Here is a 53,689-nt window from a genome sequence, read left to right as displayed (position 1 = left end):
CGCCGCCGTCGAACGCCTCGACGAGGGCCGCGCCGCCCCCCGCGAGGTCGTGCTGAGCCCGCAGCTCGTCGTACGCGGCACCGTGGCCGAACCCGCCTGACCCGCCCCGCGCAGAACAAGGGACTCCCCACGCGCCCTGCGCACGGGGAGTCCCTCATCGCCACTCGGCAGAGCGCCTCAGATCAGGACTGGGGGCGGCTACCGTGGTTGGCACCGTTCTTACGACGGGCCTTCTTCTTGCGACGTCGCTTCGACGACATGTCGCCCTCCTTCCAACGATGCTCTACCTGTGCCGATCACATCGATATCTCACGCGGTGATCGTGTCGCGCGTACCCAGCTCGCCACACGTCACCCTTCATTTCATTGTGAAGCACCTCACGCCACCTTCACGCGCGCGACGAAGGGAACACCATGACAGGCGAGCAGATCGAGGCGCCGGACAGCACCGCCGTGCGGACCGCGCTCTGGCGGGCCATGCATGTGCGGGTCGACCCGCCTCCCCATGTGGTCGAGGACGAGATCGGGCTGCGGCTGGCGGCGCCCGGCGAGGAGTGGCGGGACCGGCCGGACATGGATCCGGACGCCACCCGCGGGTTCCGGGCGGCCATGGTGGCGCGCGCCCGGTTCATCGAGGATCTGATCACCGAGGAGGCGGGGCGCGGCGTCGCGCAGTACGTCATCCTGGGCGCCGGTCTGGACACCTTCGCCCAGCGCAGGCCCGAGATCGCTTCCCGGCTGGAGATCTTCGAGGTGGACCAGCCCGGTCCCCAGGCGTGGAAGCGCTGCCGCCTCGCCGAACTCGGCTATGGCATCCCGGAATGGCTGCACCTGGTGCCGTTCGACTTCGAAGCGGGCGGATCCTGGCTGGAGCGGCTGGCCGCGGCCGGTTTTGATCCCGGGCAGCCGACGGTCATCGTCTCCACCGGCGTCAGCATGTACCTCACCAAGGACGCCACCGCCGCAACCCTGCGCCGGATCGCCGGGCTCGCTCCCGGCTCGACGCTCGCCATGACCTTTCTGCTGCCGACCGAACTCGTCGACGACGCCGACCGCCCCGGCCTCCGGGCGAGCGAGGAAGGCGCGCGGGCGTCCGGCACGCCGTTCCTCAGCTTCTACACCCCGCGGGAGATGCTGGACCTGGCCCGCGAAGCGGGCTTCCGGGGCGTCCGCCATGTGTCGGGGGCCTCGCACGCCGAGCGCTATTTCGCGGGCCGCACCGATGGCCTCCGCCCGTCGAGCGGAGAGGACCTGCTGCTGGCCACCACCTGATCCCCCAGGAGCTGTTGCACGTGGTCGTGGAAGGCGCGGGCCGCGACGTGCGCGGGGGCCTCGGGCAGAACCAGGTGGACAGTGAGGGGTGGTGCGTCGGATACCGGTAGATATCTGATGCCGGGGTGCGGGTGGCTGTGTTCGGTGCCCTCGGCCGTGACGCCCACGGCGTCGCCGACCGCGATGGCGGTCAGCCACTCGTCGACGTTGGCGACGTCGAAGGTCCGCGGGCGCTGCCCGACCGGCCAGAGGTCGGCGGTGGTGGTGGCGGCGGTGGCGCAGAGCGCGACGGCCCGGGTGGCGAGGTCCGCCAGCCGCACGTCCGGGCGTCGCGCCAGCGGGTCGCTCTCGGACACGGCGGCCACCCGGGGTTCGCCGTAGAGGGGGAAGGACCGCAGGCCGGTGTCCACCGGGGGCGCTGTCCGCAGGAACGCGACGTCGACCTGCCCGTGGCGCAGCGCGGTCTCCGGGTCGTCCCGGCGATGGACCTGCACCGGGGTGTCCGGGTGGTCCCGGCGCCAGCCGCGCAGCAGCGGCACCGTGTGGCGGCCGAGTGCCGCCCAGGCGAAGCCGACCCGCAGCGGGCCCGAACCGGACGTGGCCTCGGCGAGTGCGCTCTCCACCTGGCTCAGGATCCGGTGTGCGTGCTCCGAAAGGCGCCGCCCGGCGTCGGTGAGGGCGAGATGACGGGTGGTGCGTTCGACCAGCTGGGTACCGGTCCGGCGTTCGAGCTGGTCGAGCGTGCGGGAAACGGCGGGCTGGCTGATGCGCAGGACCGCCGCCGCGTCGGTGAAGGTGCCTTCGTCCCCGATCGCGGCCAGGACTCGCAGGTGCCGAAGCTCCACGTTCATAACCCTCGAGCATAGACGCGGCGCGGCAGACATTTCCCTCGCCGACGGGCCGCCCGTAGCGTCCCCGGCATGAAAATCCTTCTGATCGGAGCATCCGGCAGGCTGGGCACGGCCGTTGGCGAGACGCTGACCGGACGCGGCCATGAGGTCGTCACCGTCGGGCGGACCGGCGGCGATCTGCGGTACGACATCGCAGACCCCGCGCAGGTCACCGAGTTGTACGCGCGCGTGGGGTCCGTGGACGCGGTGGCCGGTACGGCGGGCGACGTTCCGTACAAGCCGGTTCTCGACATGAGCCCCGAGGACTATCGGTCCGCCTTCCACGGGAAGGTGCTCAGCCAGATCGAGTTGGTGCGGCAGGGCATCCCCCGTATCGCGGAACGCGGCTCGTTCACCCTGATCACGGGGGTGCTGGGGCGCGACCCCATCCCGACGAGCAGTGCGGCGTCGATGGCCAACGGCGCCGTCGAGGCGTTCGTACGCGCCGCGGCCATCGAGATCGCCCCGCAGCGGATCAACGCCATCAGCCCGACCGTCTTCACCGAGTCCCTGGAGAAGTACGGGGACTTCTTCCCCGGCATCCGGCCGGTCGGCCTCGCCGAGGTGGCCCAGACCTATGTCCGGTCCATCGAAGGCGGTCAGACCGGCCAGATCTACAGCCTGGAGTAGGGACAAACGCGCAGATCAGGGGCCCGTCGCGGACGACGGGCCTCCTGGGAGGAACTGCTGGCGCACTACGGCGCGGTGTCGCGGGCCATCGGCATCCCGGTCATGTACTACTGTTCATCGTCTACGCTGCGGGCTTCTCCGCGCTCATCCAGCTGCTCATCATCAGCTTCGCCGGACTCGCCGTGTACGGCGCCTACACCTCGGTGCGCAGCGGCTGGGTCCGGCGCGGCACGGGAAGGGTGATCTCCGCCGCCTTCCTCGTGGCATGGGTGGTCATCAACGCGTACGGCGGCTGGTTCATGCACGTCAGCGGTGCCCAGCGCCGGGGCGGCTGGGAGTTCCCCTGGTACCTGGGGGCCATGGTGGCGGCCGTCGCGCTGTTCCTCGCCGCGCTGCGAGTGGCCAGCAGCGCGGAGGGACGCCGCCATCTGGACGCCGGGGTGTGGCTGGTCGCCACTCTGCTCGCCGTCCTGGCGGTCTCCTACTACGGCGAATTCGGCCCCCTCGGCACGCCGCCACTGGGCGAGCCGTACGATCTGCTCGTGATCATCGCCCTCGCGCTGGTCAGCTACTGGTGGGCGGTGCGCAGCGGCTTCCGCACCGAGCAACTCGACCGCGCCCTCGCCAAGGACTACTCCTCGTCCCCCGAACCGCCCCGCGCCTGAGTGGTACATCCCCTTTCGGATGGGTATGGGGCTTGGTGTGCGCTGGCTGAGCAACGTCCGGACAGCGATAGCGTTCGCCCTGGTGGGGCCGCTGATCGTGTCGCTGGTGCTGGTGCCGTTCCGTAACGCCTTCCCCCGTACCGACGCGGCTCTCGTGCTGGTGGCGGTGGTGGTGGCCGTGGCCGCCCTGGGCTATCGGAGCGCCGGTGTGATCGCGGCGCTGTCGGCCACCATCTGGTTCGACTTCTTCCTGACCCGTCCGCGGGGGACGCTGTCCGTCACCAGCGCCCAGGAGAGCTGGACGGCCGTTCTGCTGCTCGCCATCGGTCTCGCCGTCTCGGAGCTGGCGGTGCGCGCCCTCAGCCAGCGGGACCGGGCGCAGGCGGCGCATGGCCGTCTCAAGCTGCTGCACGACGCCGGTACGGCCATCGGCGCCACCCTCGACGCGAAGCGGACCGCGCAGGAGCTGGCGCAGGTGGCGGTGGGCCGGTTCGCCGATTTCGTCACCGTCGATCTGGCGGTGTGCGTCCTGGCCGGGGAGGAGGTGCCACCGGACGGCGCCACGCACATGCGCCGGGTGGCCCTGGCCGGGGTCCGCCAGGATCATCCGCTGCTCCCCGTGGACGGGCCGCCCAGGCTCACCCGGTGCGATCCGCGGGCCCGTGGATCGCCCTGGGGGCAGCCGAGGATCGAACCCGATCTGCGGGCCCGCGTCGACTGGCAGGCGCTGGTCCCCGAGCCCGCCGGGGCGGTGCTGGACTACGGCATGTACTCGCTGATCACGGCTCCGCTGCGGGCCCGGGGCAGTGTGCTGGGGATGGTCGGCTTCTGGCGTACGCGGGACGCCCCGCCCTTCGCCGACAGCGATCTGTCCGACGCCGGGGAACTGGCCGCCAAGGCCGCCGCGGCCATCGACAACGCGCGCCGTTACACCCGGGAGCGGGCCACCGCCCTGGCGCTGCAGCGCAATCTGCTGCCCCGGCATCTGCCCGGGCAGACGGCGGTCGACACCGCCTCCCGCTATCTGCCCGCGGACTCCCGGGCGGGAGTGGGCGGCGACTGGTTCGATGTGATCCCCCTCTCCGGCAGCCGCGTCGCGCTGGTCGTGGGGGATGTGGTCGGCCACGGCCTCAACGCCTCCGCCACCATGGGACGGCTGCGCACCGCCGTGCGCACCCTGGCCGATGTCGACCTGCCGCCCGACGAACTCCTCACCCACCTCGACGACCTGGTCGTCCACCTCACCGACGACGAGCGGGACAGCACCGCGGAAGAGGGCGCGGACGCGGACACGGTGGCCACCGGCGGGGTGGGGGCGAGCTGTCTGTACGCGGTCTACGATCCGGTCTCCCGGCACTGCGCGCTGGCCTCGGCCGGTCACCCGCTGCCCGTCCTCGTCAACCCCGACGGCAGGGCCGATCTGGTGTCCGGCTTCACCGGCCCGCCGCTCGGAGTGGGCGGCCTGCCGTTCGAGACCACCGAGCTGGATCTGGCGGCGGGCAGCGTTCTCGGCCTGTACTCCGACGGTCTGGTCCGGTCGAGCGACCGCGACATCGACGCGGGGCTGACCAAGCTGTGCGACGCGCTGTCGGTGCCGGAGGCGGCACTGGACGCGGCCTGCGACACCGTCCTGCGCGCGCTGGCGGTCGACCGCCCGGCGGACGACGTCACCCTGCTGCTCGCCCGGACCCGCGCCCTGACCCCGGACCGGGTCGCCAGCTGGGACATCGCCGCCGACCCGGCCCTGGTCGTGCAGGCCCGGAAGCTCGCCGTCGAACAGCTCGACGCATGGGGGCTGTGGGATCTGACCTTCATCACCGAGCTGCTGGTCAGCGAGCTGGTCACCAATGCCATCCGCTACGGCGCCACGCCGATCCGGCTACGGCTGATCCGCGACCGCAAGCTGATCTGCGAAGTGTCCGACGCCAGCAGCACCACGCCCCATCTGCGCCGCAGCCGCGCCTACGACGAGGGCGGCCGTGGCCTGGTGCTCGTGGCCCAGCTCAGCCACAACTGGGGAACGCGCCAGACCACCGCCGGAAAGACCATCTGGTGCGAGCAGCGGCTGCCCGCCTCCGGCCACGACTAGCCGAGCTTCTTGAGCAGCTCGGTGGCGAGGGGCGCGGAGGAGGCGGGGTTCTGGCCGGTGACGACGTTGCGGTCGACCTGGACGTGCGGCGCCCACGCCTCGACGGACTCGACGGTGAGCCCGGCCTCGGTCAGCCGGTCCTCCAGCAGCCACTTGGCGTTGTCGGCGCTGCCGGCCAGCCGCTCCTCGGCGTTGGTGAACGCGGTGATCCGGTAACCGGCGTAGGCGTTGGTGCCGTCCTCCTTGACCGCCGCCAGCAGCGCGGCCGGGCCGTGGCACACCACGCCCACCGGCAGCCCCCGGTCCACCGCCAGCGTCAGGAGCCGCCCGGAGTCGGCGTCGACCGCGAGGTCCTCCATGGGGCCGTGGCCACCGGGAACGTACACCGCGTCGAAGTCCTCCAGCGGCACCTCGGCCAGCACGGCCGGGCTGCGGAACTCGGCGGCGGTCTCCACCACCTTCGCGAGCCGCTCGGCCTCCTCGGCGCCACCGGCCGCCTCCGGAGCCAGGCTGACGGGGTCGACCGGCGACACCACGCCGCCCGGAGTGGCCACGGTGACCTCATGCCCGGCGGCCTTGAACGCCTCCAGCGGGACGACGGCCTCCTCCGCCCAGAAACCCGTGCGGTGCTTGCTGCCGTCCGCCAGCGTCCATGCGTCGGCGCCGGTCATCACAAAAAGGATCTTCGCCATGGTTCTCTCCTCGTAGCGATGTTCTGTGCCTGCCCCGCACACTAGGCCCGACGGTCGTTGAAGATCCAATCACCGCGAATGGCACCCGCCGCGCCGCTCAACTCGGCCCGACCGGCTGTCCCTGCTGCGCGCGCCGCGCCTCCCGACCGGCGATCGATTAGGCTCCTCAGATGGCGAAGTACTTCGATGTTCACCCAGACAATCCCCAAGCGCGGACCATCAGCAACGTGACCGACAGGATCCGATCCGGCGGGCTTGTCGCCTACCCGACAGACTCCTGCTTCGCGCTGGGCTGCCAGATGGGCAACCGCGACGGCATCAGCCGGATCCGGTCGATCCGCGACCTCGACGACCGTCACCACTTCACCCTGGTGTGCCAGGATTTCTCGCAGCTGGGCCGGTTCGTGCACATCGACAAGGATGTGTTCCGCGCGATCAAGGCGGCGACGCCGGGCAGCTACACCTTCATCCTCCCCGCGACCAAGGAGGTGCCGCGGCAGCTGCCGCACCCGAAGAAGAAGACGGTCGGCGTGCGGATTCCGGACCATGCCGTCACTCAGGCGCTGCTCGCCGACCTCGGCGAGCCGCTGCTGTCCAGCACCCTGCTGCTGCCCGGCGAGGACGAGCCGATGACGCAGGGCTGGGAGATCAAGGAGCGGCTCGACCATGTGGTGGACGCCGTGGTCGACTCGGGCGACTGTGGCACCGAGCCGACCACCGTCATCGACTTCTCCGACGGCGAGGTCCAGATCGTGCGCCGAGGAGCGGGTGACACCGCGCGGTTCGAATAGGACCTAGTCGTCGATGCACTTGGGGTACTTCGCACCCCGGTTGCAGTCGTGGTAGTCGTACTTGCTGACCCGGAACTTCTTCCCCTCGCCCCCCTTGGCGGGATCGACGACCAGGTAGAACTTCTTCCCGTCCTTGACCTTTTCGGTGACCTTCCCCTCGGGGCCTTTCTCGAAGTCCTGCGCGCAGCCGGTGAGTGCGAGGGCGGTCACTGCCACGAGAGCGAGTGCGGGGGCGAGGCGGCGTTGCATGTGGTGCTCCTGATCGACTTGAAGACGTGGGCAGTCTAAGGTCATCCGCCGCCCCGCCGAGCGGGCAGGGTCCAGCGATCACACCCCCTTCACACACGGCACTTCGGCACCGTCCGCAGCGTGGCCTCGCGGGCTCGGCCGCCCTGACCGGGTTCCTGGACGAGGTCGACCAACTGCCGGGTGTGCGGGCGGTCCAACGGGCCATGCGACGTTCACTCGACATTCGCCCCGGCATGCGCGTCCTTGACGCCGGGTGCGGCATCGGGCTGGAGGGTGACACGGCCCTCGAGGCGTCGGGGCTCACGGAGGGGGCGTACGACGCGATCCGCACCGAGCGGGTGCTGATACGCACCGCATCCGCTCTTCGGTGCACTGCTGGACCTGCTGGTTCGCCTCGTGCGCCCCGGGTGCTCACCATCGCCCGACGCCCGCCGTCCGGGTGAGGTGTGACCTCCGATTCCCCAACAGCCCCTTCTGTCAGATCTCTTGACGCCCCGCCACCTCCGCCTTAGCTTCGGCGTTTATAAATGCAGACCGAGTACGCACATGTAGACAGTCTCGGGGGCCAGGATGAGATCCGACCGGGCGCGCACCGTGCTCACCCTTATGGTCTCGGGGACGATGCTGCTGACCAGCGCGTGTGCCGTGGCGAACAGCGACGACGCGGGCGATGCCGGGAGCGCGGGCGGCGGCACGCTGCGGGTGGTTCTCACCCAGGAGCCCCCGACGCTGGAGCCCTGCGAGTCCTCGCTCACCGCGACCGGCGTCGTCGTCCGCTCGAACGTCACCGAACCGCTGGTGGAACGGGATCCCACCTCGGGCAGGCTCGAACCGCTGCTGGCGACCGGCTGGCGGCAGACGAAGCCCAGGACGTGGAACTTCGGCATCCGCTCGGGCGTGACCTTCCAGAACGGGCGGCCCTTCACCGCGAAGGACGCCGCCTTCTCCATCGAACGCGCCGTCAACTCGGATCTCGCCTGCAATGTGGACGGCTATGTCTTCGGCGACGAAAAGCTCGACGTGCGCGCGGTGAGCCCGACCCGGCTGACCGTCACCACCGAAAAGGCCGACCCCATCCTCCCGCTGCGGCTCAGCTTCATCGAGATCGTGCCGCGCACCACCGACACCCGGGCCAAGGTACGCATACCGGTCGGGACCGGCCCCTACGCCGTGAGGAAGTGGGAGACCGGGGTCTCGATCTCCCTGACCCGCAACGACAGATACTGGGGCAAGGCCCCCGCCTATCCCCGGGCCAGATATGTCTGGCGCGGCGATGCCAGCGTCCGGGCCGCGATGATCGACAAGGGCGAGGCCGACATCGCGACGGCGCTGGACCCCGTGGACGCGACCAAGGACAGCACCGTCGCCTACCCCAACAACGAGACGACCGCCCTGCGGCTGGACGGCCGTGAGGCACCGCTGAACGACATCCGGGTACGCAAGGCGATCGGCATGGCCATCGACCGTACGGGCATCGCCGACGCCCTGCTCGGGGGGCTCGCCAAGCCCGCCGCACAACTCGTCCCGCCCGGCGTGGTGGGGCACAACGACAAGCTCGCCACCACCCCGTACCGAGAGGCCGCGGCCCGCGCGCTGGTCGGGCGGGCCGCCGCCGACGGCGTGCCCGTCGACCGGCGGATCACCCTCGTCGCGCGCAACGGCCAGTTCGCCGGGATCGCGGAGGTGGCCGAGGCGTTGCAGTACCAGATGGCGCGCATCGGGCTGAACGTACGGATCCGGATGGCGGATACCGCCACGCACCTGCAGTACCAGCTGCGCCCGCTCCCCCGCGGCGTCGGGCCGATAGCGCTGCTGATCATGCACGGCAACCAGGCCGGGGACGCGGCCTTCACCACCAGTCAGTACCTGCTGAGCGACGGCCCGCAGTCCACCTTCGGCACCCCGCGGCTCGACCGGCGCATCGCGGCGGCGAACGCGCTGTCCGGCAAGGCCCGGCAGCGGGCCTTCGCCGCGGTGCTCGCCTATCAGAACGAGAAGGTGGCGCAGTACGCCTATCTGGCCCATATGCGCGGACTGCTCGGGCTGTCGCCCTCGGTGCGGTACCGCCCGGACTCCGCCACCGGGGACGAGATGCGGCTGTCCGAGGTCCGCCCCGCGAAGGCCGGGAAGGCGGGGAACCACTGATATGGCGTCCTTCCTGCGCAAGCGCATCATCTCCAGCGCGATACCCCTGGTGTTCGTGGTGCTGGGCGTGTTCTGCCTGGCCCGGCTGACCGGCGACCCCGTCGACCTCTACCTTCCGCTGAGCGCCACCCCCGAGCAGCGCGCGGAGTTCTCCGCCGCCCACGGCTTCGACGACTCCCTCCCGGTGCAGCTGTGGGACTACCTCACCAACGCCGCGCGGCTCGACTTCGGCACATCGCTGCGCACCGGGGAGCCCGCCGATTCGATGGTGCTGGAGGCGTTTCCCGTCACCCTCCAGCTCGCGGGCATGACCATGCTGCTGGCGGTCCTCGGCGCCCTGCTGGTCGGAAGCCTCGCCGCCTACCGGCCGCAGTCGGCCGTCGACAGGCTCGCCGGTCTGCTGTCGATGACCGCGGCCAGCATCCCCGACTTCTGGTTCGCGATCATGGGCGTGCTGGTCTTCGGAGTGACCCTGGACTGGCTGCCGACCTCCGGCACCCTGGGCGGTCCCGAGGTGTGGGTGCTGCCGCTGGCCACCCTGCTGATCCGCCCGTTCGGAGTGCTCGTCCAGGTGGTCCGCGGCAGCATGGTCGGCGCGCTGTCGGCTCCTTACGTCAAGGTCGCCCGCAGCAAGGGCGCCGATGCCACGCGCGTGGTGTTCGGGCACGCCCTGCGCAACGCCGTCACGCCCGTCCTCACCGTCGCCGGGGACCTCGCCGTCGGGCTCGTCAACGGCGCGGTGGTGGTGGAAACGATCTTCGGCTGGCCCGGGATCGGCAAGCTCATGATCGACTCGATTCTCCAGCGCGACTTCGCGGTGTTGCAGGCCGCCGTCCTGCTCACCGCCGTGACGATCTTCGCGCTGAACATCCTCGTCGACGTCTGCCACGCGCTCATCGACCCGCGAGTGCGCCAGGCGGTACCGGCGTGAGCGAAGGAGCCACCATGCCCGCCCCCGACGGCCGTTCACCCTCCGGTGCGGCAACCTCCTCGCGCTCCCGTCCGCCGCGCTGGTGGCTGCTGCTCGGCCGGGACCGGACCGCGGCCGCCGCGGCCGCCGTCCTGGCCCTGGTGTTCCTCGTCGCGCTGTTCGGCAAGCTGTTCCTCGGCGACCGGGCGGTACGGCAGGATCTGCGCGCCTCGCTGCGCCCGCCCTCCCTCGACCACGGCTTCTACGGGCTGCTCGGCACGGACGTCCTGGGCCGCAGCGTGCTGGCCCGGCTGGTGGACGCCGCCGGGACGACGCTGTCCATCGCGGTGCCCGCGGTGCTGTGCTCGCTGCTGATCGGCTCCGCCCTGGGGCTGTGGGCCGGGTACCACGGAGGCGCGCGCGAGAACGTCGCGATGCGCGTCGCCGATGTCATCCTCAGCTTTCCGTCCCTGCTGATCGCGGTGGTCGTGCTGTACGTGTTCGCACCCAGCGCGCTGAACATCGTGCTGATCCTCGCCGTCGCGCGCATCCCCGTCTATCTGCGCACCGCCCGCGCGGAGGCAGCCGAGCTGAGAAGCCGTCTGTTCGTCGACGCGGCCCGCACGTTCGGCACGCCCGGCCGGGCCATCATCGTCCGCCACCTGCTGCCGATCGCGCTGCCGACGCTGCTGACCGTGGCCACGCTCGACTTCTGCTTCGTCATGCTGACCGAGTCGTCCTTGAGCTTCCTCGGCATCGGCATCCAGCCGCCCGAGGTGAGCTGGGGGCTGATGGTGGCCCAGGGGCGCCAGTACCTTCGTACCGCCTGGTGGATCGCCGTGCTGCCGGGGCTCGCCATCATGCTCACCACGGTGTCCGCCACGGTGCTCGCCGCCTGGGTGCGCCTGGCCACGGATCCCGGCCAGCGGTGGCGGCTGACGCTGCCCAGGAAGCGGCGCGGCAACCGCGCCGCCGTCCCCCCGGAGATGATCGCGTGAAGCACTCCGCCCTGCCCGCGCCCGCCGCGACCGGCGCTCCGGCGCTCGAGGTCGAGGGGCTCCGCGTCGATCTGCACACCCCCTCCGGCACGGTCCGCGCCGTGGACGGCGTCAGCTTCGGTGTGCGCAAGGGGCGCACCCTGGCGCTCCTCGGCGAGTCCGGCTGCGGGAAGTCGATGACCGCGCTGTCCATCGCCGGACTGCTCGACCCGATAGCCGAGGTGACGGGCGGATCCGTGCGGGTGTCCGGCACCGATGTGGTGCGGCTGAGCCCGGCCGAGCGCCGAAAGCTGGCCGGTCCCGTGCTGTCGATCGTCTTCCAGGACGCGCTGGCCGCGCTCAACCCGGTCCAGCCGGTCGGGCGGCAGCTCGCCGAGCCGTTCCGTATCCATCGCGGGCTGTCGCGGCGCCACGCCGCGGAGAAGGCGGTGGAGCTGATGACGCGCGTCGGCATCCCCGAGCCCCGGCTGCGGGCGCGCTCGTATCCGCATCAGTTCTCCGGCGGCATGCGGCAGCGCCTGCTGATCGCGATGGCCGTCGCCCTGGACCCCGATGTGCTAATCGCCGACGAGCCGACGACCGCGCTCGACGTCACCGTGCAGGCGCAGATCATGCGGCTGCTGCGGGACCTGCAGACCGAGCGGGACATGGCGCTCGTACTGATCACCCACGACCTGGCGGTGGTCGCCCGGCGCGCGGACGACGTCGTGGTGATGTACGCGGGCAACGTGGTGGAGACCGGCCCGGTGCGGGACGTGTTCTCCCGCCCCCGCCACCCCTACACCAAGGCGCTCCTCAACTCCGTTCCCGAGCACGCCGTCCGGGGCCGCCCGCTGCCCGCCGTCCCCGGCAGCCCGCCCGAGCTGAGCGCGGTGCCGTCCGGCTGTGTCTTCCAGGCCCGATGCCCGCTGGCCCGGGAACGCTGCGCCGCGGAACGCCCTCCTCTGGAGTCCGTGGGCGCCGCGCGCTCGGCCGCCTGCCACTTCTCCGAGGAGCTGGACCGTGACCGTGTCTGAGACCCCCGGAACACCTCTGCTCGACGTCCGGGGCGTGACGAAGTCGTTCGGCCACGGCCGCCGCCGTCTGACCGCGGTGGACGGAGTCGACCTCCGGGTCGGGCGCGGCGAGACCCTGGGCCTGGTGGGCGAGTCCGGCTGCGGAAAGTCGACCCTGGCCAGGGTGGTGCTCGGGCTGGAGCGGCCGGACGCGGGAACGGTGCGCTTCGACGGCACCGACCCGTTCACCCTCAAGGGCAAGGATCTGCTGGCGTGGCGGCGCCGGGTGCAGATGGTGTTCCAGGACCCGTTCGCCTCGCTCAACGCCCGGATGTCCGCGGCCGACCTCATCGGCGAGCCGTGGCGCACCCACCGCGACATCGTGCCCACGGCCCGGGAGCGGGACCGCCGGGTCCGGGAGCTGCTGTCCCTCGTCGGACTGCGGGAGAGCGACGCCCACCGCTACCCGAACGAGTTCTCCGGCGGGCAGCGGCAGCGCATCGGCATCGCCCGCGCGCTGGCCCTCGAACCCGACCTCATCGTGTGCGACGAGCCCGTGTCCGCGCTGGACCTGTCGGTGCAGGCCCAAGTGCTCAATGTGCTCTCCGAGTTGCGGACGCGGCTCGGGGTGTCCTATGTGTTCATCTCCCACGACCTGTCCGTGGTCCGGTACATCTCCGACCGGGTGGCGGTGATGTACCTGGGCAAGGTCATCGAACACGGCCGCGCCGACGATGTCTTCGACCGGCCGCTGCATCCTTACACCGCCGCCCTGATGTCCTCCGCTCCCCGGCTCGATGTGTCCGGGGCGGCGGACGAGGAGGAGATTCCGCTGCGCGGTGAGATCCCCTCCCCGTACGGCATCCCCTCGGGCTGCCGGTTCCGTACCCGCTGCTGGAAGAGCGAGGACCGGTGCGCGGAGACGGCACCGGTGGCCGTCACCCGCGCACCCGCGGCGCACACCGGGCAGGAGCCGCACGAGGGCCTGTGCCACTTTCCGCTCGACGGCTGAGGGGCGGTCAGGAGGGGTTGTCCGCGTGGGTGAGGGTCGTCCAGGCGTTGAAGTAGTTGTCGGTGCCGGAGGGGCGGTGTGCCTCGGTGTACTTCTGGGTGTTGGACATGGCGATGCCGAGGCGGTTGTGGAGGGCGTTGAAGCCGACCTCGGTGACCTCGTCGAGGCCCTTCTTGACCGAGCCGCCGCACAGCCAGGACGGCACGGTGGCGCCGTTCTCGTACGAGGTGTGGAAGCCCAGTGTCTGGCGCAGCCGCTCCTGGATCTTCGGGTAGAGGTCCTGGCCCTGGATGCGGCTGGTCTCGGCGATGTCCGCGATGGAGGCGAGGCCCCAGCCGGTGTGCCCGAAGTCGCGGCAGGTCTCCTGGGAGAGGCCGTCGGCGAAGGTGCTCTGGTTCTGCCAGTACTTGACGATCTCGGCCTTGGTGTCGATGCTGCTGTTCGCGGGCGGCTCGGGCAGATCGCCGTCAGTGTTCAGGTAGACGTACGCCGGGACGCGGGCGAGGTAGGTGTTCACGGCCTTGTCGTAGCTGGTGCGGTCCTCGATGAAGACGGAGATGCCGATCGCCGCCTCGGTCATGACCAGTTGCCAGTTGCCGTTCTTGGTCTCGGCGCCGCTGATCACCTCGGGGAGGTACACGGTGCGCAGCATGGTCGCGAAGCGGTTGGAGTTCGACCAGCCGCCGTCGTAGGTGTACTTGATGATCTCGGCGGCCCGTGGCCAGGTGGATCCGGCCCAGCCGGTCTGCAGCGGGGCGTTGCTGTTGGTGTGATCGGTGATGGTCGCGGACCACGCGTCCATGATCTCGATCGCCTTCTTGGCGTATCTGCTGTCCCGGGTCATGTACCAGGCCAGCGCGTTGGTGTACGCCGCGATGGCGTCCTGGCGCTCGTCGGTGCAACCGTAGTTGGGGTTGGACGACGATCCGCATTCCACGACGGCCCGTGGCTTGGCGGCGCGCGACAGTGAGGCGTAGGAGCTGGCCATCATGTCGTCGTACGCGGCCTTCCAGGGCTGCTGACCGGCCTGCACCTTGGCCCGGGCGTAGTCGAGCTGGCCGCGGCTCACCAGCACTCCGGGGTGGGTGAAGGTGGTCGGCGCGGCGGTCGCGCGGGGGGCCGGGCCCGTGAGCTGAAGGCTCAGCAGTCCGGCGAGCAGGGCGAGAACCCTGAGCAGGGCGGTTCTGGTGCGTGCCATCCGATGACCTCTTCCATGCTCGATGGCCTGGACCATTGGATAGTCGTGGGCATGTCAATCATTGTCAATGCTCGCGTATGTGATCGACGTTCAGCTCCTTGTCCATGGGTACTCGGCAGTAGCGGGCAAACGACGCGAGCCCCGAGGTCGCCGCCCTCGCGCCGCCGCCCCGGCTGGCCCGCCTGACCTCGCACTTCTGGACGCTGGCCTACCTGGGCACCCGCCAGGCGCCGGGCTCGTTCACTCGTGAGCCGCGCTGTGCGTGTGCAGACGGAGGAACGCGGGCGCGTGGGCGGAGCCGCGGGCGAGGGTGTAGGTGACGATCGTCAGGCCGGGGTCGGCGGGGACTTCGAGGGCGTCGTAGTCGAGGTCCAGGTCCCCGGCGCAGGGCCTGGGCGACATGCTCAAGGCAATGCAACCGCAGGTGCGCACCGTGGCCGACGGCGAGGAGATCTTCCCCGGCGTCCACGTCATGTTCACCCCCGGCCACAGCCCCGGACACGCCGCCTACGTCATCAACGCCGGCGGGCAGCGGGTGGTCGCCTTCGGCGACGCCTTCCACTCCCCGATCCAGATCAGCCACCCGCTGTGGGAGGTCCCCGCCGACCACAACGTTGAACAGTCCACCAGCCTCCGCCACGGCCTCGTCCTCGAACTCGCCAAACCCGACACCATCGGCTTCGGCATCCACTTCGCCGACGTGCCCTTCGGCCGCGTCCGCATCGAGAACGGCCAGTCGACCTGGCGCCCCATCGACGCCTGACAACGACCGACCATTGGAGTGCCATGAACCTCAACCTCACCGCCAAGACCGCCATCGTCACCGGCGCCAGCCGGGGCATCGGACTCGCCACCGTCCGGACCCTCGTCGGCGAAGGCGTCCGTGTCGTGGGCGCCGCCCGCACCGTCACGCCCGAGCTGAAGGAAACCGGCGCGCACACGGTGTCCGCCGACCTGAGCACCACGGAAGGAGTCTCCGCCCTCATCGACAGCGCGCTCGCCGAACTGGGCGGCATCGACCTGCTGGTCAACAACGTGGGAGGCGGGGACGGGGCAACCGTCGGCTTCCTCGACATCGACGACACCGAGTGGACCAGCGCGTTCGACATCAACGTGCTCAGCACCGTCCGTGCCACCCGGGCGGCACTGCCCAGCCTGATCGAGCGCCGGGGAGCGATCGTCAACGTCTCGTCCATCCTGGCCCTGATGCCTGGCGGTTTCCCGGCCGCCATCAGCTCTACCAAGGCGGCTCTCACCGCACTCGGCAAGTCCCTGGCCGAGGAATTCGGCCCCCGGGGCGTACGCGTGAACACCATCTCCCCCGGCCTGGTCAACACCTCCGTCTATCAGGACCCCAACGGCACGGTCAGCCAGTGGGCTGCCGCATCCGGCATGAGCCTTGCCGAATTCACCCAGCAGATGGTGACGGCCCAGAACGTCACGACCGGCCGCATGACCGAGCCCGAGGAAGTGGCCGCCCTGATCGCGTTCCTCCTGTCCGACGTGGCCGGAAACATCACCGGCGCCGACTACGTCATCGACGGCGGCACGATCAAGACCGTCTGAACCGGAAGCACGCCAGCGGAAGGACCGCCCCACCGCGCCGGGTAAGGGGTCAGGCGGTGAGGCGGCGGACGGCCTCAAGGAGGGTGTCGACGTCGCGCCCGGTGGTGGAGAAGCAGGTGACGAAGCGGCAGACGCCCGGCTCCCAGCGGTCGTGGTAGAAGGTGAATCCTTCCCTCAGGAGTTGGTCGATGACCGGTTGCGGGAGGCGGCAGAAGAGGATGTTGGCCTCGACGGCGTGCAGCAGCTCGGCACCGGGGAGGGCCTTGAGCTCATTGCCCAGGCGGGCGGCCATCGCGTTGGCGTGGGCGGCGTTGCGCAGCCAGAGGCCGTCGGTGAGGTAGGCATCGAGCTGGGCGGACTGGAAGCGCATCTTGGAGGTGAGCTGGCCGGCGCGCTTGGCCCGGAAGGACAGTTCAGGGGTGAGGGCGCGGTCGAAGACGACGATGGCGTCGGCGGTCATGGTGCCGTTCTTGGTCGCCCCGAAGGACAGGACATCGACACCGGCCTGCCAGGTCAGCTCGGCGGGAGTGCAGCCCAGGGCGGCGACCGCGTTGGCGAAGCGGGCCCCGTCCATGTGGAGGCGCAGGCCCGCGTCCTTGGCGATACGGGCCAGGGCACGGATCTCGTCGGGGGTGTAGAGAGCGCCGGTCTCGGTGGCCTGGGTGATGCTGAGCACGGAGGGCTGCACGCTGTGCACGTCGCCGACTTTCCGCGTCGCGGCAGTGCCGAGCTGGGCCGGGTCGATCCGGGCGTCGTCGCCGGGCAGGGGAACGAGTTTGGCGCCGTTGGTGAAGAACTCCGGGGCGCCGCATTCGTCGGTGTTGATGTGGCTGTCGCGGTGGCACAGCACGCTGCCCCAGGGCGGGGTGAGGGCGGCCAGGCTCAGGGCGTTGGCCGCGGACCCGGTGGAGACCGGCAGGACATCGACGTCACGTTCGAAGATCTCGTCGAAACGGGCTCGGGCGCTGGCGGTGAACCGGTCGGCGCCGTAGGGCAGGTCCTGGCCGGCGGCCGCGGCGGTGACGGCCTGGACGATCTCCGGACAGGCGCCGGCGGCGTTGTCGCTGGTGAATATGGGCTGGGGTGCGGAGGGAGCGGTGACGCTCATGTTCAGGGGGTGTCTTTCAGCTGATGATGGGGGAAGCGATGACGACGGTGACGTCGGCCGCTTCAGGGCCGGTGCGGTAGACGTGCGGGGCGTCTCCCGCGAAGGCGAGCAGATCGCCGGAGCGCAGGTCGGTAGGGGCGTTGGCGGGCCCGGCGGTGAGGTGGCCGGAGGAGACGAGCAGGTGCTCGATGGTGCCGGTCGCGTGCGGCACACCGTCCAGGTGCGTGCCGGGAGGCATGCGCAGCCGCCAGATCTCCAGGCTGTTGCCGCTGCTGATCCGGCGCAGCAGCTCGCGTCCCACTTCGCCTTCGGTCAGGTCGGTGCCGGGCACGAACACCGGCCCCGGGTCGGTGTCGCGGGCCAGAAGGTCGGTCAGCGGAATGCGCAGGGCGATCGCGAGCGCGTCGAGGGTCTCGATGGTCGGGTTGCCCCGCCCGCCCTCCAGCTGCGACAGCGTCGCCTTGCTCAAGCCCGCCCGGCGGGCCAGCTCGGCACTGCTCATGCCACGCTGCTCACGGCGCTGGCGGATCTGCGCCCCGACCGCGATCGCGGTGCTGCTGGCGGGCCGACGGTCGCCGGGTGAGGGAGGAGCCATCACCGCTCCCGGTGGGCGGCGCTGTAGGAGACGCGGATCCGGCCCTTCTTGACCTTCAGCGTCGGCAGCACGACGTCGGCGAGGTCACCGAGGCTGTGCACGTGCGTTCCCCCGCACGGAGCCGAGTGCAGCTGGGCCAGGTGCACGATGCGGCGCCCCTCGGCATCGTTCTCCCAGGTCACGGGCAGATCCTGCGCGATGGCCTCGGCCACCTCCCTCCGCAGCGCCTCGGTGGCCTCCTCCCGGCCCTCCGGGGAGTCCAGACGAGCGTCGGGCTGGGGCGCGGTGAACTCGATCCGGGCCTGGCCGGGGAAGTGGCTGTTCGCGGCCAGCGCCCAGCCCTGCGCCCGCCCGGCCGCCTCGATCAGGTGGCCGGCCGTGTGCAGCGCGGCATGTGCGATGCGCATCGGAAGATCGACGCGGACCTCGACCGGCTGCCCGACCGAGAAGACCGGCAGCGCCGCCTCACCGCAGGCCACGGCCACCACCAGGCCGGAGTCCTGGTCCCGCACGGGGGCGATCTCATGGCCGTCCACCCACCCGCGATCGGCGGGCTGTCCCCCGCCCTGCGGATGGAACAGACAGTGCTCGACCGCCACCCACGGCGCGCCGTCACGCTCGCCTATAGCGGTCACCTGGGTATGGGCCTGCTCTTCGTACGTATCCGCGTAGTAGGCGGGAACCTGCATGACACCCTCACTAGGAAATCTGGCGAACTCTACGTTCACTATAACGAACGATACATCCCACTGTCGCAGGAGCGCGTGAGGTTCTTACGAAGGGGTGACGTGGCCTGCGAATCCCCCGTGGCCACCCTGGCGGCTTCGGAGGATGGGCCATGTCGTACCCCCTACGAGGAGGCAGCAGATATGAGCACACGCCGCAGGACCCGTACGAAGAGCCGTGCGATCGGCCTGTCCGTAGCCGTGACCACGGTGGTGGCCGCCGTGGCGACGTTCAGTCTGGCCAACGCCAGCGAGGAAACCCCCACGGCCGCCGCCGGTGCGGACCACGCGGTGTTCGTGCAGGGCAACGAGGTGTCCGGCAACACCATTCACATCTTCAAGCGCTCCGACACCGGCAAACTGACCGCCGCCGACACGTACAAGACCGGAGGGAAGGGAGCGGTTGCCACGGGCGCGCCCACCGACGCGCTGGCCTCGCAGGGGTCCCTGGTGTACGACGCGCGTCACCGGATGCTCATCGGTGTCAACGCGGGCAGCGGGTCGGTCACCTCGTTCAGCGTGTCCGGCCAGAAGCTCTCCGACCGCCACTCGGTCTCCTCCGGTGGTGACTTCCCGTTGTCGGTCGCGGTGTACGGCGATACCGCCTACGTACTCAACGGCGGCGGCGAGGCATCCGTACAGGGCTTCACCATCACCGACAACGGCCTGAAGCCCATGCCCGGCTCGAAGCGCTCGCTGGGCGTCAAAGGCCCCGCGGTGCCGGTCTTCAGCGACAATCCCGCGCAGGTCTCGTTCACACCCGACGGCAAGAACCTGGCGGTGACCATCAAGTCGACCAACACCATCGAGGTCTTCCCCGTCGGGTCCGACGGCGCCCTCGCCCAGAAGGCGGTCTCGAACAAGTCGGCGGGCAACGTCCCCTTCGGCTTCACCTTCGACCAGGGTGGCCGGATGTTCGTCACCGAGGCGGAGAAGTCGACGGTCAGCACCTACGAGGTCGGGGCCGACGGCAAGCTGACCACCGTGTCGGCCGCGGTGCCGAACGGGCAGAACACACTGTGCTGGATCCAGGCCGCAGGGGGCTTCTTCTACGGCGCCAGTACCGGCAACTCCACCGTGTCCGCCTACAGCGTGGACTCCGCCGGGAAGGTCAAGGTGGTGGCCAAGCAGGCGGTGCCGCTGTCGGCTGACTCCCGCGGGGCGATCGACATGGCGGCCTCCGCCGACGGCGCGTTCCTCTACGTGCAGAACGGCACGACAGGCAACGTCGACGGTTTCCGGGTCGAGGCCAACGGAAAGCTGACGCTGGTCACCAAGGCCACCGACGGCCTGCCCCGCTTCTCCGCCGAGACCGGTGGCATGGAGGGCATCGTCGCGGCGTGACCCTCCCCAGCATCCGATCATCCGACGCCGCGGACATCCTCCAGCGCGTGTCTGCGGCGTCGTGGTCTCGGCAGCGCCACGGCCGCAATGTCAGCAGCGGCAGCCGCGTGATCGCCTTGTCCTGGGCCCTGAAGCCGGGCTCCTCGGACTGCTTGCCCGTCGCGCTGCGGTGTTGGATCGCGTAAGGGTGTGGGCACTTGGACCAGCGGGACTCAGGGTGGACACGGTCGTTGAAGAACGTGCCCGCGCCGTGGGCGAGGGCCTGCCTTGCCATGTGGTGCTCACCCCTCAGGGCCTGATGCTGGCCTATTGCCCTTGCTTCTGCATCGGATCGCACCAAGGCTGGCACTTCTGAACTCCACACTTCGCCACGCACCCGGACCTGGATGCCGCGGCGTCAGGGGCCAGGCCCAGTTGCGTGCTTGGCACACTATTTCTTGATCTACTCCGTCCCGGTTTCACCTCCAGCCCCGACACCGGATGGTCCGGGACGACGGGGGCCTACGGCGGCACGGACCGCCGGACGATGGCTTCGCTGATGGCGGCGGGCTTCATGGACCCGCCACCCCAGCTTCAGGTTCCTGGGGGATGGACCGCGAGCTTCTGGAACGACACAGAGCCGTGGGACGTAGGGCCGAGGGCGGCATCGAGTCGTTGACCGGATTGCCGCCGGACACATCGGGCAGGGCTTTGCCTAACCGGCCACCTCGTACTGCCCCACCTCGCGGAAGTAGCGCAGAGCTTCCGGGGAGCCGTCGTCGAGGGCAGCGTTGGCTGCGGCGCGCAGGGCATCACTGGTGTTCGGAGCCGCGAGCAGGCGAGCTATGTAGACGGCGTCGTCCTCGGCTTGGGCCAGTCGGTAGCCGGTCTCCAGCCAGGCGCGCATCTCCTCCGGGGAGTTGTCGTCCAGGAGCTTGTCGGCCTCCTCGATGACTCGCTTGTCCTTGTTCTGCGTTGCTACGTGGAGGATGCGGGCGATGGCGACCCGGTCGTCCTCGGCCTGAGCCAGTCGGTAGCCGGTCCGCAAGAAGGTGCGCATGTCGTCCACGGTGCCGTCGAGGGCCTCATTGGCCTCTCGGACGACCCCCCGACCGCTGTTCTCGTCCGCCAGGATGGTGGCGATCGCTACGCGCAGCTCGTCCTCCGACATCTCGTCCACCGGTGTGCCGGACACGGTCGCCACGGCGGTGGTGACAGGGGCCGCCGAACCGTTGGCAAACGCCGGGGCGGTGAAGAGGAGGGCCGGGGTCAGGGCGGTGGCCACGACGAGCAGAACGGCTCGCGTCGGTCTCATGAAGGTATGCCTCCGTGTTCGAACTTCAGGTATGCAGATGATCACCTATGCGCGCCAAAATCGCACCAGGAATTGGTTAGTCCGGAAAAGAGCACTGTGGGTGCGGCAGTCCCTCACTCGGGGCGAGGGCCGACCACTGATGGATTCGGTGCACGCAGCGCCTTGGGGCGTCGCCGGTGTGCTCTACGGTCCCGAGACCCTGCGTCCCGTCCACGATGAGGGCCGGGCCGGGCGCATCAGGGTGGGTGTACTCGGGCGGCGTCCGTTTTGTGTTCAAGTGGGGCCGACTTCGACAAGATCAAGACTCGCGCAACCGTGCGAAACTGCCGCCCACCTTCCGTCCCAACCCTTGCTTTACTTATCGAATCTCGATAGATTTCTATCGCTATTCGGTGGAAGGATGAGTCATGGGAAAGCTGACCGTGCGCGCGCTGCGCGCCGTGCTCGTGGTGGTGCTCGCCGGCACCATGTGCGTACAGGCAGGGATGGTGTGGGCGTTGGTCAGCGGGAGCGACCCGGAGGACGGGTCGCTCCCACTGACGGCGCTGCGCGTGGCCACGATCCTGGGCATGGTGTCGGTCCAGGTCGCCCTGGTCTGCGTGTGGCGGCTGGTGGCGATGGTGCGTCGCGGAACCGTGTTCTCCCCCGCCGCCTTCCGCTATGTGGACGGTGTGATCGGCGCGATCGTGGCGACTGCCCTCATCTGGTTCGCGGTCACGGCCATCAACGCGCCGGGGCAGCGGGACGACCCGGGCGTCACCGTCATCATGGGCGGGATCGGCCTGGCCATCCTGGGGGTCGCGCTCATCGTGCTCGTACTGCGGATGCTGCTCACCCAGGCCGTCGCGCGCGACGCCGAAGCGTCGCAGATGCAGGCCGAGTTGGACGAGGTGATCTGATGCCGATCACCGTCGACATCGACGTGATGCTGGCCAGGCGGAAGATGTCCGTGGGCGAACTCGCGGACCGCGTAGGGATCACGCCCGCCAACCTGGCGGTACTCAAGAACGGCCGCGCCAAGGCGGTGCGCTTCGCCACGCTCGCCGCTCTCTGCGACGTGCTCGAGTGCCAGCCGGGCGACCTGCTGCGCTGGGAGGCCGAGGACGCCGCAGGCGAATGACGTGCCTTTCAAGATCGCGGCTGGTCGAGGTTCCCGGCCCTCGCGATCCGCGCGGTGTACGGCACGCTTTGGGTCGTCGTGCTCGCGCTAACCGCATGCGCGGTTCCGGCCGGAACGACCTCCCTGCTGGCAGTGGGTGAGTGGATCACCGACGATCCGCCGTCCGTCCCGGAGCACCTTGGCGTACGGCCCGACCCGCTGTCGCCGAAGCGGTGCCTGCCGACGGAGGCGACGGTGCGGCGGCGCGTTGGACCGGGCGGTGGGTCGCTAGCTGGCCGACCGTCGCGCGACGGAAGCACGCCTTCTCCAGCCGCGGATGGATCAGCGCCAGTAGTCGTTGGCGGCGGCGATGGTGGCGAACTCTGTGGCAACCACCTGGCCTATGGCGATGAGGGAGCCGGAGTTCTCCGCGTATTCGGGTCTCAGTCGGGTGCGGACCTCGGCGTCGGGCTGAGGCGCCTTGATGACGAGACGGGCCATCTTGAGGGCCAGATCGCGGCCCTCCTGGGGAGTGGCGGTCTTGAGGGAGTTGTTGGGAACAAGTTCCATGACGATGCTCCGGCAGGTGGGAACGGTGGTTGCGGCCGTTCGGCCATGGTGGGGGTGGCGATGCCACCGCGGGCGGCGTGGGGGGCGCGGTCAGCGTCCGGGGACGGGAAGGTCGCCCTCGACGTACTGGGCACGGCCGTCGGCGAACGACCAGTCGTCGGGGCCGTTCTCGAAGTAGCTGATGAACAGGTCCTTGCCGTCGACACCGACTTCGGCGAGCTGCGCGGCGAGCGTCCTGTAGAGGTGCTGCTTGTCCTCGGTGCCGCGGCCGCGCTGGGTGAAGATGTGGACGACGACGGTGCCGCCGGGGGTGCGCTGGAAGCCGAGTCCGGCGTCCTCGGCGATGATCTCGTCCGGGTCGTGCTGGGTGATGATCTGGAAGCGGTCGCGCTCGGGGATCTTCAGGACGTCGATGAGGGACTGCTGGACGGCGTCGGCGATGGCCTTGATGGCCTCGGGGTCGCGGCCGCGGATCAGATCGATGCGTACGAGGGGCATGGTGGGCTCCTTGGGGCGTGGACGTCAGGGCCTGAGGGGAGCCACGTGCCGTAGTCGGCGATGGCTGTGGCGGGTGTGAGGCCCGCGTCGTCGAAGGCGTGCTTGATGGTGGCGATGTCGGCGGGTGCGGCGGGCGATCTCGGTGACGTTCTGCTCGGCCGGGGCGAAGGCGCGGCCGCGGTCGTCGACGTTGTCCGCGTGGTTGTCGTGGCTGACCAGGACCAGGTCGGTGTCCGCGAACCGGTCCTCGGTGACCGCCGGGCCTTCGGCCCTGGTCAGATAGCCGTACGAGCCCGGGGCGTCGGAGGTCGGGGCGGAGACGATGCGCAGTCCGCCGAGGTCGAGATCGGTCATGGGGCCGCCCACCACCATGGCCGAGCCGTCGTGACGAAAGAGAAGGAGGGAAGGCGATCCCATCGTGCCGGGGCTCCTTGGTCGGGGCAGTAGGAGGGAGCCGTGCTGGGGCGCCGGGGGGTCCGGCGGCTCCATGTCCCTCCGCCGTCGAACGTAGGGAGACCGTGCCGGTAAGCGGAAATGCCGCTCCGGCTGAAGCTATGCCTCACCTGCATCGATGCAGGTCGCGGCCGCGACCAGGGCCGCGTCCAGGAAGCGGCGCAGCAGTGCGGACCCCGTGTCCGGGCGGTAGGCGAGGCGGACCGGGCTGGGCGGCGCGCCGGTCACCGGCAGGAAGCGCAGCGCGGGGTGGTGGATGCGGCGTTCGGCGACCTCGGGGACGATGCCGATGCCGCGCCCCGTGGCCACCGATTCGATCCACTCGTCGAAGTTCGCGGTCTCGACGTAGCGCCGTGGTCCGTCCCCGTGCGGCCAGCACCAGGCGCCGGTCGTGCCGCTGACGGTGTTGACGACGAGGGTCCACTCGGGGGCGTCCTGCCAGCGCAGAGCGTCGGCCACAGCCTCCGGGGGATGACCGCGGGATACTCCGTCGCCCGGGTGTTCTTCGCGGGCGTGGACGGAGACGCGCTGCTCGTCGTACAGGTCCACCGTCCGCACGGTGGCGCCGACCGGTCTGCCCCCGCGTACCAGGGCTACGTCTACGGCCTGGCGGTCGAGGGCGTCCAGCGGGTCGTCGCAGCGCACGAGTTCGACCCGCGCGTCGGTGTCGCGCTCGAAGCCTGCGATGGCACGCTGCGCCCAAGGGTCGGGCAGCAGCCAGCTGAAACCGAGCCGTACTACGGACTCACGGCGCGCCGCGGCCACGGCCATATCGAACGCGGCGAGGGTGCGCTCGGCGTGGACCAGGAATTCGGCGCCCGTATCGGTGAGTGCGACGCCGCGCGACGAGCGGTCGAGCAGGCGCACCCCGAGGCCCGCCTCCAGCTGGGCGACGGTGCGGCTGAGGGCGGGCTGCGTGATCAGCAGCTCCTCGGCGGCCCGGGTGAACGAGCGGTGCCGGGCCACCGCGGCGAACGCCCGCAGGTGCCGCAGCTCGATGCCGGACGCGCCCGCGTGGCCGGAGGCCGTCACCGCTGCCTCACACTATGCCTGGGACACATGAATGCAGCGTAACCGGCATTTCCCTCCCCGCGCACGCGGCCTGGCGTCGATCGTCCCGGGCCCGCTGAAGGCGATCTCGGCCGGGTTGCGGACCAACGGCCCGTGGGAGCGCCACCGACAGTTCCTGCCATCCGACCAGCCACACCGACCGCACGGCCACAACCGGCCTTCTACAGAACGAAATTGGGGCCCATCCACCGAAAACTTCCCATCCGGCGGCCCTCGTTGACCCCAGGAACGGAGTGTTAGGGTCCGATACGGGCGAAGATCAACTTCCGCGCCCCGACAGTCGCGACCGGCCGTCGCTTTCGTTTCCCTCTCCCGCTCTCATGGATGGATGGCGCCTATATGTCTATGCCGCTCGACCCGCCCCCTGCAGGCCAGGACGGCCGACAGCCGCAGCTGAGCCTGGCCACCGCCGCCGCGCGGAATCTGGCCAGTACGACCAAGACTCCTCCGCAGATGCAGGGACTCTCCTCGCGATGGCTGCTGCGCCTGCTGCCGTGGGTGCAGGTCTCCGGAGGTACGTACCGGGTGAACCGCCGGCTCACGCACACCCTCGGCGACGGCCGGGTCGAGTTCGTCGCCACCGGCACGGACGTCCGGGTCATCCCCACCGAGCTGCGTGAGCTGCCGCCGCTGCGGGACTTCACGGACGAGCAGACGCTGGGCGCGCTGGCGGAGCGGTTCGAGCAGCGGGAGGTGGCCGCCGGCGAGACCATCGTGGAGTCGGGCCGCCCGGCCGACGAGGTCGTTCTCATCGCGCACGGCAAGGGCAACAAGCTGGGCACCGGCAAGTACGGCGACCCGACCGTCCTCGGTGTGCTCGCGGACGGCGACTACGTCGGCGAGGGGCTGCTGACCGGCTCGGCCGCCGAGTGGGAGTTCACCGTGCGCGCGGTGACGACGTGCACCGTCCTGAGCCTGTCGCGGGCGGCGTTCGAGGAGATCCAGGGCCGCTCGGAAGGACTGCGCACGCATCTGGAGGCGCTTCGCTCCGCCGCGCGGCCGCCGCAGAACAAGCAGGGAGAGGCCGCCATCGACCTGGCCTCCGGCCACGAGGGCGAGTGGACCCTGCCGGGCACCTTCGTCGACTACGAGCTCAGCCCCCGCGAGTACGAGCTGAGCGTCGCCCAGACCGTGCTCCGCGTGCACAGCCGCGTCGCCGACCTCTACAACGACCCCATGAACCAGGTGGAGCAGCAGCTCCGCCTCACGGTCGAGGCGCTGCGCGAGCGCCAGGAACACGAACTGGTCAACAACCGTGACTTCGGCCTCCTCCACAACGCGGACCTGAAGCAGCGCATCCGTACGCACAGTGGCCCGCCCACTCCCGACGACCTCGATGAGCTGATCTCGCGGCGGCGCAAGACCCAGTTCCTGCTTGCTCACCCGAAGGCGATCGCGGCCTTCGGCCGGGAGTGCAACAAGCGCGGGCTCTACCCGCAGGGCGTGGAGCTGGAGGGCCACCAGGTGCCGGCCTGGCGTGGCATCCCGATCCTGCCCTGCAACAAGCTCCCGGTCAGCCCCGCGGGCACCAGCTCCATCCTGGCCATGCGCACGGGCGAGGAGGACCAGGGCGTCGTCGGCCTCCACCAGACAGGCATCCCCGACGAGATCGAGCCCGGCCTCAACGCCCGCTTCATGAGCATCGACGAGAAGGCGATCATCTCCTACCTGGTCAGTACGTACTACTCCGCGGCGGTACTCGTCCCGGACGCGCTCGGCATCCTCGAAGACGTCGAGATCGGCCACTACGAGAACTAGAGAGTGCCAGGCGGGTCAGGGCGCGCGCCCCCGAGGGGCGCCGGTAACCGCGCGACCGGCAACGCGACACGCGCGCCCCGCACCCGCCCCGGCGTGATCCGCCGGACACGGCTTGACCGCACGCTTCGCATTCAGGAAAGGGCCGGGCACCCGTGACACAGCCTTTTGAACTGCCGGACTTCTACATGCCGCACCCCGCGCGCCTGAACCCTCATCTGGAGGAAGCGCGGCAGCATTCGAAGCGGTGGGCCCGGGAGATGGGCATGCTCGAAGGCTCGGGGGTCTGGGAGGAGCGGGACCTCGACGCGCACGACTACGCCCTGCTGTGCGCGTACACCCACCCTGACGCGCCCGGCCCGGCCCTTTCCCTGGTGACCGACTGGTACGTGTGGGTCTTCTTCTTCGACGACCACTTCCTTGAGGAATTCAAGTACACGAACGACCGGGAGGGCGCCAAGGCGTACCTGGACCGGCTGCCGCTCTTCATGCCGACCGACCCGGCCGCGGCCGTCCCCGAGCCGACGAACCCGGTCGAGGCCGGTCTGGCCGACCTGTGGGCCCGTACGGTGCCGAGCATGTCGGCCAACTGGCGGGCGCGGTTCGCGGAGAGCACCGAGAACCTCCTCAACGAGTCGTTGTGGGAGCTGTCGAACATCAACGCCCACCGCGTTCCCAACCCCGTCGAGTACATCGAGATGCGCCGCAAGGTCGGCGGTGCCCCCTGGTCGGCGGGGCTCGTCGAGTACGCGATCGGGGCCGAGGTGCCCGCGCCGGTCGCCGCGTCACGCCCGTTGCAGGTGCTGCGGGACAGCTTCTCCGACGCCGTGCACCTGCGGAACGACCTCTTCTCGTACCAGCGCGAGGTCGAGGAGGAAGGAGAGAACAGCAACGGCGTGCTGGTCCTGGAGACCTTCCTCGGCTGCGCCACACAGGAGGCCGCCGACGCCGTCAACGACCTGCTCACCTCCCGCCTTCAGCAGTTCGAGAACACCGTCTTCGCCGAGCTCCCCCCGCTCTTCGCCGAGACCGGCCTGAACCCGGACCAGTGCGCGGCCGTCCTCGCCTACGTCAAGGGGCTGCAGGACTGGCAGTCGGGCGGCCACGAGTGGCACATGCGGTCCAGCCGCTACATGAACGGGAGCGGGGCGGAGGGAAGTGCGGCCCCGTCGGGACTCGGCGGGTTCTCGCTCCTGCCGAGCGGGCTGGGCACCTCGGCGGCGCGGATCGGGCTGACGACCACCCGCCGGGCCGAGGCCGGCCGGTCGCGGAGCTTCACCCATGTCCCGCATCAGCGCGTCGGGCCCTCGCGACTGCCCGACTTCTTCATGCCCTTCACCACCCGGCTCAGTCCGCACCTGGACGGCGCCCGGCGGCACGTGGTCGAGTGGGGACGCCGCATGGGCATGCTCGAAACCCAGCCCGGCATCCCCGGCTCACACATCTGGACCGAGCGCAAGCTCGCCGGTTTCGACTTCCCCCTGTGCGCGGCCGGCATCCACCCCGACGCCACTCCCGAGCAGCTCGACATCACTTCCGGCTGGCTGACCTGGGGCACGTACGGGGACGACTACTTCCCCGTCGTCTTCGGCCACACCCGGGACCTGACCGGGGCGAAGGCCGCCAACCAGCGGCTCTCGTCCTTCATGCCGGTGGACGGCTCCGCGCCGCCCACCCCCGCCAACGCGCTGGAGCGCGGCTTGGCCGACCTCTGGACCCGCACCGCCGGCCCGATGACCCCGCAGGCCCGCCGCACCTTCCGTACGGCCATCGAGGACATGACCTCCAGCTGGCTGTGGGAACTGGCCAACCAGGCCCAGAACCGTATCCCCGACCCCGTCGACTACATCGAGATGCGCCGGATGACCTTCGGCTCCGACCTCACCATGAGCCTGTGCCGACTGGGCCACGGGCAGCAGGTCCCACCCGAGATCTACCGCAGCGGCCCGCTGCGCTCGTTGGAGAAGGCCGCCGCCGACTACGCCTGCCTCCTCAACGACGTCTTCTCCTACCAGAAGGAGATCGAGTACGAGGGCGAGGTGCACAACGGTGTCCTGGTCGTCCAGAACTTCTTCAACTGCGACTACCCGGCCGCCCTCGGCATCGTCCACGACCTGATGACCTCCCGGATGCGTCAGTTCCAGCATGTCGCGCAGCACGAACTCCCCGTCGTCTACGACGACTTCAAGCTGGGTCCGGACGCCCGCCGCATCCTGGACGGCTACGTGCGCGAGCTGGAGAACTGGCTGTCGGGCATCCTCACCTGGCACCAGGGCTGCCGCCGCTACGAGGAGGACGACCTGCGCCGCGACCTCCCCGGGCGTCCGCACCGCCGCCTCGACATCCCCACGGGTCCGGGAACCTCGGCCGCCCACCTCCCCCGGCTCACGCGACGGCGGTAACGCCCCGGCGTTTCCCTGCTCCCCGGCGAGCCGGTGGGCCCCCGCGGGCGGCGTCATCGCGGCGACACCCGGTCCACCACAATCGAAGAGCTTCACCTCCGCCATATCCGTAAAGGGATAATTTGCCCGGTAAGCACGGACCAAGGCTCCGCGCAGAACGCCTGACCCCGGGCGATGCCGCACTCCAGGCAGCGCCACACAGGAACGGGCCTGGTCAGCGGCGCTGAAGACACGACGGAGGCAGCCGGTGGGAGACGTCGGAATCGACCGCAGGGCGTTCCTGGGCGGAGTCGGCTCGATCGCGGTCGGCGCATCCGCCGCAGCGCTCACCGGGTGCGAGAGCGGCGGCCGGAGCGCCACCAAGAGCAGCAAAACGCTCGTCGTCCGCAACTTCGGTGGCTCCTATGGCGCGGCGAGCCGCAAGGCCGTCTACGACCCGTTCACCAAGGAAACCGGCGTCCGGATCAAGGTGGTGAATTTCGAGAACACCCAGATGCTTGCCCAGATCAAGGAAGGCCGTCCGCGGTTCGACGTGATGGACATCGACATGTCCAATCTGGTGCGCTTCGAGCACGAGGACGCCTCCGAGGAACTGGACTACGGCCGGCTGAAGAACGCCAAAAACGCCGGAATCGCCGAGTCCCTGCTCACCCCCAATGGCGTGGGCAAGAGCTACTGGGCCAGCGTCCTCGCCTATCGCACCGACGCCTTCGGCCGGAGGAAGCCCGAGTCGTGGGCGGATTTCTGGGACGTCGACGCCTTCCCGGGCGGCCGGGCGCTGCAGGGCACGGTGGACTGGCCGGAGCTGGAGTTCGCCCTGCTCGCCGACGGTGTGCCGCTCGACAGGCTTTACCCGCTCCATGTGAACCGTGCTTTCAAGGTCCTCGATGAGATCAAGAGCTCCGTGCGGACATTCTGGGAAGGCGGCGCGGAGCCGGGCCGACTGCTGGATCACGGCAGGGTCACGGCCTCCAGCTCGTGGGCCGGTCGCCTCCAGGGTCTGATCGAGCGCGGGTCTCCGCTCGCCTACGAGTGGAACGGCGCTCGCAGACAGAGCAACGGCTACGGAATCCCCAAGGGCTCCGCGAACCCCGACGGCGCCTATCGGCTCATCGATTTCGCGCTGCGCCCCGAGGTGCAGGCCCACATGGCACGGATCTACCCCGACGCACCCGTGGTGCCCGCCGCCTACGGATATCTCACCGAGGCCACGGCGGTGAACCTGGCGAGCACCCCTGGGCACCTGCTGTCGGGCTTCGACCTGGACGTCGAGTGGTGGCTCAAGAACCAGGACTCCGTGACCAGGCGCTGGCAGGAGTGGGCACGCGACTGACCGACCGAATTGCGCAATATGCTCGCATATAGATCTGTATGATAAAGAGATCTATGGCCAGGCATCTTGGTCGGCTCCCGGCCTTCCGGTCCCACGCACACCGCGCGGGGCGGCCTCGGTCGGCCTCGCGGCGGTTCGAGGAGCCCGGCCCGCGACCGGAGCCCGGCAGCCGGCCCCCGGGGAGGCGCCGGAGGGTCCTGCCGAGGGTACGCAGCGTCGCCGGCCGGGTGTTTCTGCTCCAGCTGGTGATCATGGTGCTGTTCGCCGCCGCCGCAGGAGCGGCTCTCGTGGTGCAGGCCCGGAACTCGAGCATGCAGGAGGCCCGGCAGCTGTCGATGGGCGTGGCCCAGTCCTTCGCGCGGTCCCCGGGCACGGTGGACGCCATGAAGTCCCGTGATCCCACCAAGCTGCTTCAGCCGCGCGCGGAGGACACCCGGAAGCACACCGGAGTCGACTACGTGGTCGCCTTCGACCCTCAGGGCTTCCGCTGGACCCACCCCGACCCGAGGCTGATCGGGAAGCACATCTTCGCCCATCGCGAGGGCGCCGCCGCCGACCGGCCCTTCACCAAGACGTTCGAGGGCAGCCTGGGCCTTGCCGTGGACACGACGGTTCCCGCCTACGACACCAACAAGACCACCATCGTCGGCTTCGTGTCGGTCGGGGTCACCGTCGCCAGCGTGGACTCCGTGGTGCAGGCCCAGCTGCCGCAGCTGCTCGGGTTCGCCGGGGGTGCCCTCGCGGTGGCAGCGGTCGGGACGGCGCTGGTCTCCTGGCGGCTGCGGCGGCAGACCCGCGGCCTGGATCCGTCCGAGATGACCCGGATGTACGAGCACCACGACGCGGTGCTGCACGCGGTACGGGAAGGCGTACTGATCATCGGCGGTGACGCCCGGCTGCTGCTCGCCAACGACGAGGCACGGCGGCTGCTGGACCTGCCCGCGGACGCCGAGTCGCGGCATGTCACCGATCTCGGCCTGGCGGCGGACACCGCCGAGCTGCTGGGCTCGGCCCGGGCGGTCACCGACGTGGTGCACCTGGCCGGCGACCGGCTGCTGGCGGTCAACATCCGGCCGGTCGGCCCCGACAACCGCCCTGTCGGCAGCGTGGTCACGCTGCGCGACACGACAGAACTACGCGCACTGACGGGCCGTGCGGAGGTGGCACGGGGGCGTCTGGGGCTGCTGTACGAGGCGGGGGTACGCATCGGAACCACGCTGGACGTGGTGCGCACCGCGCAAGAACTGGCCGAGGTGGCGGTCCCCCGGTTCGCCGAAGCCGCGACGGTCGATCTGCTGGACCCGATCCTGCAGGGTGCCGTGCCGCCCGCTCCCCACCCCGAGATGCGCCGGGTGGCGGTACACGGCGTCGACAGTGCCCTGTCGCTCTATCCGACGGGAGAGCTGATCCGCTTCGCCCCCACCTCACCCGTGGCCCTCGGTGCCGAGCGGGGCCATGCGGTCCTGGACACCGATCTGACCGCCCCCGGCGGCTGGCTGGCCGACCAGGACCCCGAGCGCGCCCGGCGCCTGCTGGACCTCGGCTTCCACTCCCTGATCACCGTGCCGCTCCAGGCCCGGGGGGCGATGCTGGGGATGGCGAGCTTCTGGCGCTCGGGTGCCGTTCCCTTCGACGGGGAGGACGTGGCCTTCGCCGAGGAGCTGGCCGCCCGGGCCGCGGTGGCCGTCGACAACGCCCGCCGCTACACACGCGAGCACGCCTTGGCCGAGACACTCCAGCGCAGCCTGCTGCCCAGCTCCCTGCCCGCCCACTCCGCCGTGGAGGTCGCCCACCGCTACCTGCCCGCTCTGGAGGGCGTGGGCGGCGACTGGTTCGATGTCATCCCCCTGCCCGGCGCCCGGGCCGCCCTGGTGGTCGGCGACGTGGTGGGGCACGGCCTCCACGCCGCGGCCACCATGGGCCAGCTGCGCACGGCGGTGCACAACTTCTCCGCCCTGGACCTGCCCCCGGACGAGCTCCTCGGACACCTGGACGAGCTGGTCGCGCGGATCGACGGCGACGAGAACGTCGAACGGGACGCCGAGAGCGTCTCGGGAGCCACATGTCTCTACGCGATCTACGACCCGGCGTGCGGGACGTGCTCACTGGCGCGGTCCGGGCATCTCGAACCGGCCCTGGTGCACCCCGACGGCACCGTGGAATACCTTCAGGTGCCCGGTTCGCCGCCGCTCGGTCTCGGCGGCGGACTGCCCTTCGAGACAGCCGAATTCACCCTCCCCGAGGGCTCCCGGCTGGTCCTTTTCACGGACGGCCTGGTCGAGGACCGGGAGCGGGGCATCGACACCGGCCTCGAGGCACTGCGCCACGCCCTCGCGCACCCGGACCGGACACCGGAGGAGACCTGTCAGGACGTCCTCGACGCGGTGCTCCCCGCCCAGTCGAGCGACGACATCGCGCTCCTCGTCGCCCGCACCCGCCTCCTGGACCCGTCCCACGTGGCCGAGTGGGACGTGCCGAACGATCCCGCGGCCGTCGCCGGTATCCGGGCGGAGGCCATCCACCGACTGGGGGCCTGGGGACTGGGAGAGCTGGCCTCCGCCACCGAGTTGATCATCAGCGAGTTGGTCACCAACGCCATCCGCTACGGATTCGAACCGATCCGGCTGCGGATGGTGCACGACCGCGACAGCCTGATCTGCGAGGTCGCCGACGGCAGCAGCACCTCACCACACCTGCGCCGGGCCGCCACCACCGACGAAGGCGGACGCGGACTGTTCCTCGTCGCCCAGTTCGCACAGCGCTGGGGCACCCGCTACGTGGCCCGGGGCAAAGTGATCTGGACCGAACAGTCCGCCCGGAGCCCGGCGAGCGATCCCGACGGAGTACCAGCCGACGACCTGCTGGACCAATGGGCGGACGCGGCCTGGTGAGCCGCCGTCGCTTCAGCCGGCCCGGCCGCATGGGCCGTGCGGTGACAGAACTGTGACGCGGTGAGGCCACAACCAACCCCGAGGCCATCGGGTCTCACCACACGTGCGACTGGCGCCGGTCGAGCGGTTCGGCCGCGCTGCCGGACACGCACGTACGGACCATACGAACGAGGGGAACCCCATGAAGCTCGCACGTCGCACAGCCGCCGTCACCGCCATCGCCATCGTCGTCGGCGGCAGCACCCTCGCCCTTGCCGGGCCCGCGTCCGCGGCGGAGTCGGTCGGCCCGGTCGCGCAGTACAACGGAGCCTGTGGGGCCGGCCACAAGGTCATCGACTCCGCCGACATGGAGAACCTGGGCACCACGTTCCTGACGTACAACAAGACGACCGGCGACAACTGCGTGGTCACCGTTCGCGCCCACGCCGGGTCGCCGGTGTACATGTTCGCCTCGCTCAGCTCGGTGAAGGAGGGGAAGGCGACCGACAGCGGCCAGTTCACGACCTACGCCGGGCCCGTCTACCTTCACGCCCCCGGAGAATGCGTCACCTGGGAAGGCGGCATCACCACGTATTCCACGAAGGGCACCGGTCACTGCGGCTGATCCGCCTACGACCGTCAGGTCCGCGGGCGGGCGTCGTGGGTGAGCAGGGCGAGCTGGACGCGGTTGTCCATGCCCAGTTTGGCCAGGGCGCTGGAGAGGTGGGCCTTGACCGTGCCGACGGAAAGGTGCAGGCGGACGCCGATCTCTGTGTTGGACAAGCCTTCGGCGACCGCCTCGCCCACCTCGCGCTCCCGTGCGGTGAGCAACGCGAGCCGCTGCCGGGCGCGTTCGGCCCTGTCGTCCGGTTCCGCCGCCGCGTGTTCGATGAGGGCGCGCGCGGCGGACGGCGACAGGGCGGGCTCGCCGCGGGCGGCCCGCCGTACCGCCTCCACGATGTCCTCGGGCGCCGTGTGCTTGACGAGGTATCCGGCGGCGCCGGAGCGCATCGCCTCCAGTACGAGTCGGTGCTCGTCGAAGGTGGTCAGCACGATCACCCGCGGGGACGGGGCGCCGGGCCGGGTGAGGGCCCGGGTGGCGGCGAGGCCGTCCATGACCGGCATCCGGATGTCCATGAGGACCACGTCGGGCTCGTGTTCGCGGACGGCGGCGGCCACTTGGGCGCCGTCGGCCGCCTCCCCGACGACCTCCATGCCGTCCGCACCGCGCAGCATCATCTTCAGCCCCGTCCGCACCAGGGGGTCGTCGTCGGCCAGCAGCACTCGGATCATGGCGTCACCTCGCGGGCCACGGTAGCCGGGCGCGCAGCGTGAAGCCGCCGTCGGCGGCGGAGTGGCCGAGGGTGCCGCCGTCGAGCCGGACGCGTTCGGCGAGTCCGGTGAGACCGGTGCCGGTACCCGGGATCGCGTCGTCGGCGGTGAGAGCGACGGGGACGGCGGGCAGCGCGTTGTGCACCTCCACCGTGAGGCCGTCGCCCGGGCCTCCGGACAGCGTCACGCCGACGCGGGCGCCGGGCGCGTGCTTGCGGGCGTTGGTCAGGCCCTCCTGGGCCACGCGGTAGACGGTCCGGTGCAGTTGGGACCGCAACTCGCGCACCGCGTCGGCGGTCAGCTCGGTGCGGAAGTCCACCGACTGACCCGTGGCACGGGCGTCCGCGACGAGACCGTCGATGTCCTCGATCCGTGGCAGCAGCGACACCGGCTCGCCGCCGCCCTCCGTGTGCAGCAGGCGCAGTACCTCCTGAAGCTCTTGTACGGCCTCGTGCGCGTTGCCCTGGATCACCTCGGCGCTCTCGGCGACCTCCGCGCTGTCGAGCGCGGGACCGGCGCCCGCCTCCGCCTGCCGGGTGCGGTAGGCGAGTGCGCCCGCGTGCACGGAGAGGAGGGAGACGCGGTGCGCCAGCACGTCGTGCATCTCCCGGGCGATGGCCTGGCGTTCGCCGCGGCGGGCGTCGGCGAGCCTGCGCTCGTGTTCGGCCAGGGCCCGCGCGGCGTCCGCGCGCAGCCGCTCCACGAGGAGCCGCCGGGAACGCAGAGCGTGGCCCCAGGCGAAGGCGGCCAGAAGGTAGGCCAGCGAGAACGCCGCGTCGAACCACAGGTCCTCGGCCGTCCCCGACAGCAGCAGGCCGGAGGGCACCATGAACAGCGCGTACGCGCCGAGCATCAGCAGCGCCCGCCGCCAGCGGAGACGGAGCGCGACGTTGGTGACGATCACCGCGCCCGCGGGCAGCGCGCTGGTCGCCAGCGCCACCGCGGGCAGCCCGATCAGGGCCACGACGAGCGGGTGGCCGCGCCGCCACCACAGCGCGACGCAGGCCACGAGCCCCAGCAGCGCGTCCGGTTCCGCCGCCCACCCCGGCAGATCCCCCTGCTCCTTCACCACACCCAGCACGACCATGCCGAGGAGGATGGCCGCGCAGAAGAGCGCCGCGTCCACCGCCCAGTCGCGCAAGGTGCGCCGAGCGCGCCCGGCGTGCCCGGCGTGCCCGGCCGGGAGGGCGAGGTCCGCCGGGTGGGCGGGGTCGAGGCCGTCGGTCATGGCAGGAGGGTAGGCGGACCACCGAGGGCAGCACATCGGCCCATCGGCCGGACCGCCTCGGCCACCTGGCAGAGGCATACGGCGCCCCGCCCGCCACTTCCGGCGAGCGCGGCACGAGAACCGCGGGCCCGCTGTCCGCCTCACGCCGGACCATCGGCGAATGGTCCCGGCTCCGGCAGCCCTTCAGGCTGGCTCCATCCGGAGCTCCCTCCGGAAGACGGGAGAGACACCATGGGCACCACCCAGGTCAGCAGGGCGCGCTTCCTCCAGCTCGCGGGGGCCGTCGCCGCCGGAACGGCACTCCCCGCCGGGCACGCCGCCGCGGCGGGGCGACACCACGTCAGCCACACCCCGGCCCCTCGGCGGCGGTCGCGGGACACGGGGCCGGGCGGGGTGCGCTACCGCGGCGTCGTCTACGAAGTCGGCGAGGGTGAAACGTCCGCCACGGCGTGGAACGCGGATCGCACCCGGGCCGATCTGCGGGCGATCCGCCACGACCTGCACGCGGACACGGTGAAGATCACTGGCGACGGCGTCGAACGCCTCACCCGCACCGCGGCCGAGGCGGCCGAGAGCGGGCTGCACGTATGGCTGGAGCCGACGCTCGGTGATGCGCCCGGCCGCGACATCCTCGACCACCTCGCGGAGACCGGACGCTTCGCCGAACAACTGCGCCGCCAGGGAGTCCGGGTCCATCTGAACGTGGGCTGTGAGTTCCTGCTGTTCGTTCCCGGGATCGTGCCCGGCGCCACCGCTACCGAACGGATCGACAACCTGCTCAAGGGCGCCTACGACCCGGTCGAGACGGCCCGGCGGCTGCGCCGGTTCAGCGCGCGGGCCGCCGCCGTCGGCCGTTCGGTCTTCCACGGGCCCCTGTCGTACGGGGCCGCGCAGGACGAGGACGTGGACTGGGACCTGTTCGACCTGGTGTGCCTCGACTACTACGGCTGGTTTCCGAACCGCGCCGGACACATCCGCGAACTGCGCGCGTACCAGCGTCACGGCAAGCCGCTCGCGATCACCGAGTTCGGCTCCTGCGCCTTCGAGGGTGCGCCGCGCCTGGGCGGCATGGCCTGGAACGTCGTCGACTACACCACGACGCCACCGCGGGTGAAGAAGGGGCTGGTGCGCAGCGAGCGCACGCAGGCCGCGTACCTGACCGACGTGCTCGACGTGTTCGAGTCGATGAACCTGTACGCGGCCATGGCCTACACCTTCGTCACGCCCGACGCCCCACACCGCCGCGAGCGGCGGCTCGATCTGGACATGGCCTGCTACGGCTTGGTGAAGGTGATCCGGGACCGTCCGGCGGATCCGGAATCGCCCTGGCACTGGGAGCCCAAGCAATCGTTCAAAGCCCTGGCCGGCGAGTACGCCCGCCGGCGGCGGAACCCCTGGTAGGTCCGTGAGCCCGCCCCCGAATACGGCAAACTGTCCCGCGAGCCCGGCTTTGTCGCCTTCCGGCTCGCCAAGACCGCCGCGGCGTTACGCCCCGACCACTGACCGAGGAACGCGAGAGAGCGCCATGACATCACCGACCCTGGCCGTCGTGAGCGGCGGGCCCGGCACCGGAAAGACGACCCTCGCGCACGAACTCGCCCGGGAACTCGGATGTCCCGCGGTCATCCGCGATGAGATCAAGCAGGGCATGGCCCTCTCCACCCCCGGATACCGAGGCGGAGGGGACGATCCGCTCAACCACCCGACCCTGGAAGCGTTCTTCGGCATGCTGAAACTGCTGCTCGAAGCAGGGGTGACAGTCGTCGCCGAGGCCGCCTTCCAGGACCGGCTGTGGCGGCCGAACCTGGAACCACTCGCCAGCCTCGCGCAGATCCGTGTCATCCGGTGCACAACTCCCGCCACCGTCGCCCACGAGCGCATCGTCCTACGCGCGCGGGAAAGCGCCCACCGGACCGCGCATGCCGACCGCGACCTGCTGGACGCCATCGCCGCGGGAGAACACTCCCTGGAGTCCTTCGTCCCGATCTCCCTCGATCTCCCCACCCTCACGGTGGACACCTCCCACGACTACATCCCTCAGCTGGGTGACATCGCCTCCTTCATCCGAGCGACCACCGCACCGGCCGGGACTGATGGCGATTCGTAGGGTCTGCCCCACCCCCCTTTCGGGGGCTCACTGGAGTGCCTGCGGCTGGAGCCGCATGATCCGCTGGCTCGTACGGAAATCGTGCGACAGGAGGCGGGCAGGTGAAGGCCCGGATCGGTTATTCCGCATGGCTCGCGGGTGTGGTGCAGTTCTTTGTGATCCACGGGATCTCAGAATCAGCCTGGTCGAGACCGTACAGTTGGGCGCGGAACAACATCAGTGACTTAGGCAACGCTTATTGCGCCATGCAGCAGGAGCCCGAGCCACGGTATATCTGTTCACCCGAACACGGCCTGATGAATGTCTCGTTCATCGCCCTGGGAACGCTGCTCGTCCTCGGTGCCGCCCTGACTGGTCCCATGTGGCGCCGAGGCGCGACCGCCACCGTGGCTCGGTGTCTACTGGCTGGTGCCGGTCTGGGATTTGCACTCGCCGGGCTGGCGCCTGCGGACGTCCACGAGAACGCGCACGTCCTGGGTGCCCTGCTCATCATGGGAACGGGCAACATCGGCCTTCTGCTGGCGGGAGTTGGCTTGTCGGACCATGTTCCGAGGCTACTGCGGTGGGCCACCAGCCTCCTGGGAATCACGGCGATCATCGCCTTGGGGCTCTTCTTCTCCCACCACTACCTGGGACTGGGCATGGGAGGCATGGAGCGGGTCGCGGCGTTCCCTCTCCTGATGTGGACGCTGGCCGTCGGCGCCCGTGGCCTGTTCGATCAGGCAACCCGTAGGCACGACGCGGGCAGGTCCGTGACATTGCCGGGTCACATCCCGGTTGAACCGTCGATACATTCGCGCAGAAGATCGGCGTGACCGTTGTGACGTGCGTACTCAGCAATCATGTCCACCATGATCCTTCGCAGTGAGATCGGCTCGCCGGTCCTCTTGCGGATCCCTGTTTCATCCAGCGATGCGGCAGCGGCTGTGATCTGCCTGGAGTGCTCGCACTCCGTCCGCCAGACGGCGAAGGCTTCCTCGACGTCACCTTCCAGGCTGTCGAAGTCCTGGTCGGGGTCATCGTCGGAGTAGTAGAGCATCGGAACGTTCTCGCCGACGAACTGGATGCGGAACCACCAACGCTCGACAGCGGCCAGATGCCGCACCATGCCATGCAAGGACAGGCCGGACGGCGGCACCGCCCGTTCAGAGAGCTGCTCCGGCGTGAGGTCGGCGCATTTGAGCTCGAAGGTTGCCCGGTGCCAATCCAGGACCGCGCGCAGGGTCTCCCTTTCGCCACCGACGGCGGGCGGGGCGGGGCGGGTGTCGTTGTTCCACCTGGGTGCGTAGTGCTTGGGGGCGGCTGTGTCGGTCATCGTCTGCCTTCCTGGCCGGAGATGGCCGAGTCTGACAGGCACCACTGACATCGCTCAGGAAGCGCCACCCTCGCCATGATCCGGATCAAAATCCAGATGCGTATGAGCTGGTTCGCACTCCTATACTCGTGCGAGCTCATGGAGGGGGAGGTGGAGACAGTGAAGCTTGCTGAGGCACTGGCAGAACGTGCGGAGGCGACGCGCCGTGTAGAACAGCTGCGAGCGCGCGTCGTCAGCAGTGCGCGGTACCAGGAAGGCGAGACGCCCGCCGAGGACGCAGCTCAGCTGTTGGCCGAGGCCGGTACGGTGCTGGACGCTCTGGAAACGTTGATCCGGCGGATCAACCGGACCAATGCCGCCGTGGAGATGGGTCCGGACGGCACGCTCACCGATGCCCTCGCACGCCGAGATGTCCTGCGGTTGCGTCACTCCGTGGTCACCGCAGCGGCGGACGCAGCAGCGGGCAAGGGCGAGCGGGGATACGGCCGGCAGCTTCGGTCCGAGCTGATGATGCTTTCCGCGCTCCCGGTCGCGGAACTGCGCGGTCAGGCGGATGTACTCGCCCGGGAGATCCGAGAGGTCGACGTGCGGATCCAGCGTACGAACTGGGAGGTCGATCTGCTGGACTGAGTGGTCCAGCAAGCTGGGACGATGTGGAGCAGGTAACTGCTTCGGAGGCGTGCACACACCGAGGGTTGGCGGTTTTCCAGCCCACTCCTGGCGCGTGAAGAGCAACGCGGGGGTTCGACTCCCCATCAACAGTGCAGCTCAGTACCGCGTACAGGTAAAGGTGCACAACGCACAGCACATCACCACGTGCAGATCCGAGGCGGCAAGGGCGGGGTCGGGGCTTTCCACATCGCAGGTCTGGTCGGCGGGCATGCCGCGCTCAAGTTGTTCGTCTCTGGCCAGGCGGCCGAAGTGGCCGGTGGCGGCGGCCAGACGGACCGCCGCCAGAGGGTGGTCAGTGCTGGGGGTCGCCACCGGCCTGGATCATCGGGGACAGGTCGAAGTGGCTGAGCACCTGGGTGATCAGGCCGTCCTTGACGGTGAGATAGTCCATGCCGGGGAAGTCGCTCGCGAAAGGCGCGTCGAGGGTGTAGACGGCGGCGGCGTTGGTGTCGTCGCCCAGGACGTCGATGAGGCTGGCGCCGTTCAGCGAGTCGGCGAAGGGGCCGATGAACGTCCGGAAGCCGTCCTTGCCCTCAAAGGTGCCGTTCGGGGCCTTGCAGACGGCGTCGTCGGCGACGTAGCCGAGCGCCTTGTCGATGTCCTTGTTCATCCACGCCTCGGTGTACGCCCTGGCGATCTGCTGGGCGGATCCGGTGGTGTCCGTCATGGGGATACACCTTTCCTGGTTGGTTACTCCAGTGCGTCCGGCCGCCCCGTCGGCGACCCGATGAAGGCATCCTCCTCGCCATATATGACACCTTTGGACATATATGTGAGGAACTTTTGGAACCATGAAGTCCGACCGCCTGCTCTCGATCATGCTGCTGCTGCAGACCCACCAGCAGTTGCCCGCCTCCGACCTGGCCGAGCGCCTGGAGGTCTCGGTGCGCACGGTCATGCGGGATGTGGAGGCCCTGTCCGCGGCGGGCGTGCCCGTCTACACCGTCCGCGGCCCCCAGGGCGGGATCGCCCTGCTGCCGGGCTTCCGCACCGACGTCACCGGGCTGACCGCTGATGAGGCGCGCGCCCTGTTCGTGCTGCTCTCGGGCCCGGCCCATGCCGACCTCGGTCTGGGAGCGGCGCTCGGCTCCGCGCTGCGCAAGGTCATGGCCGCCCTGCCCGCCCCGCACCGCCCCGATGCCGACCTGGTCAGCCGCCGCATCCTGATCGACCCCGTCCGCTGGCGCGGCACGCCCGGTCCCGAGCAGCCCGCCACCGACCTGGCCGCCTTCCAGGCGGCCGTCTTCACCGATCGGCGCCTGCGTCTGCGCTACCGCCATGGCCGCGACAACCGGCTGCGCGCCTACACCCTCGACCCCTACGGCCTGGTGAATAAGGCCGGTGTCTGGTACCTGGTCGCCGACCACGACGGTGAACCCCGGCTGTTCCGCACCGACCGCGCCACATCCGCCACCGTCCTCGACGAGCCCGTCCAACGCCGCGACGGCTTGAAGCTGGCCGAGGTGTGGGACACCCTGCGCCGCCGCATCGACGACATCCCCGCCCCGCTCGCCGTCACCGTGCGCGTCCGTGACGAGATCCTGGCCAAGTTCCTGCGTATCCACGAACCCGACCTCGCCGCATCCGCCCCGGCCGGCTCCCCGCCCGAGCCGGAGCGTGAGCCGGGCTGGACGCGGGTCGAACTGCGCTTCCGCGCACTCGTAGCCGCCGAGATGCTCCTGGCGTTCGGCCCCGACGTCGAAGTCCTGGCCCCCGACGAGCTCCGCCAGTCCCTGGCCCGCAGGGGCGCGGCGACCGCCGCCCGCTACACCCCGCCTCCGGCCGCGTGACCGGGACGAGCGGGCGCGGCTCCGCCACCTCGCAGTGACTCCTGCTGCATCTCTTGGGCTGGGGCGCGCCCGGTCACGTAGCATCCGGGCAACGCGGGGCCCGCCAACTCTTACGGCCCGCCCAGCCAACCGTCAGCAAGGAGTTCTCATGTCCAAGCCGCCGCTGCCGCCCGAGGCCGTCGAGCTGCTGCGCCGCCCCAATCCGGCGGTCATGGCCACCGTGCGCTCGGACGGCACGCCCGTGTCCACCCCCACCTGGTACGTGTGGGAGGACGGCCGCGTACTGATCAACCTGGACGATGGCCGCGTACGGCTGAAGCATCTGCGCAACGATCCGCGGGTGACCCTCACCGTCCTGGACAAGGACGACTGGTACACGCACGTCACGCTCATCGGCCAGGTCGTCGAGACGCGCGAGGACGAGGGTCTGGCCGACATCGACCGCATCGCCCACCACTACATCGGCGGGCCCTACCCGGACCGGGCCCGCGCCCGGACCAGCGCCTGGATCGAGGTCGAGCGATGGCACGGCTGGGGTGCGCTGAAGGACAGCGACCAGGCCTCCACGTAACTTCGGGTCAGCGCATCTCTCCTGTTGACCTTCACATCAACTCGGTCTTTCAGACCGGGATGGCCCCGAGGGAGGAGGAGCAGTACCTCAAGGGGATGTTCGCGACGCTCGACGCCTCGCTCCCGGCCCGCCCGAAGGGCTGGCTGGGTCCGGGACACACCGAGACGCCCGCGACCCCGCGGCTGCTCGCCGAAGGCGGAATCCGCTACCTCCTCGACTGGTGCTGCGACGATCAGCCGTTCCCGCTGAACATTCCGGGCATGCTGTCGGTGCCCTACTCCCTCGACGTCAACGACTTCCTGATGTTCACCACGAACCCCGGGCTGTCCGGGCCCGACTACGAGCGGGTCGTCCTCGACCAGTTCGAGCAACTGCTCGAGGACTCGGCCGCCACCGGCCGGGTGATGGCCCTGCCGTTGCACACGTTCATCACCGGGCAGCCGTACCGCGCCAAATACCTGGCGCGGGTGCTGCGGACGATCGCCTCGACACCGGAGGTGTGGCTCTGCACGAGTGATGACATCGCCGACCACTACCTCGCGACCCACCCCGCCGTACCCCGGAAGTGAGTACCGGTTCCGAGGGTGAGGAGCGGGCTCGTCCCGCCGTCCGCGCGCAGACCCGGTCAGCGTCGTCCCTCGTCGCCTTCCGTGATGCCGAGCTCCGTCCGTGCACGGTCCACCATCCGGCGGGCGTGCCGCAGTCCGATCCGGTCCAGCACACCGGCCAGTTCGGTCAGGTCGGCGGCTGTCCGGGCCCGGTCGCGGCCCAACCGCGCCTGGGCCTTGATGTGCCCCAGCCTGGCGAGGGCTTCGCCGCGCGGCTCGCTCATGGCGCGGAACTCGGTCAGTGCCTGCTGGTAGACGTCACGTGCCGCCGTGTAGCGGCCCGCGCGGTAGAGCACATTGCCGCGCATCTTGTGGTTGTAGGCCAGCGCGCTGACCAGGTTCATCTCGCGACACGTCACTTCCGCCTCGGAGAGCAGGTCCAGCGCACGGTCCGCGTCCCCGTCGCGTACGGAGATGATGTCGGCCAGGCCCCGCAGGGCCCAGGCGTGTCCGCGCCGATCGTCCGCCTGCGCGGCTATCGCCGCGGCCTCCTCGAACATGGCGTGCGCCGTGTCGTACGACCCCGTGTTGCGATGCATCTGGGCGATGCCCTCCAGCGCCCATACGGTGTGCCGTGCCTCGCCGCGCTCCCTCGCCTCGGCGAGGAGTTGTTCGTGCAGCGCGCCCACGGCCTCGTAATCCCCCTGGATACGGCCCGTCTCCGCCAGACCGGCGAGCGAGTAGCCTCGGGCGAGGATGTCCCCGCCACGTTCGCCGAGTTCGGCCGCGGCCGCGAGCAGGCGCCGGGCCAGCGCCAGTGCGCCCCGCTGCCGGGCGAGTGTGCCGCCGCTCCACAACGCCCACGCCATCGCCCCGGCGTCCCCCGCCGCACGGGCCGCGCGATAGCTGGCTTTCCACTCGCGGTCGGCATCCGTCACCTGCCCCAGCCTGCGGTGGGCCTCGGCCACCGCCAGACCCGAGTGGGCCGCTTCGCGCGGGGAGCCGCTCCGCTTGGCTTCCCTCAACTGTTCGGTGCCCGCGGCCAGTACGTCGACCAGCGAAGAGTTCACGGACAGGGTGGTGAGGGAGCCCTGATACTCCGGGGCGAAAGCCTTGCCGTACATGGATGCCTTTCCGTCTGTGGTCCAGGCGGAAACGCGCGCCATCTGCTATACACCACGTCTATACATGAGATGCATAGCAGGGTGGAAACGGCCCTCTCACAGGTGGCCGCCACGCGTCCGCTGCCGATCAAGACGCGATCCGACCCGAAGAGGTTGTTCCGGTTCTGGATGTGGCCGACGCCGAACAGGACGGCGCCAACGGAGGCAGCACCACCTGGGCGGGTGGTGCCCCAGCCGACCGCGGTGTCAGGTCAGGAACGTGAAGAGCGGGCTGTCCGGCGGGACACGCTCGATACGGTGCGGGACCTTTTCCATGCGGTCCAGCAGCGGTTCGAGGCCGTCGGGCGCGCCCAGTTCGATGCCCACCAGCGCGGGGCCCGTCTCGCGGTTGTTCCGCTTCACGTACTCGAAGAGTGTGATGTCGTCGTCCGGCCCCAGCACGAGGTCGAGGAATCGTCGCAGTGCGCCTGGTTCCTGCGGGAACTCGACCAGGAAGTAGTGCTTGCGTCCCTCGAAGAGCAGGGCCCGTTCGACGATCTCGGCGTACCTGCTCACGTCGTTGTTGCCGCCCGAGACGACGCACACGACCGTCGCACCGGGCGCCAGGCCCGGGTCGCGGTCGAGCGCGGCGGAGGCCAGGGCACCCGCCGGTTCGCTGATGATGCCGTCGGACTGGTAGAGGTCGAGCATCTCCACGCAGACCCGGCCTTCCGGCACCGTGAGCATGTGCGGCGGGTGCGGCTGCCGTGCGACGACCTCGTAGGTGTGACGGCCGACCGTGCGTACGGCCGCGCCGTCGGCGAAGGGGTCGATCTCCGACAACGTCGCGGGAGCTCCCGCGGCCAGCGCCGCCGCCATACTCGCGGCGCCCTCGGGTTCAGCCCCGATCACCTGGACGGTCGGGTGTGTCCTCGCCGAGCCACGCGAGGGTGCCCGCGAGCAGGCCGCCACCGCCCACGGGGACGATCACCGCGTCCGGAGCGCGGCCGAGTTGCTCGACGGCTTCCCTGATCACCGTGCCCTGCCCCGCGATGGTGCGCGGGTCGTCGAAGGCGGGGACGAGGGTGGCCCCGGAAGCACGGGCGTAGGCCAGTGCCGCGGCGGCCGCATCGTCATAGGTGTCGCCCTCCACCACCATCTGGACGTGCTCGCCGCCGAGTGTCCGTACGCGGTCCCGCTTCTGCCGGGGTGTCGTCCTCGGCAGATACACCCGGGCGGGCACGCCCAGGGAGGCGCAGGCCAGTGCGACACCCTGGCCGTGGTTGCCCGCGCTCGCGCAGACCACGCCACGGTTACGTTCCTCCGCGGACAGCTGGGCGATGAGGTTGTAGGCGCCGCGCGCCTTGTACGACCGTACGGCCTGCTGGTCCTCGCGCTTGAGCCACACGTCGAGCCCGTACCGCGCGGACAGCCGCTCGCTGCGGTGCAGGGGGCTCGGCCGGATCACCTCCGCACACCGTCGTGCGGCCGCGATCACATCCGATGCGGCTACGCCGCTGGTCCCGCTGTCGTCAGTCACCCGTTTCTCCTGTCGTATCGTGGGGCCCATGGCAGCCCGGGCAAAATCCGCCACCGTGGCGAACGAAGGGTCGAAGCAGGCACCGCTGCTCGTCCTGGGACAAGGACCTCGATATCCTGCAGGTGGTCAACCCGGCCCTGAAGGATCTCCGCGATCGTACCGGCGAGACCACGTGCTTCTTCTTCCGGTCCAAGGGCACCCAGCGGGTGTGCATCGCGATCGGGGAACGCACCGACGCCGCGAGCACTCCGAACAGGTCACCCGGGCGCTCGGCGGCCGGTACCCGGCCTGAGCCGAAGCCGCCGTACGCGTTCCGCTCCCCAAGGGCTACGGAAAGGGTCGCGGACCCTCATCGCCGCACGGGCCATCGCCGCCGATGTCGGTTCGATGGCCGGGCAGAGGGCCGGGGTGTTCGGTGGCGAAGAGGCAGACCAGGGATCCGGTCTTCCGATCCTGGATGAGCGTCAAGGCGGCACGGGAAACCGGCTCGGTAATGAGCAGTAAATGCGCTGGGAAGCGGGCGGGGGTCGCCGTCGGTGTTCGGAACGGGGGCTACCGAAATATGTTCACCATCATCTGATGAATCAATCCGAGAGCCGCGATCGCTACCAGCCACCACGCAGGATCACGCCATGGGCGCTTGGGCCATTCATCATCCTCCATCTCGAATCCTCCCCTGTTCAGCTCACTCCTGAGCGACAGCCGCACGCCATATGAACGACAAGGTTTGCCAGGCGTCACCAATGGCCTTGGAGCGGGCATGGAGAAGGGCCGCCCGGCACATGGTGACCCGGGCGGCTCTGGTGACCGCGAGCAATTCCCCCGCGTACGCGGGGCCGACTGCGTGAAATGTACAGGCACGCACCTACCAGGCCGGGGCCATCCCCGCAGGCGCAGGGCGTCTGATGTGGCTGGCCGGGTCGGCTCCACAGCAGGGTGACAACAGCGTACGCCGCAGCGTACGGGTTTCCGTCCTCCGCTCTTGGTCATCGTCGTCGGCGGGCTGTCGACAGGCCGCCAGCGGTCGGGCAGGTCGAATTGTGTCCTCGTCAGGGTGAAGAGAGCCTCGACTCGTTGACGGTTGGGTGCGGGTCGGCCTTCCACCGGACGTCGGCCATGGTTCAGCGCTTTCCTCCGGGGAGCGGGGCAAGGGTGAGCAGGCCGCAGCCGTATGCCTTCGACGGTCCGATCCCCGCCAGGAGCCGGGCGGTGAAGGCGGCCGCGTCGGTGATGCGGAGGCAGCCCTCGAAGGTGACGCTGTGGAAGGTGACGCGGGGGCCTTTGCCGTTCTTCACGAAGGAGTGGCGGCGACGGGCGGTGATACGGACCTCGCGCGCCGGTTCCTGAGCTGTGCTGGCGGCAGGCGGCTGGGCGGGGGCGGGGGTGTCGGTGCGGGACGTGGGGATGTCGAAGCCCCATCGTTCGGTACGGGTCAGCAACCAGTCGAGCTGTGCCGCGGCAGTGCGCTGACCGAGCCTGAAGCCGCGGGTGCGCTTACGGTCCGCGTCGTCTGCGATGCGGGCGGCCTGGGCCGGAGTGAGCTTGACCGGTGTCTGTGTGTTCTGAACGGGGCTGGCCGTGAGGCGGAACGCGAACTCCCGGCCATGGGCGATCTGGCCGAGCAGGGGCGCGTAGTCACGAACGGCCGCGTGTTCGCCCCCGGCATCGGGCCAGCCCGCCTGCTCGACGATGTGGGTCCAGTCGGGCTTGGACTGCGAGAGAACGAGCAAGTGCGGCCGGTGCGGGTTGTCGTCGTCGAGCCGCCACAGGATGCGCTCGCCGTCGGGACCTCCGGGTATCCCGCCTGCGACGGCGGCGTGCATGGCACGCGGGTTGGCCAGCAGCCGACGGCTTTCGGCGCGGAGCGGGTTGATGCGGATCCGGGAGAGGTAGGTCATGGTGGTCACCAGCCCAACAGGGCGAAGGGATCATGTCCGGCGGCCTCGACCGGTGGATGCGCGCCGGGCACAGCGGGCGGCCTGCGGCGGGGTCAGCACCGGATCGAAGAGGTGGAAGAGGTCGCCGTGGGGTAGCGAAACCCTTGCACACCTTGCGCCACCTCGAAGGCGAAATGTGAGAATTCACCACATCGGCACGCGAGAGCGATCCGCTTTCCGACGCCTTCGCGCCGGGGAGGTTTCAGTCCCGGCGATTCATCGGCTGCGCGCCGTGGCGGCGATGGCGGGGAGGACGGCGAGGGCGAGGATTCCGCCGGTGAGGGCGAGGACGGGGTAACCGGCGGCGGACACGACGAGGCCGGAGGTGAGGCCGCCGGTGGCACCGGCGATGGCGATGGAGACGTCGACCATGCCCTGGGTCTTGGCGCGGGTGGCCAGGGGCGCGGCGTCGGTGATCATCGCGGTGCCGGAGACGAGGCCGAGGTTCCAGCCGAGTCCCAGCAGGGCGAGCGCCAGGGTGAGCAGGGCGACGGAGTCCGCGGGCGCGGCGGCGGCGGTGATTCCGGCGGCGAGGAGGGTGAGGCCGGAGGCGACGGCGATCGCCGTGCGTCCGTATCTGTCGACGAGCCAGCCGGTCAGCGGTGAAGGGAGGTACATGGCGCCGACGTGGATGGCGATGACGAGGCCGGACACCGCGGTTCCGTGGCCGTGGTCGTGCATGTGTACGGGGGTCATCGTCATGATCGCGACCATGACGAGCTGGGTGAGGATCATCGTCAGCGCGCCCGACATCAGCCCGGGACCGTGCTTGTGTGCGGGGGCCGTCCCGGCGGCGTCACCCGTCGTCGTCCGCTCCTGGAGGTCGAGGCTGCGGGCGAGCAGCAGGGGGTCGGGGCGCAGCCAGATGGCGAGGACGAGGGCGGCCAGCGCGTAGGCGGCGCCGGAGAGCAGGAACGGCCCGGCCAGGGTGGGGATACCGAGGCTGTCGGCAAGGTGGCCGGTGGGTGCAGCGAGGTTGGGGCCGACCACGCCGCCGAGGGTGGTGGCGACCAGGACGGTGGAGACGGCGCGGGCGCGGTGGGCGGGCGCGGCGAGGTCGGCTCCGGCGTAGCGGGCCTGGAGGTTGGTGGCCGTACCGGCGCCGTAGACGAAGAGGGCGGCGAAGAGCAGTACGGGGTTGTCCGCGACGGCGGCGGCGATGACGCCCGCGCTGCCGACGGCGCCAGTCAGGTATCCCGCGGCCAGCCCCGGCCGACGGCCCCGGGCCTGGGAGATGCGGCCCACGGCGACGGCGGCGAGGGCCGAGCCCGCGGTGAACAGGGCGCTGGGCAGACCGGCGAGGTCGGTGGAGCCGAGCATGTCCTGGGCGAGCAGGGCTCCGACGGTGATACCGGCCGCGAGTCCCGCCCCGCTCAGGATCTGGCTGCTGACCAGGACTGCGAGCACGCGGCGCTGTGCCTCGGGCCGAGGGGATATACCGGAGGTGGTGTCCGGGGCGGTGCTTGTCACGGCGGGATTCTCCCTATCGCTACGGAACGTCGACGACGAGATGGCCGCCGAGGCGGCGTATGTGCGCGCTGTCGGGGTCGGGCGGGAGCGCATGTTGTCGTGCGGGTGCCAGGGCAGCTCGGCCGCGCAGCTCGTCGGTGCGGGCACGAGCACGGTCGTACTCGCGCGGCAACGGACCTATCCGGAGCATGAGTTCGCCTCATCCGCGGTCAGGGACGCCGTCACCGCCCGCTCGGCGGCGGCGAGGGCGCCCTCGATGTGCCCGGCGTACTGGGCGGCCGTCTCGGTCGACGCCCAGTGCAGCCTGCCGCCCAGTGCGGGCCGCCGGTAGAGGGCGTGCCCGAACAGGGAGTGGTCGGCCGGGCCCTGCACGGCAGGCGGAGCGGTCCATCGCTCGCGGCTCCAGTCCTGCACCCGGAGCGTCTCGGGCTCGGCGGCGGCAGGGCCGAAGAGCCCCGCCAGCTGGGCGAGCACCGCCTGTTCGAAGCCGGGGCGTACGGCCTGGGCCGGAGCGAAGCCGAACAGCGCGGCGGGGCGCCCGTCGGGGCCGGACATGTCGTGCAGCTCCTGGAGCGGGCCGGTTCTGCTGAACGCCGCCCCGGCAAGCCCCTCGCCGCGCCAGAAGGCGGTGGAGTAGCGGGCGACGACCTTGGCGACCGCCCCCATCCACACCGGAGTTGCCTCGGCGAGACGGACCAGTTCCGCGGGCAGTTCCGAACCGAAGGCGATGCGCGCGAGGGCGAGTGCGGGAGGCACGGCCACCACGACGTGTTCGGCGTGCAGCACACTGCCCGGCGTGTGGACATCGAGCCCGCGGGTGGCGCGGCGGCGGATCGCGATGGCCGGGGTGTTCGGCCGCAGGACGTCCACGGGCAGCTCGGCCGCGAGGGCATGGGCAAGGGCGTCGGCTCCGAGCGTGAAGCGACGGGCCGGGGCGTCGATCAGGTTGCCGGGCAGCCTTCGTACGCCGGTGGCGTCCTGCACGAGTGTGTCCCCCGCGAGATGCTGCTCGAAGGTGTCGACGCCGAGCCGTGCGGCGAGATCCGCGATGCGCTTCTCCCCGTCCCAGAACCAGGTGGCCCCAGGTCGAGGGCTCCGGGCGGGGCGGGCGTGCTGAGCAGCCGTCCGCCGATGCGTTCGCGGGCCTCCAGGCACACGGTGTCGCGTCCGGCGGCGACCAGGGCGGAGGTCGTGGCGAGACCTGCGATCCCGGCGCCGATGACGACGACCTCGTGGCCGTCATGCTGGAGCATGTACGGCTCCCTTCTCTGCTCTGCGACGGTGGTCAGGCGCCGGTCAGGTGCCGGGAACGAGGACCATCCGGAAGCGGGCCTTGCCGTCTTGCTGGGTGTCGAGCGCCCGCTGTGCGTCCTCCAGCGGGACGGTCTGCACCTGGGGGCGGACGCCGATGGCGACCGCGAAGCGCATGGCCTGTTCGGTGTCGGCGGGGCTGCCGGTCAGATGGCCGGTGACGCTGCGAGCGCCCATGACGAGCTTGGCCAGGGGCAGTTGGAGGGGCGATCCGTCGAAGCCCACGACGGTGAGCCGCCCGTGCGGGGCGAGCCCGTCCACCAGTTCCGCGAGCGGCTTGCCGCTGGAGGCCGTGGACAGGATCAGCCGCGCCCCGCCCCACTTCCCCAGCGCCGCTCCGGGGGCCTGCCGCTCGGTGTCGATGTAGTGCCGCGCGCCCAGTTCCTCGGCGAGCTTCCGCTTCCGCTCGCCCCGGCCGATCGCCACCATCTCGTACCCCATGGCCGCGGCGAACCGCACCGCCAGATGTCCCAGACCGCCGACCCCGAGCACGGCGACCCGGTCGCCCGGCCCCGCACCGGAGTGGCGCAGGGCGTTGAAGGTGGTGACGGCGCCGCAGCCGAAGGGCGCGGCCTCCGCCGGAGACAGGCCCTCGGGGATCCGGGCGAGAGTGGTGGCGGGAACCGTGAGGGTGCTCGACCAGCCGCCGGGATACGACAGGCCCGGGATCTTCCGCTCGGGGCAGTGGACGACATCCCCGGAACGGCAGGCGGAGCAGTGCCCGCAGCTGCCGCCGAACCAGCCGACGGCCACCCGCTCCCCCACTTCCCACCCCTGCACCTGGGGTCCCAACTCCGCGATCACACCCGCCACTTCGTGGCCCGGAGTTATCGGGAAGCCGACCGCCGGAGCGGGATCGCGGACCGTGCCGATGTCGGCGCCACAGATGCCGGTCGCCTCCACATCGATACGTACCTCGCCGACCCCGGGTGGCCGCTCCCGCACCGTAGGACGTCCCGGACGGCGCCGGTAGAGGATCATGATGAATGGGGGTATAAATAGCGGCTATAGCCAGAAGGGAAGCCGCATGAACATCGAGGGGCTGCGCTACGCCCGGGCCGTGTCCAGGACGCAGTCGTTCAGCGCGGCCGCGCGCGCTTACGGGGTCACTCAGCCCGCCCTGTCCAACGGCATCGCGCGGCTGGAGCAGGAACTCGGCGTGACGCTGTTCGCGCGCTCACCGCGCGGGGTCAAGCCGACCCCGCACGGCGCACGGATCCTGCCCATGATCGACCGGGCCCTCGACACCCTCGACTCGGTGGTCGCCGAGGCCCAGCGGCTGGCCCACCCGGCCCCCGACACGATCCGCGTGGGCGTCTCGCCCCTGATCGGCGCCGACCTCGTCGCCCGGGCCTTCGACGCCGCCCGCAACCTGGACCGCCCACGCGACCTGGTCCTGCGCGAGGCGGATCTGACACATCTGCGCGACGATCTCCAGGCGGGACAGCTGGACATCCTCCTGGTGCCCGCCGTGCAGGCCATACCCACTTTCCGGCATCGCGTCATCGCCCGCGAGCCGGTCGTCGTGATCGACCCCGCCAGCTCCCGGACCGACCGCCCGGTCGAGCTGCACGCCGCGGCCGACGCGGCCTACATCCTCGTACCGGACAGCTGCGGGCTGACCACCTTCACCACCGAACTCTTCCGCAGCCACGACCTGGCGCTGCGCACCTATCCCGGGGCAGCCTCCAACTACCGTGTGCTGGACGAGTGGGCGCGGATGGGTGTGGGCGCCGCCCTCCTGCCCAAGTCCAAGATCACACACAGCCACGACAGCAGCCGCCCCCTGGTCCGGGCGGGCGCTCCTGTCGAGATCACATACGAGGCCGTCTGGGACAACGACACCCCGCTCGCGGCCGACCTGGAGGACTTCGTCGCGGCTCTCACCCAGCATGCGGATGAGGGCCCGGGCGATTGACAGAGGTTATGTCTCCATTACTCTGGCCGCCTCTGTCGGAATCAACCTCAGAGACAGTCCGAGAAAGGCATCACACGATGAGGAGCGAGGACGCCGCCGTACTCGACGACCCGGTGGGCGAGTCGCTGCGCGGCCACCACGGGGATCTCGCCCGTCGGCACGGCCGGGCCGCCACCTATCTGCCGGACGTGGCGACCTTCTCGGCGGTGCCTGCCGCTCCGGACCCGGCGGACTGGGCCGACCTCGCCCGGCTGCTCGGCCGAGGCGGGTTCGCCGACATGTTCAGCTGCACGGCGACGCCGCCCTTGGACTGGGAGCCGGTCTTCACCCTCGAAGGCCGCCAGATGACCGGACCCAGCAGCATCCGGCCCAGTACCGTCACCGGCGTGGTCGAACTGGGTGCGGCCGATGTGCCCGAGATGCTCGACCTCGCCGCGCGGACCCAGCCGGGGCCGTTCTGGCCGCGCACCCACCGACTCGGCACCTACCTCGGCATCCGCGACAACGGCAGGCTGGCGGCCATGGCGGGCGAACGGCTCCGGCCTCCCGGCTGGACCGAGATCAGCGCCGTCTGCACGGCGCCCGAAGCACGCGGGCAAGGCCACGCCCTCCGCCTGGTGAGCGCACTCACCGCACGCATCCTGTCCCGGAACGAACGCCCCTTCCTGCACGTGGCCGACACGAACACCGCCGCGATCGCACTGTACGAACGGATCGGCTTCGAGAGCCGGAAGCACGTGACCTTTCGCGGGTTCCGCACACCGTGAGCAGCCATACGATTCCTGGTATGACGACACCCAGTTGCTACACGTGCGGCCAGGAAGAACGATGCGACGAACTGCCGCCGCGCGAGCGCGTCGTCGTGGATCAGCACTGGCGGGTCGCCCATGCCTTCGATACGGCGCTGCCGGGCTGGTTGGTCCTGGTGCCCCGCCGCCATGTCACGGCCATCCACGACCTCACCGACGCGGAGGCCCAGGCGTTGGGGATGTGGCAGGTGAGGTTGGCTCGGGCTCTCCGCGACGTCACCGGGTGCGTCAAGACCTACGTGGCGCAGTTCGCGGAGGTCGAAGGGTTCGCCCACGTACATTTCCACATCGTGCCGCGCATGAACGACCTCCCCAAGGATCTGCGGGGTCCCGGCGTCTTCGGCCTCATCAGGCAGCCCGAAGAACGGCGAGTGCCCGCTGAAGCCGTAGACGAAATCGTGCGCTCCCTCCGCGCCCACCTACTTCCTGACACCCACACCCCGTAAGCGACCAAGCTCATCGAGGCCGACGGCGGCGAGGACTTCGCCGTGCAGGGGCCTCGCCGACGAGCCCACCGCCCTGCCGAGCCCCGCACCGGACTGGGCGGAGCTGAGCGGGTTGTGGAACGCGCCGCACGGGTGACTCCGCGGGCGGCATGGCATGGCGGGAAGCGTTTCTTCCCCCTCACAGCGGGTTCTTCCGATGCAATGGTCGCCCACGTTGCTGATCCGCACCCCGCAAGGAGCGCTTCCATGCCCGACTCCCCGAACATCGCCCTCGTTCGGCGGCTGTACGACTCCGGAATGGCGCCGGAGGTCGCCCAGGAGGTCATGGCCCCGGACCTCGTCTGGGACATCACCCCGGGCTTTCCGTACGGCGG

General features: G+C 70.3%; 59 protein-coding genes (2 of these 59 only partly in view). 32 read left to right on the top strand and 27 right to left on the bottom strand.

From position 1 onward, the window contains the following. Window positions 1-100: the final stretch of a LacI family DNA-binding transcriptional regulator gene (locus ACZ59A_RS25875; RefSeq protein ID WP_470962669.1), read on the top strand. 935 nt of this gene lie to the left of the window's left edge; the window shows 100 of its 1,035 coding nt (coding positions 936-1,035); the start codon falls outside the window, past its left edge; it ends in the stop codon at window positions 98-100. Between the two features lie 82 nt (window positions 101-182). On the opposite strand, the gene ACZ59A_RS25870 is transcribed toward ACZ59A_RS25875, so the two are convergent. Next, window positions 183-260 (bottom strand): 50S ribosomal protein bL37, encoded by a 78-nt coding sequence (locus tag ACZ59A_RS25870; protein WP_370443954.1) that lies wholly within the window; start codon window positions 258-260, stop codon window positions 183-185. A gap of 153 nt (window positions 261-413) precedes the next feature. Between ACZ59A_RS25870 and ACZ59A_RS25865 the strand changes: the two genes are divergently transcribed. Continuing rightward, window positions 414-1,271 (top strand): class I SAM-dependent methyltransferase, encoded by an 858-nt coding sequence (locus ACZ59A_RS25865; protein WP_470962665.1) that lies wholly within the window; start codon window positions 414-416, stop codon window positions 1,269-1,271. On the opposite strand, the gene ACZ59A_RS25860 is transcribed toward ACZ59A_RS25865, so the two are convergent. Beyond that, on the bottom strand, window positions 1,202-2,122 hold the full coding sequence (locus ACZ59A_RS25860) for a LysR family transcriptional regulator (protein WP_470962662.1): 921 nt from the start codon (window positions 2,120-2,122) through the stop codon (window positions 1,202-1,204). The two genes, ACZ59A_RS25865 and ACZ59A_RS25860, sit on opposite strands and share 70 nt — an antisense overlap. Before the next feature lie 69 nt (window positions 2,123-2,191). On the opposite strand from ACZ59A_RS25860, the gene ACZ59A_RS25855 reads away from it, so the two are divergent. The 3 genes from ACZ59A_RS25855 (at window position 2,192) to ACZ59A_RS25845 (ending at window position 5,545) form a co-directional block, all read left to right on the top strand. Next, entirely contained in the window at window positions 2,192-2,791 is a 600-nt protein-coding gene (locus ACZ59A_RS25855) for a short chain dehydrogenase (protein ID WP_470962659.1), read from the top strand. A gap of 182 nt (window positions 2,792-2,973) precedes the next feature. Continuing rightward, window positions 2,974-3,456 (top strand): hypothetical protein, encoded by a 483-nt coding sequence (locus tag ACZ59A_RS25850; RefSeq protein ID WP_470962656.1) that lies wholly within the window; start codon window positions 2,974-2,976, stop codon window positions 3,454-3,456. A gap of 19 nt (window positions 3,457-3,475) precedes the next feature. Further along, a complete protein-coding gene (locus ACZ59A_RS25845) occupies window positions 3,476-5,545 on the top strand; it encodes a SpoIIE family protein phosphatase (RefSeq protein ID WP_470962653.1) in 2,070 nt (689 codons plus the stop codon). On the opposite strand, the gene ACZ59A_RS25840 is transcribed toward ACZ59A_RS25845, so the two are convergent. Then, a complete protein-coding gene (locus ACZ59A_RS25840; protein WP_470962651.1) occupies window positions 5,542-6,237 on the bottom strand; it encodes a type 1 glutamine amidotransferase domain-containing protein in 696 nt (231 codons plus the stop codon). The genes ACZ59A_RS25845 and ACZ59A_RS25840 overlap by 4 nt on opposite strands. 170 nt (window positions 6,238-6,407) lie before the next feature. On the opposite strand from ACZ59A_RS25840, the gene ACZ59A_RS25835 reads away from it, so the two are divergent. Next, the gene (locus tag ACZ59A_RS25835; RefSeq protein ID WP_470962649.1) at window positions 6,408-7,028 is read left to right on the top strand and encodes an L-threonylcarbamoyladenylate synthase; all 621 of its coding nucleotides are present in this window, start codon (window positions 6,408-6,410) and stop codon (window positions 7,026-7,028) included. A gap of 3 nt (window positions 7,029-7,031) precedes the next feature. Here ACZ59A_RS25835 and ACZ59A_RS25830 read toward each other — a convergent pair whose 3' ends face one another. Further along, window positions 7,032-7,277, bottom strand: coding sequence for a hypothetical protein (locus ACZ59A_RS25830; protein ID WP_470962646.1), 246 nt, complete (start codon window positions 7,275-7,277; stop codon window positions 7,032-7,034). Between the two features lie 570 nt (window positions 7,278-7,847). On the opposite strand from ACZ59A_RS25830, the gene ACZ59A_RS25825 reads away from it, so the two are divergent. From ACZ59A_RS25825 to ACZ59A_RS25805, 5 genes are read left to right on the top strand one after another with little or no spacing between them, the layout of a single operon-like run. Next, a complete protein-coding gene (locus ACZ59A_RS25825) occupies window positions 7,848-9,422 on the top strand; it encodes an ABC transporter substrate-binding protein (protein WP_470962644.1) in 1,575 nt (524 codons plus the stop codon). A gap of 1 nt (window position 9,423) precedes the next feature. Further along, complete coding sequence (locus ACZ59A_RS25820) at window positions 9,424-10,353, top strand: ABC transporter permease (RefSeq protein ID WP_470962641.1); 930 nt, start codon at window positions 9,424-9,426, stop codon at window positions 10,351-10,353. A 14-nt stretch (window positions 10,354-10,367) separates the two neighbouring features. Then, window positions 10,368-11,330, top strand: a complete 963-nt coding sequence (locus tag ACZ59A_RS25815) for an ABC transporter permease (protein WP_470962638.1) — start codon at window positions 10,368-10,370, stop codon at window positions 11,328-11,330. Next, window positions 11,327-12,346, top strand: coding sequence for an ABC transporter ATP-binding protein (locus ACZ59A_RS25810; RefSeq protein ID WP_470962635.1), 1,020 nt, complete (start codon window positions 11,327-11,329; stop codon window positions 12,344-12,346). Before ACZ59A_RS25815 ends, ACZ59A_RS25810 begins: the two co-directional genes overlap by 4 nt. Continuing rightward, complete coding sequence (locus tag ACZ59A_RS25805; RefSeq protein ID WP_470963146.1) at window positions 12,339-13,337, top strand: ABC transporter ATP-binding protein; 999 nt, start codon at window positions 12,339-12,341, stop codon at window positions 13,335-13,337. The genes ACZ59A_RS25810 and ACZ59A_RS25805 overlap by 8 nt, the downstream gene beginning before the upstream one ends. 7 nt (window positions 13,338-13,344) lie before the next feature. On the opposite strand, the gene ACZ59A_RS25800 is transcribed toward ACZ59A_RS25805, so the two are convergent. Next, window positions 13,345-14,535, bottom strand: a complete 1,191-nt coding sequence (locus ACZ59A_RS25800; protein ID WP_470962632.1) for an alginate lyase family protein — start codon at window positions 14,533-14,535, stop codon at window positions 13,345-13,347. A gap of 240 nt (window positions 14,536-14,775) precedes the next feature. Then, complete coding sequence (locus ACZ59A_RS25795) at window positions 14,776-14,937, bottom strand: MmyB family transcriptional regulator (RefSeq protein WP_470962629.1); 162 nt, start codon at window positions 14,935-14,937, stop codon at window positions 14,776-14,778. Between the two features lie 10 nt (window positions 14,938-14,947). Here ACZ59A_RS25795 and ACZ59A_RS25790 point away from each other — a divergent pair, with 10 nt between their 5' ends. Together ACZ59A_RS25790 and ACZ59A_RS25785 are read left to right on the top strand one after the other, a co-directional pair. After that, window positions 14,948-15,298, top strand: coding sequence for an MBL fold metallo-hydrolase (locus ACZ59A_RS25790; protein ID WP_470962626.1), 351 nt, complete (start codon window positions 14,948-14,950; stop codon window positions 15,296-15,298). A 23-nt stretch (window positions 15,299-15,321) separates the two neighbouring features. Then, window positions 15,322-16,101, top strand: coding sequence for an oxidoreductase (locus tag ACZ59A_RS25785; protein WP_470962623.1), 780 nt, complete (start codon window positions 15,322-15,324; stop codon window positions 16,099-16,101). A 49-nt stretch (window positions 16,102-16,150) separates the two neighbouring features. Here the strand turns inward: ACZ59A_RS25785 and ACZ59A_RS25780 are convergent, their stop codons facing one another. The 3 genes from ACZ59A_RS25780 to ACZ59A_RS25770 are packed head-to-tail and all read right to left on the bottom strand — an operon-like array spanning window position 16,151 to window position 18,493. Further along, the gene (locus ACZ59A_RS25780) at window positions 16,151-17,209 is read right to left on the bottom strand and encodes a threonine aldolase family protein (protein WP_470962620.1); all 1,059 of its coding nucleotides are present in this window, start codon (window positions 17,207-17,209) and stop codon (window positions 16,151-16,153) included. Between the two features lie 16 nt (window positions 17,210-17,225). Further along, entirely contained in the window at window positions 17,226-17,804 is a 579-nt protein-coding gene (locus ACZ59A_RS25775; protein WP_470962617.1) for a helix-turn-helix domain-containing protein, read from the bottom strand. After that, complete coding sequence (locus tag ACZ59A_RS25770; RefSeq protein WP_470962614.1) at window positions 17,804-18,493, bottom strand: alanyl-tRNA editing protein; 690 nt, start codon at window positions 18,491-18,493, stop codon at window positions 17,804-17,806. The genes ACZ59A_RS25775 and ACZ59A_RS25770 overlap by 1 nt, the downstream gene beginning before the upstream one ends. Before the next feature lie 180 nt (window positions 18,494-18,673). Between ACZ59A_RS25770 and ACZ59A_RS25765 the strand changes: the two genes are divergently transcribed. Further along, entirely contained in the window at window positions 18,674-19,873 is a 1,200-nt protein-coding gene (locus tag ACZ59A_RS25765) for a lactonase family protein (RefSeq protein ID WP_470962611.1), read from the top strand. A gap of 694 nt (window positions 19,874-20,567) precedes the next feature. Here ACZ59A_RS25765 and ACZ59A_RS25760 read toward each other — a convergent pair. Next, window positions 20,568-21,167: an ALF repeat-containing protein gene (locus tag ACZ59A_RS25760; protein ID WP_470962608.1), complete on the bottom strand. Its 600-nt coding sequence runs from the start codon at window positions 21,165-21,167 to the stop codon at window positions 20,568-20,570. Between the two features lie 407 nt (window positions 21,168-21,574). Between ACZ59A_RS25760 and ACZ59A_RS25755 the strand changes: the two genes are divergently transcribed. Further along, the gene (locus ACZ59A_RS25755) at window positions 21,575-22,066 is read left to right on the top strand and encodes a DUF2975 domain-containing protein (RefSeq protein ID WP_470962605.1); all 492 of its coding nucleotides are present in this window, start codon (window positions 21,575-21,577) and stop codon (window positions 22,064-22,066) included. Next, window positions 22,066-22,287, top strand: coding sequence for a helix-turn-helix domain-containing protein (locus ACZ59A_RS25750; RefSeq protein WP_470962602.1), 222 nt, complete (start codon window positions 22,066-22,068; stop codon window positions 22,285-22,287). Before ACZ59A_RS25755 ends, ACZ59A_RS25750 begins: the two co-directional genes overlap by 1 nt. 321 nt (window positions 22,288-22,608) lie before the next feature. Here ACZ59A_RS25750 and ACZ59A_RS25745 read toward each other — a convergent pair whose 3' ends face one another. The 4 genes from ACZ59A_RS25745 to ACZ59A_RS25730 form a co-directional block, all read right to left on the bottom strand. Then, complete coding sequence (locus ACZ59A_RS25745) at window positions 22,609-22,836, bottom strand: hexameric tyrosine-coordinated heme protein (RefSeq protein WP_470962599.1); 228 nt, start codon at window positions 22,834-22,836, stop codon at window positions 22,609-22,611. A 90-nt stretch (window positions 22,837-22,926) separates the two neighbouring features. Next, window positions 22,927-23,334: a tautomerase family protein gene (locus tag ACZ59A_RS25740; RefSeq protein WP_470962595.1), complete on the bottom strand. Its 408-nt coding sequence runs from the start codon at window positions 23,332-23,334 to the stop codon at window positions 22,927-22,929. Between the two features lie 24 nt (window positions 23,335-23,358). After that, a complete protein-coding gene (locus ACZ59A_RS25735) occupies window positions 23,359-23,751 on the bottom strand; it encodes a hypothetical protein (protein ID WP_470962592.1) in 393 nt (130 codons plus the stop codon). 135 nt (window positions 23,752-23,886) lie between these two features. Further along, window positions 23,887-24,819, bottom strand: a complete 933-nt coding sequence (locus ACZ59A_RS25730) for a LysR family transcriptional regulator (protein WP_470962589.1) — start codon at window positions 24,817-24,819, stop codon at window positions 23,887-23,889. A 384-nt stretch (window positions 24,820-25,203) separates the two neighbouring features. On the opposite strand from ACZ59A_RS25730, the gene ACZ59A_RS25725 reads away from it, so the two are divergent. The 5 genes from ACZ59A_RS25725 (at window position 25,204) to ACZ59A_RS25705 (ending at window position 33,843) form a co-directional block, all read left to right on the top strand. Further along, window positions 25,204-26,616, top strand: coding sequence for a family 2B encapsulin nanocompartment shell protein (locus ACZ59A_RS25725; RefSeq protein WP_470963143.1), 1,413 nt, complete (start codon window positions 25,204-25,206; stop codon window positions 26,614-26,616). A 152-nt stretch (window positions 26,617-26,768) separates the two neighbouring features. After that, the gene (locus ACZ59A_RS25720) at window positions 26,769-29,015 is read left to right on the top strand and encodes a family 2 encapsulin nanocompartment cargo protein terpene cyclase (protein ID WP_470962586.1); all 2,247 of its coding nucleotides are present in this window, start codon (window positions 26,769-26,771) and stop codon (window positions 29,013-29,015) included. A gap of 247 nt (window positions 29,016-29,262) precedes the next feature. Continuing rightward, a complete protein-coding gene (locus ACZ59A_RS25715; RefSeq protein WP_470962583.1) occupies window positions 29,263-30,348 on the top strand; it encodes an ABC transporter substrate-binding protein in 1,086 nt (361 codons plus the stop codon). A 251-nt stretch (window positions 30,349-30,599) separates the two neighbouring features. Then, on the top strand, window positions 30,600-33,239 hold the full coding sequence (locus tag ACZ59A_RS25710) for a SpoIIE family protein phosphatase (protein ID WP_470963140.1): 2,640 nt from the start codon (window positions 30,600-30,602) through the stop codon (window positions 33,237-33,239). 181 nt (window positions 33,240-33,420) lie between these two features. Continuing rightward, a complete protein-coding gene (locus ACZ59A_RS25705; protein WP_470962580.1) occupies window positions 33,421-33,843 on the top strand; it encodes a spore-associated protein A in 423 nt (140 codons plus the stop codon). A 14-nt stretch (window positions 33,844-33,857) separates the two neighbouring features. Here ACZ59A_RS25705 and ACZ59A_RS25700 read toward each other — a convergent pair whose 3' ends face one another. Together ACZ59A_RS25700 and ACZ59A_RS25695 are read right to left on the bottom strand one after the other, a co-directional pair. Continuing rightward, window positions 33,858-34,511 (bottom strand): response regulator, encoded by a 654-nt coding sequence (locus ACZ59A_RS25700; protein WP_470962577.1) that lies wholly within the window; start codon window positions 34,509-34,511, stop codon window positions 33,858-33,860. A gap of 4 nt (window positions 34,512-34,515) precedes the next feature. Further along, complete coding sequence (locus ACZ59A_RS25695) at window positions 34,516-35,778, bottom strand: sensor histidine kinase (RefSeq protein ID WP_470962574.1); 1,263 nt, start codon at window positions 35,776-35,778, stop codon at window positions 34,516-34,518. A 231-nt stretch (window positions 35,779-36,009) separates the two neighbouring features. On the opposite strand from ACZ59A_RS25695, the gene ACZ59A_RS25690 reads away from it, so the two are divergent. The 3 genes from ACZ59A_RS25690 to ACZ59A_RS25680 all read left to right on the top strand — a co-directional run bounded on the left by ACZ59A_RS25690 (window position 36,010) and on the right by ACZ59A_RS25680 (window position 38,700). Then, a complete protein-coding gene (locus ACZ59A_RS25690; RefSeq protein ID WP_470962571.1) occupies window positions 36,010-37,179 on the top strand; it encodes an abortive phage infection protein in 1,170 nt (389 codons plus the stop codon). A 124-nt stretch (window positions 37,180-37,303) separates the two neighbouring features. Further along, window positions 37,304-37,885, top strand: coding sequence for a P-loop nucleotide/nucleoside kinase family protein (locus ACZ59A_RS25685; RefSeq protein ID WP_470962568.1), 582 nt, complete (start codon window positions 37,304-37,306; stop codon window positions 37,883-37,885). A gap of 101 nt (window positions 37,886-37,986) precedes the next feature. Then, the gene (locus ACZ59A_RS25680; RefSeq protein ID WP_470962565.1) at window positions 37,987-38,700 is read left to right on the top strand and encodes a DUF998 domain-containing protein; all 714 of its coding nucleotides are present in this window, start codon (window positions 37,987-37,989) and stop codon (window positions 38,698-38,700) included. Here the strand turns inward: ACZ59A_RS25680 and ACZ59A_RS25675 are convergent. Next, window positions 38,652-39,200 (bottom strand): DinB family protein, encoded by a 549-nt coding sequence (locus ACZ59A_RS25675; RefSeq protein ID WP_470962562.1) that lies wholly within the window; start codon window positions 39,198-39,200, stop codon window positions 38,652-38,654. The genes ACZ59A_RS25680 and ACZ59A_RS25675 overlap by 49 nt on opposite strands. Before the next feature lie 159 nt (window positions 39,201-39,359). On the opposite strand from ACZ59A_RS25675, the gene ACZ59A_RS25670 reads away from it, so the two are divergent. Further along, the gene (locus ACZ59A_RS25670) at window positions 39,360-39,830 is read left to right on the top strand and encodes a DIP1984 family protein (RefSeq protein WP_470963137.1); all 471 of its coding nucleotides are present in this window, start codon (window positions 39,360-39,362) and stop codon (window positions 39,828-39,830) included. Window positions 39,831-39,968: 138 nt separating this feature from the next. Here ACZ59A_RS25670 and ACZ59A_RS25665 read toward each other — a convergent pair whose 3' ends face one another. After that, complete coding sequence (locus ACZ59A_RS25665; protein WP_470962559.1) at window positions 39,969-40,184, bottom strand: hypothetical protein; 216 nt, start codon at window positions 40,182-40,184, stop codon at window positions 39,969-39,971. Further along, window positions 40,165-40,539, bottom strand: coding sequence for a nuclear transport factor 2 family protein (locus ACZ59A_RS25660; protein ID WP_470962556.1), 375 nt, complete (start codon window positions 40,537-40,539; stop codon window positions 40,165-40,167). Before ACZ59A_RS25660 ends, ACZ59A_RS25665 begins: the two co-directional genes overlap by 20 nt. 124 nt (window positions 40,540-40,663) lie before the next feature. Between ACZ59A_RS25660 and ACZ59A_RS25655 the strand changes: the two genes are divergently transcribed. The 3 genes from ACZ59A_RS25655 to ACZ59A_RS25645 all read left to right on the top strand — a co-directional run bounded on the left by ACZ59A_RS25655 (window position 40,664) and on the right by ACZ59A_RS25645 (window position 42,802). Next, a complete protein-coding gene (locus ACZ59A_RS25655) occupies window positions 40,664-41,662 on the top strand; it encodes a helix-turn-helix transcriptional regulator (RefSeq protein ID WP_470962553.1) in 999 nt (332 codons plus the stop codon). 148 nt (window positions 41,663-41,810) lie between these two features. Beyond that, window positions 41,811-42,233 carry a PPOX class F420-dependent oxidoreductase gene (locus ACZ59A_RS25650; RefSeq protein WP_470962550.1) on the top strand — a complete coding sequence of 141 codons (423 nt, stop codon included), beginning with the start codon at window positions 41,811-41,813 and terminating at the stop codon, window positions 42,231-42,233. Window positions 42,234-42,292: 59 nt separating this feature from the next. Continuing rightward, window positions 42,293-42,802, top strand: coding sequence for a polysaccharide deacetylase family protein (locus ACZ59A_RS25645; RefSeq protein WP_470962547.1), 510 nt, complete (start codon window positions 42,293-42,295; stop codon window positions 42,800-42,802). A 56-nt stretch (window positions 42,803-42,858) separates the two neighbouring features. On the opposite strand, the gene ACZ59A_RS25640 is transcribed toward ACZ59A_RS25645, so the two are convergent. The 8 genes from ACZ59A_RS25640 to ACZ59A_RS25605 form a co-directional block, all read right to left on the bottom strand. Beyond that, on the bottom strand, window positions 42,859-43,905 hold the full coding sequence (locus ACZ59A_RS25640) for a tetratricopeptide repeat protein (RefSeq protein WP_470962544.1): 1,047 nt from the start codon (window positions 43,903-43,905) through the stop codon (window positions 42,859-42,861). A gap of 246 nt (window positions 43,906-44,151) precedes the next feature. After that, window positions 44,152-44,796 carry a pyridoxal-phosphate dependent enzyme gene (locus ACZ59A_RS25635; protein ID WP_470962541.1) on the bottom strand — a complete coding sequence of 215 codons (645 nt, stop codon included), beginning with the start codon at window positions 44,794-44,796 and terminating at the stop codon, window positions 44,152-44,154. After that, the gene (locus tag ACZ59A_RS25630) at window positions 44,783-45,424 is read right to left on the bottom strand and encodes a pyridoxal-phosphate dependent enzyme (RefSeq protein ID WP_470962538.1); all 642 of its coding nucleotides are present in this window, start codon (window positions 45,422-45,424) and stop codon (window positions 44,783-44,785) included. Before ACZ59A_RS25630 ends, ACZ59A_RS25635 begins: the two co-directional genes overlap by 14 nt. Window positions 45,425-46,545: 1,121 nt before the next feature. Further along, on the bottom strand, window positions 46,546-47,322 hold the full coding sequence (cas6e, locus tag ACZ59A_RS25625; RefSeq protein ID WP_470963134.1) for a type I-E CRISPR-associated protein Cas6/Cse3/CasE: 777 nt from the start codon (window positions 47,320-47,322) through the stop codon (window positions 46,546-46,548). A 255-nt stretch (window positions 47,323-47,577) separates the two neighbouring features. After that, a complete protein-coding gene (locus ACZ59A_RS25620) occupies window positions 47,578-48,831 on the bottom strand; it encodes an MFS transporter (protein ID WP_470962535.1) in 1,254 nt (417 codons plus the stop codon). 177 nt (window positions 48,832-49,008) lie between these two features. After that, window positions 49,009-49,815: a flavin monoamine oxidase family protein gene (locus tag ACZ59A_RS25615; protein ID WP_470962532.1), complete on the bottom strand. Its 807-nt coding sequence runs from the start codon at window positions 49,813-49,815 to the stop codon at window positions 49,009-49,011. After that, on the bottom strand, window positions 49,773-50,084 hold the full coding sequence (locus ACZ59A_RS25610; RefSeq protein WP_470962529.1) for an NAD(P)-binding protein: 312 nt from the start codon (window positions 50,082-50,084) through the stop codon (window positions 49,773-49,775). The genes ACZ59A_RS25615 and ACZ59A_RS25610 overlap by 43 nt, the downstream gene beginning before the upstream one ends. A 43-nt stretch (window positions 50,085-50,127) precedes the next feature. After that, entirely contained in the window at window positions 50,128-51,123 is a 996-nt protein-coding gene (locus ACZ59A_RS25605) for an alcohol dehydrogenase catalytic domain-containing protein (protein ID WP_470962526.1), read from the bottom strand. A gap of 46 nt (window positions 51,124-51,169) precedes the next feature. On the opposite strand from ACZ59A_RS25605, the gene ACZ59A_RS25600 reads away from it, so the two are divergent. From ACZ59A_RS25600 to ACZ59A_RS25585, 4 genes are all read left to right on the top strand, one after another. Further along, complete coding sequence (locus ACZ59A_RS25600) at window positions 51,170-52,060, top strand: LysR family transcriptional regulator (RefSeq protein ID WP_470962523.1); 891 nt, start codon at window positions 51,170-51,172, stop codon at window positions 52,058-52,060. A gap of 77 nt (window positions 52,061-52,137) precedes the next feature. Beyond that, window positions 52,138-52,827: a GNAT family N-acetyltransferase gene (locus ACZ59A_RS25595; protein ID WP_470962520.1), complete on the top strand. Its 690-nt coding sequence runs from the start codon at window positions 52,138-52,140 to the stop codon at window positions 52,825-52,827. A 20-nt stretch (window positions 52,828-52,847) separates the two neighbouring features. Next, entirely contained in the window at window positions 52,848-53,315 is a 468-nt protein-coding gene (locus ACZ59A_RS25590; RefSeq protein WP_470962517.1) for an HIT family protein, read from the top strand. A 246-nt stretch (window positions 53,316-53,561) separates the two neighbouring features. Then, window positions 53,562-53,689, top strand: partial view of a nuclear transport factor 2 family protein gene (locus tag ACZ59A_RS25585; RefSeq protein ID WP_470962514.1) — the 5' portion only. It continues 265 nt past the right edge of the window; 128 of the gene's 393 nt are visible here — the first part of the coding sequence; the start codon lies at window positions 53,562-53,564; its stop codon lies beyond the right edge, outside the window.

This window comes from Streptomyces sp. NPDC040405, assembly GCF_055595765.1.
Note: the sequence above shows the minus strand (reverse complement) of the source record. Positions and strands in the feature narration are given on the sequence as shown.

What these genes read in the sequence shown, in the direction of transcription:
- ACZ59A_RS25800 (WP_470962632.1), bottom strand. Translation starts at nt 14,535, where the DNA reads ATGGCACGCACCAGAACCGCCCTGCTCAGGGTTCTCGCCCTGCTCGCC.
- ACZ59A_RS25835 (WP_470962649.1), top strand. Translation starts at nt 6,408, where the DNA reads ATGGCGAAGTACTTCGATGTTCACCCAGACAATCCCCAAGCGCGGACC.
- ACZ59A_RS25740 (WP_470962595.1), bottom strand. Translation starts at nt 23,334, where the DNA reads ATGCCCCTCGTACGCATCGATCTGATCCGCGGCCGCGACCCCGAGGCC.
- ACZ59A_RS25760 (WP_470962608.1), bottom strand. Translation starts at nt 21,167, where the DNA reads ATGAGACCGACGCGAGCCGTTCTGCTCGTCGTGGCCACCGCCCTGACC.
- ACZ59A_RS25770 (WP_470962614.1), bottom strand. Translation starts at nt 18,493, where the DNA reads ATGCAGGTTCCCGCCTACTACGCGGATACGTACGAAGAGCAGGCCCAT.
- ACZ59A_RS25660 (WP_470962556.1), bottom strand. Translation starts at nt 40,539, where the DNA reads ATGACGGACACCACCGGATCCGCCCAGCAGATCGCCAGGGCGTACACC.
- ACZ59A_RS25780 (WP_470962620.1), bottom strand. Translation starts at nt 17,209, where the DNA reads ATGAGCGTCACCGCTCCCTCCGCACCCCAGCCCATATTCACCAGCGAC.
- ACZ59A_RS25765 (WP_470962611.1), top strand. Translation starts at nt 18,674, where the DNA reads ATGAGCACACGCCGCAGGACCCGTACGAAGAGCCGTGCGATCGGCCTG.
- ACZ59A_RS25600 (WP_470962523.1), top strand. Translation starts at nt 51,170, where the DNA reads ATGAACATCGAGGGGCTGCGCTACGCCCGGGCCGTGTCCAGGACGCAG.
- ACZ59A_RS25685 (WP_470962568.1), top strand. Translation starts at nt 37,304, where the DNA reads ATGACATCACCGACCCTGGCCGTCGTGAGCGGCGGGCCCGGCACCGGA.
- ACZ59A_RS25845 (WP_470962653.1), top strand. Translation starts at nt 3,476, where the DNA reads ATGGGTATGGGGCTTGGTGTGCGCTGGCTGAGCAACGTCCGGACAGCG.
- ACZ59A_RS25640 (WP_470962544.1), bottom strand. Translation starts at nt 43,905, where the DNA reads ATGTACGGCAAGGCTTTCGCCCCGGAGTATCAGGGCTCCCTCACCACC.
- ACZ59A_RS25725 (WP_470963143.1), top strand. Translation starts at nt 25,204, where the DNA reads ATGCCGCTCGACCCGCCCCCTGCAGGCCAGGACGGCCGACAGCCGCAG.
- ACZ59A_RS25590 (WP_470962517.1), top strand. Translation starts at nt 52,848, where the DNA reads ATGACGACACCCAGTTGCTACACGTGCGGCCAGGAAGAACGATGCGAC.
- ACZ59A_RS25815 (WP_470962638.1), top strand. Translation starts at nt 10,368, where the DNA reads ATGCCCGCCCCCGACGGCCGTTCACCCTCCGGTGCGGCAACCTCCTCG.
- ACZ59A_RS25695 (WP_470962574.1), bottom strand. Translation starts at nt 35,778, where the DNA reads ATGACCGACGGCCTCGACCCCGCCCACCCGGCGGACCTCGCCCTCCCG.
- ACZ59A_RS25710 (WP_470963140.1), top strand. Translation starts at nt 30,600, where the DNA reads ATGGTGCTGTTCGCCGCCGCCGCAGGAGCGGCTCTCGTGGTGCAGGCC.
- ACZ59A_RS25870 (WP_370443954.1), bottom strand. Translation starts at nt 260, where the DNA reads ATGTCGTCGAAGCGACGTCGCAAGAAGAAGGCCCGTCGTAAGAACGGT.
- ACZ59A_RS25595 (WP_470962520.1), top strand. Translation starts at nt 52,138, where the DNA reads ATGAGGAGCGAGGACGCCGCCGTACTCGACGACCCGGTGGGCGAGTCG.
- ACZ59A_RS25840 (WP_470962651.1), bottom strand. Translation starts at nt 6,237, where the DNA reads ATGGCGAAGATCCTTTTTGTGATGACCGGCGCCGACGCATGGACGCTG.
- ACZ59A_RS25745 (WP_470962599.1), bottom strand. Translation starts at nt 22,836, where the DNA reads ATGGAACTTGTTCCCAACAACTCCCTCAAGACCGCCACTCCCCAGGAG.
- ACZ59A_RS25605 (WP_470962526.1), bottom strand. Translation starts at nt 51,123, where the DNA reads ATGATCCTCTACCGGCGCCGTCCGGGACGTCCTACGGTGCGGGAGCGG.
- ACZ59A_RS25655 (WP_470962553.1), top strand. Translation starts at nt 40,664, where the DNA reads ATGAAGTCCGACCGCCTGCTCTCGATCATGCTGCTGCTGCAGACCCAC.
- ACZ59A_RS25795 (WP_470962629.1), bottom strand. Translation starts at nt 14,937, where the DNA reads ATGTCGCCCAGGCCCTGCGCCGGGGACCTGGACCTCGACTACGACGCC.
- ACZ59A_RS25855 (WP_470962659.1), top strand. Translation starts at nt 2,192, where the DNA reads ATGAAAATCCTTCTGATCGGAGCATCCGGCAGGCTGGGCACGGCCGTT.
- ACZ59A_RS25675 (WP_470962562.1), bottom strand. Translation starts at nt 39,200, where the DNA reads ATGACCGACACAGCCGCCCCCAAGCACTACGCACCCAGGTGGAACAAC.
- ACZ59A_RS25830 (WP_470962646.1), bottom strand. Translation starts at nt 7,277, where the DNA reads ATGCAACGCCGCCTCGCCCCCGCACTCGCTCTCGTGGCAGTGACCGCC.
- ACZ59A_RS25610 (WP_470962529.1), bottom strand. Translation starts at nt 50,084, where the DNA reads ATGCTCCAGCATGACGGCCACGAGGTCGTCGTCATCGGCGCCGGGATC.
- ACZ59A_RS25825 (WP_470962644.1), top strand. Translation starts at nt 7,848, where the DNA reads ATGAGATCCGACCGGGCGCGCACCGTGCTCACCCTTATGGTCTCGGGG.
- ACZ59A_RS25690 (WP_470962571.1), top strand. Translation starts at nt 36,010, where the DNA reads ATGGGCACCACCCAGGTCAGCAGGGCGCGCTTCCTCCAGCTCGCGGGG.
- ACZ59A_RS25865 (WP_470962665.1), top strand. Translation starts at nt 414, where the DNA reads ATGACAGGCGAGCAGATCGAGGCGCCGGACAGCACCGCCGTGCGGACC.
- ACZ59A_RS25705 (WP_470962580.1), top strand. Translation starts at nt 33,421, where the DNA reads ATGAAGCTCGCACGTCGCACAGCCGCCGTCACCGCCATCGCCATCGTC.
- ACZ59A_RS25645 (WP_470962547.1), top strand. Translation starts at nt 42,293, where the DNA reads ATGGCCCCGAGGGAGGAGGAGCAGTACCTCAAGGGGATGTTCGCGACG.
- ACZ59A_RS25735 (WP_470962592.1), bottom strand. Translation starts at nt 23,751, where the DNA reads ATGGGATCGCCTTCCCTCCTTCTCTTTCGTCACGACGGCTCGGCCATG.
- ACZ59A_RS25750 (WP_470962602.1), top strand. Translation starts at nt 22,066, where the DNA reads ATGCCGATCACCGTCGACATCGACGTGATGCTGGCCAGGCGGAAGATG.
- ACZ59A_RS25785 (WP_470962623.1), top strand. Translation starts at nt 15,322, where the DNA reads ATGAACCTCAACCTCACCGCCAAGACCGCCATCGTCACCGGCGCCAGC.
- ACZ59A_RS25775 (WP_470962617.1), bottom strand. Translation starts at nt 17,804, where the DNA reads ATGGCTCCTCCCTCACCCGGCGACCGTCGGCCCGCCAGCAGCACCGCG.
- ACZ59A_RS25700 (WP_470962577.1), bottom strand. Translation starts at nt 34,511, where the DNA reads ATGATCCGAGTGCTGCTGGCCGACGACGACCCCCTGGTGCGGACGGGG.
- ACZ59A_RS25650 (WP_470962550.1), top strand. Translation starts at nt 41,811, where the DNA reads ATGTCCAAGCCGCCGCTGCCGCCCGAGGCCGTCGAGCTGCTGCGCCGC.
- ACZ59A_RS25860 (WP_470962662.1), bottom strand. Translation starts at nt 2,122, where the DNA reads ATGAACGTGGAGCTTCGGCACCTGCGAGTCCTGGCCGCGATCGGGGAC.
- ACZ59A_RS25820 (WP_470962641.1), top strand. Translation starts at nt 9,424, where the DNA reads ATGGCGTCCTTCCTGCGCAAGCGCATCATCTCCAGCGCGATACCCCTG.
- ACZ59A_RS25755 (WP_470962605.1), top strand. Translation starts at nt 21,575, where the DNA reads ATGGGAAAGCTGACCGTGCGCGCGCTGCGCGCCGTGCTCGTGGTGGTG.
- ACZ59A_RS25790 (WP_470962626.1), top strand. Translation starts at nt 14,948, where the DNA reads ATGCAACCGCAGGTGCGCACCGTGGCCGACGGCGAGGAGATCTTCCCC.
- cas6e (WP_470963134.1), bottom strand. Translation starts at nt 47,322, where the DNA reads ATGACCTACCTCTCCCGGATCCGCATCAACCCGCTCCGCGCCGAAAGC.